General features: G+C 39.4%; 71 protein-coding genes, 6 tRNA genes and 1 riboswitch (1 of these 78 cut by a window edge). Of the genes, 11 read left to right on the top strand and 66 right to left on the bottom strand.

Annotated features, from left to right (window positions below; all coding sequences use genetic code 11):
• The 29 genes from EO124_RS06625 to EO124_RS06490 all read right to left on the bottom strand — a co-directional run.
• A protein-coding gene (locus EO124_RS06625) for a hypothetical protein (RefSeq protein WP_127058861.1) crosses the window boundary here: on the bottom strand, positions 1-59 show its 5' portion. 1549 nt of this gene lie to the left of the window's left edge; the window shows 59 of its 1608 coding nt (coding positions 1-59); its start codon is at positions 57-59; its stop codon lies off the left edge, out of view.
• Between the two features lie 2 nt (positions 60-61).
• Entirely contained in the window at positions 62-1612 is a 1551-nt protein-coding gene (locus EO124_RS06620) for a Hint domain-containing protein (protein ID WP_127058860.1), read from the bottom strand.
• Positions 1613-1623: 11 nt separating this feature from the next.
• Entirely contained in the window at positions 1624-2052 is a 429-nt protein-coding gene (locus EO124_RS06615; RefSeq protein WP_127058859.1) for a hypothetical protein, read from the bottom strand.
• Entirely contained in the window at positions 2034-3278 is a 1245-nt protein-coding gene (locus EO124_RS06610) for a phage baseplate protein (RefSeq protein ID WP_127058858.1), read from the bottom strand. The genes EO124_RS06615 and EO124_RS06610 overlap by 19 nt, the downstream gene beginning before the upstream one ends.
• Positions 3279-3280: 2 nt before the next feature.
• Entirely contained in the window at positions 3281-4702 is a 1422-nt protein-coding gene (locus EO124_RS06605; protein WP_127058857.1) for a hypothetical protein, read from the bottom strand.
• 1 nt (position 4703) lies between these two features.
• Positions 4704-5174 carry a hypothetical protein gene (locus tag EO124_RS06600; protein ID WP_127058856.1) on the bottom strand — a complete coding sequence of 157 codons (471 nt, stop codon included), beginning with the start codon at positions 5172-5174 and terminating at the stop codon, positions 4704-4706.
• On the bottom strand, positions 5143-5697 hold the full coding sequence (locus EO124_RS06595; RefSeq protein WP_127058855.1) for a hypothetical protein: 555 nt from the start codon (positions 5695-5697) through the stop codon (positions 5143-5145). Before EO124_RS06595 ends, EO124_RS06600 begins: the two co-directional genes overlap by 32 nt.
• Positions 5698-5756: 59 nt before the next feature.
• A complete protein-coding gene (locus EO124_RS06590) occupies positions 5757-6737 on the bottom strand; it encodes a N4-gp56 family major capsid protein (protein WP_127058854.1) in 981 nt (326 codons plus the stop codon).
• Between the two features lie 14 nt (positions 6738-6751).
• On the bottom strand, positions 6752-7654 hold the full coding sequence (locus EO124_RS06585; protein ID WP_127058853.1) for a hypothetical protein: 903 nt from the start codon (positions 7652-7654) through the stop codon (positions 6752-6754).
• Positions 7655-7856: 202 nt separating this feature from the next.
• Positions 7857-9866 (bottom strand): portal protein, encoded by a 2010-nt coding sequence (locus tag EO124_RS06580; protein WP_127058852.1) that lies wholly within the window; start codon positions 9864-9866, stop codon positions 7857-7859.
• Between the two features lie 13 nt (positions 9867-9879).
• Positions 9880-10083, bottom strand: coding sequence for a hypothetical protein (locus EO124_RS06575; protein ID WP_127058851.1), 204 nt, complete (start codon positions 10081-10083; stop codon positions 9880-9882).
• Complete coding sequence (locus EO124_RS06570) at positions 10071-11435, bottom strand: terminase large subunit domain-containing protein (RefSeq protein WP_127058850.1); 1365 nt, start codon at positions 11433-11435, stop codon at positions 10071-10073. The genes EO124_RS06575 and EO124_RS06570 overlap by 13 nt, the downstream gene beginning before the upstream one ends.
• Positions 11419-11880 carry a helix-turn-helix domain-containing protein gene (locus tag EO124_RS06565; protein ID WP_127058849.1) on the bottom strand — a complete coding sequence of 154 codons (462 nt, stop codon included), beginning with the start codon at positions 11878-11880 and terminating at the stop codon, positions 11419-11421. The genes EO124_RS06570 and EO124_RS06565 overlap by 17 nt, the downstream gene beginning before the upstream one ends.
• A 154-nt stretch (positions 11881-12034) precedes the next feature.
• Positions 12035-12123 (bottom strand) — tRNA-Ser (locus EO124_RS06560).
• Positions 12124-12341: 218 nt separating this feature from the next.
• Entirely contained in the window at positions 12342-12683 is a 342-nt protein-coding gene (locus EO124_RS10195) for a hypothetical protein (protein ID WP_164726574.1), read from the bottom strand.
• Between the two features lie 25 nt (positions 12684-12708).
• Positions 12709-12888, bottom strand: coding sequence for a hypothetical protein (locus EO124_RS06550; protein WP_127058847.1), 180 nt, complete (start codon positions 12886-12888; stop codon positions 12709-12711).
• Positions 12872-13015, bottom strand: coding sequence for a hypothetical protein (locus EO124_RS10190; RefSeq protein ID WP_164726573.1), 144 nt, complete (start codon positions 13013-13015; stop codon positions 12872-12874). Before EO124_RS10190 ends, EO124_RS06550 begins: the two co-directional genes overlap by 17 nt.
• Before the next feature lie 22 nt (positions 13016-13037).
• On the bottom strand, positions 13038-13331 hold the full coding sequence (locus tag EO124_RS06545) for a hypothetical protein (RefSeq protein ID WP_127058846.1): 294 nt from the start codon (positions 13329-13331) through the stop codon (positions 13038-13040).
• Positions 13324-13797 (bottom strand): hypothetical protein, encoded by a 474-nt coding sequence (locus EO124_RS06540; protein WP_127058845.1) that lies wholly within the window; start codon positions 13795-13797, stop codon positions 13324-13326. The genes EO124_RS06545 and EO124_RS06540 overlap by 8 nt, the downstream gene beginning before the upstream one ends.
• Entirely contained in the window at positions 13778-14140 is a 363-nt protein-coding gene (locus EO124_RS06535) for a putative PDDEXK endonuclease (RefSeq protein ID WP_206512547.1), read from the bottom strand. The genes EO124_RS06540 and EO124_RS06535 overlap by 20 nt, the downstream gene beginning before the upstream one ends.
• Positions 14140-14877 carry a phage antirepressor KilAC domain-containing protein gene (locus EO124_RS06530; RefSeq protein ID WP_127058843.1) on the bottom strand — a complete coding sequence of 246 codons (738 nt, stop codon included), beginning with the start codon at positions 14875-14877 and terminating at the stop codon, positions 14140-14142. The genes EO124_RS06535 and EO124_RS06530 overlap by 1 nt, the downstream gene beginning before the upstream one ends.
• Positions 14878-14892: 15 nt before the next feature.
• The gene (locus EO124_RS06525; protein ID WP_127058842.1) at positions 14893-15285 is read right to left on the bottom strand and encodes a single-stranded DNA-binding protein; all 393 of its coding nucleotides are present in this window, start codon (positions 15283-15285) and stop codon (positions 14893-14895) included.
• The gene (locus EO124_RS06520) at positions 15282-15917 is read right to left on the bottom strand and encodes an ATP-binding protein (RefSeq protein WP_164726572.1); all 636 of its coding nucleotides are present in this window, start codon (positions 15915-15917) and stop codon (positions 15282-15284) included. The genes EO124_RS06525 and EO124_RS06520 overlap by 4 nt, the downstream gene beginning before the upstream one ends.
• Positions 15871-16770 carry a Lin1244/Lin1753 domain-containing protein gene (locus tag EO124_RS06515; RefSeq protein WP_127058840.1) on the bottom strand — a complete coding sequence of 300 codons (900 nt, stop codon included), beginning with the start codon at positions 16768-16770 and terminating at the stop codon, positions 15871-15873. The genes EO124_RS06520 and EO124_RS06515 overlap by 47 nt, the downstream gene beginning before the upstream one ends.
• A gap of 67 nt (positions 16771-16837) precedes the next feature.
• Positions 16838-17713: a recombinase RecT gene (locus EO124_RS06510; protein WP_127058839.1), complete on the bottom strand. Its 876-nt coding sequence runs from the start codon at positions 17711-17713 to the stop codon at positions 16838-16840.
• A gap of 14 nt (positions 17714-17727) precedes the next feature.
• Positions 17728-18663 carry a YqaJ viral recombinase family nuclease gene (locus tag EO124_RS06505; protein ID WP_127058838.1) on the bottom strand — a complete coding sequence of 312 codons (936 nt, stop codon included), beginning with the start codon at positions 18661-18663 and terminating at the stop codon, positions 17728-17730.
• A gap of 90 nt (positions 18664-18753) precedes the next feature.
• Positions 18754-18936, bottom strand: coding sequence for a hypothetical protein (locus EO124_RS06500; protein WP_164726571.1), 183 nt, complete (start codon positions 18934-18936; stop codon positions 18754-18756).
• Positions 18937-18952: 16 nt separating this feature from the next.
• The gene (locus EO124_RS06495) at positions 18953-19252 is read right to left on the bottom strand and encodes a helix-turn-helix domain-containing protein (RefSeq protein WP_164726570.1); all 300 of its coding nucleotides are present in this window, start codon (positions 19250-19252) and stop codon (positions 18953-18955) included.
• A 34-nt stretch (positions 19253-19286) separates the two neighbouring features.
• A complete protein-coding gene (locus EO124_RS06490; protein WP_127058835.1) occupies positions 19287-19472 on the bottom strand; it encodes a helix-turn-helix domain-containing protein in 186 nt (61 codons plus the stop codon).
• 219 nt (positions 19473-19691) lie between these two features.
• Here EO124_RS06490 and EO124_RS06485 point away from each other — a divergent pair, with 219 nt between their 5' ends.
• From EO124_RS06485 to EO124_RS06470, 4 genes are all read left to right on the top strand, one after another.
• Positions 19692-20075: a helix-turn-helix domain-containing protein gene (locus EO124_RS06485; RefSeq protein ID WP_127058834.1), complete on the top strand. Its 384-nt coding sequence runs from the start codon at positions 19692-19694 to the stop codon at positions 20073-20075.
• Complete coding sequence (locus EO124_RS06480) at positions 20072-20293, top strand: ImmA/IrrE family metallo-endopeptidase (protein WP_164726569.1); 222 nt, start codon at positions 20072-20074, stop codon at positions 20291-20293. The genes EO124_RS06485 and EO124_RS06480 overlap by 4 nt, the downstream gene beginning before the upstream one ends.
• Positions 20294-20295: 2 nt before the next feature.
• The gene (locus EO124_RS06475; RefSeq protein WP_127058832.1) at positions 20296-20529 is read left to right on the top strand and encodes a hypothetical protein; all 234 of its coding nucleotides are present in this window, start codon (positions 20296-20298) and stop codon (positions 20527-20529) included.
• 142 nt (positions 20530-20671) lie between these two features.
• Positions 20672-21742 carry a site-specific integrase gene (locus EO124_RS06470; RefSeq protein WP_127058831.1) on the top strand — a complete coding sequence of 357 codons (1071 nt, stop codon included), beginning with the start codon at positions 20672-20674 and terminating at the stop codon, positions 21740-21742.
• A 166-nt stretch (positions 21743-21908) separates the two neighbouring features.
• Here the strand turns inward: EO124_RS06470 and EO124_RS06465 are convergent, their stop codons facing one another.
• The 10 genes from EO124_RS06465 to EO124_RS06420 form a co-directional block, all read right to left on the bottom strand.
• The gene (locus EO124_RS06465) at positions 21909-23270 is read right to left on the bottom strand and encodes an amino acid permease (protein ID WP_127058830.1); all 1362 of its coding nucleotides are present in this window, start codon (positions 23268-23270) and stop codon (positions 21909-21911) included.
• Between the two features lie 84 nt (positions 23271-23354).
• A tRNA-Met gene (locus EO124_RS06460) sits at positions 23355-23431 on the bottom strand.
• 9 nt (positions 23432-23440) lie between these two features.
• Positions 23441-23516: transfer RNA gene (locus tag EO124_RS06455), tRNA-Thr, on the bottom strand.
• 12 nt (positions 23517-23528) lie between these two features.
• Positions 23529-23604: transfer RNA gene (locus tag EO124_RS06450), tRNA-Met, on the bottom strand.
• A 5-nt stretch (positions 23605-23609) separates the two neighbouring features.
• Positions 23610-23694: transfer RNA gene (locus EO124_RS06445), tRNA-Tyr, on the bottom strand.
• An 8-nt stretch (positions 23695-23702) separates the two neighbouring features.
• Positions 23703-23778 (bottom strand) — tRNA-Thr (locus tag EO124_RS06440).
• 378 nt (positions 23779-24156) lie between these two features.
• Positions 24157-24954: an undecaprenyl-diphosphate phosphatase gene (locus EO124_RS06435; protein WP_127058829.1), complete on the bottom strand. Its 798-nt coding sequence runs from the start codon at positions 24952-24954 to the stop codon at positions 24157-24159.
• A 191-nt stretch (positions 24955-25145) separates the two neighbouring features.
• The gene (locus EO124_RS06430; protein WP_164726568.1) at positions 25146-26267 is read right to left on the bottom strand and encodes a metallophosphoesterase; all 1122 of its coding nucleotides are present in this window, start codon (positions 26265-26267) and stop codon (positions 25146-25148) included.
• Positions 26268-26363: 96 nt separating this feature from the next.
• Entirely contained in the window at positions 26364-27530 is a 1167-nt protein-coding gene (gene mutY, locus EO124_RS06425) for an A/G-specific adenine glycosylase (RefSeq protein ID WP_127058827.1), read from the bottom strand.
• Positions 27531-27538: 8 nt separating this feature from the next.
• Positions 27539-28060, bottom strand: coding sequence for an 8-oxo-dGTP diphosphatase (locus EO124_RS06420; protein WP_127058826.1), 522 nt, complete (start codon positions 28058-28060; stop codon positions 27539-27541).
• Between the two features lie 189 nt (positions 28061-28249).
• Between EO124_RS06420 and EO124_RS06415 the strand changes: the two genes are divergently transcribed.
• Genes EO124_RS06415 through EO124_RS06405 form a run of 3 tightly spaced genes read left to right on the top strand, consistent with a single transcriptional unit; the run spans position 28250 to position 30050 of the window.
• A complete protein-coding gene (locus tag EO124_RS06415; protein WP_127058825.1) occupies positions 28250-29017 on the top strand; it encodes a DUF4931 domain-containing protein in 768 nt (255 codons plus the stop codon).
• Between the two features lie 12 nt (positions 29018-29029).
• Positions 29030-29809 (top strand): metallophosphoesterase, encoded by a 780-nt coding sequence (locus EO124_RS06410; RefSeq protein ID WP_127058824.1) that lies wholly within the window; start codon positions 29030-29032, stop codon positions 29807-29809.
• Positions 29810-29819: 10 nt separating this feature from the next.
• The gene (locus tag EO124_RS06405) at positions 29820-30050 is read left to right on the top strand and encodes a hypothetical protein (RefSeq protein ID WP_021840628.1); all 231 of its coding nucleotides are present in this window, start codon (positions 29820-29822) and stop codon (positions 30048-30050) included.
• 136 nt (positions 30051-30186) lie between these two features.
• Here EO124_RS06405 and EO124_RS06400 read toward each other — a convergent pair whose 3' ends face one another.
• The 14 genes from EO124_RS06400 to EO124_RS06335 form a co-directional block, all read right to left on the bottom strand.
• Positions 30187-30531 carry a YkvA family protein gene (locus tag EO124_RS06400; RefSeq protein WP_021840629.1) on the bottom strand — a complete coding sequence of 115 codons (345 nt, stop codon included), beginning with the start codon at positions 30529-30531 and terminating at the stop codon, positions 30187-30189.
• Between the two features lie 53 nt (positions 30532-30584).
• Positions 30585-31574: an antitoxin gene (locus tag EO124_RS06395; protein ID WP_127058823.1), complete on the bottom strand. Its 990-nt coding sequence runs from the start codon at positions 31572-31574 to the stop codon at positions 30585-30587.
• A gap of 221 nt (positions 31575-31795) precedes the next feature.
• Complete coding sequence (locus tag EO124_RS06390; RefSeq protein ID WP_021840631.1) at positions 31796-32563, bottom strand: SDR family NAD(P)-dependent oxidoreductase; 768 nt, start codon at positions 32561-32563, stop codon at positions 31796-31798.
• 19 nt (positions 32564-32582) lie between these two features.
• The gene (locus EO124_RS06385) at positions 32583-33368 is read right to left on the bottom strand and encodes a TSUP family transporter (protein ID WP_127058822.1); all 786 of its coding nucleotides are present in this window, start codon (positions 33366-33368) and stop codon (positions 32583-32585) included.
• Positions 33369-33375: 7 nt separating this feature from the next.
• Positions 33376-33666: a YerC/YecD family TrpR-related protein gene (locus EO124_RS06380; protein WP_006556263.1), complete on the bottom strand. Its 291-nt coding sequence runs from the start codon at positions 33664-33666 to the stop codon at positions 33376-33378.
• A gap of 103 nt (positions 33667-33769) precedes the next feature.
• On the bottom strand, positions 33770-34585 hold the full coding sequence (locus EO124_RS06375; protein WP_127058821.1) for a MetQ/NlpA family ABC transporter substrate-binding protein: 816 nt from the start codon (positions 34583-34585) through the stop codon (positions 33770-33772).
• A 102-nt stretch (positions 34586-34687) separates the two neighbouring features.
• Positions 34688-35341 (bottom strand): methionine ABC transporter permease, encoded by a 654-nt coding sequence (locus EO124_RS06370; protein ID WP_021840634.1) that lies wholly within the window; start codon positions 35339-35341, stop codon positions 34688-34690.
• Entirely contained in the window at positions 35322-36368 is a 1047-nt protein-coding gene (locus tag EO124_RS06365) for a methionine ABC transporter ATP-binding protein (RefSeq protein ID WP_127058820.1), read from the bottom strand. The genes EO124_RS06370 and EO124_RS06365 overlap by 20 nt, the downstream gene beginning before the upstream one ends.
• A gap of 88 nt (positions 36369-36456) precedes the next feature.
• Positions 36457-36560, bottom strand: a riboswitch (SAM riboswitch).
• A 124-nt stretch (positions 36561-36684) separates the two neighbouring features.
• Positions 36685-37197, bottom strand: coding sequence for a hypothetical protein (locus EO124_RS06360; RefSeq protein WP_127058819.1), 513 nt, complete (start codon positions 37195-37197; stop codon positions 36685-36687).
• Between the two features lie 7 nt (positions 37198-37204).
• The gene (gene dat, locus EO124_RS06355; RefSeq protein ID WP_021840637.1) at positions 37205-38059 is read right to left on the bottom strand and encodes a D-amino-acid transaminase; all 855 of its coding nucleotides are present in this window, start codon (positions 38057-38059) and stop codon (positions 37205-37207) included.
• Between the two features lie 209 nt (positions 38060-38268).
• Positions 38269-39372: an acyltransferase gene (locus EO124_RS06350; protein WP_127058818.1), complete on the bottom strand. Its 1104-nt coding sequence runs from the start codon at positions 39370-39372 to the stop codon at positions 38269-38271.
• Between the two features lie 151 nt (positions 39373-39523).
• The gene (locus EO124_RS06345; protein ID WP_241230681.1) at positions 39524-41269 is read right to left on the bottom strand and encodes a DUF4127 family protein; all 1746 of its coding nucleotides are present in this window, start codon (positions 41267-41269) and stop codon (positions 39524-39526) included.
• A gap of 235 nt (positions 41270-41504) precedes the next feature.
• A complete protein-coding gene (locus tag EO124_RS06340; protein WP_127058817.1) occupies positions 41505-42131 on the bottom strand; it encodes a trimeric intracellular cation channel family protein in 627 nt (208 codons plus the stop codon).
• A 197-nt stretch (positions 42132-42328) separates the two neighbouring features.
• Complete coding sequence (locus EO124_RS06335; RefSeq protein WP_241230680.1) at positions 42329-42649, bottom strand: winged helix-turn-helix transcriptional regulator; 321 nt, start codon at positions 42647-42649, stop codon at positions 42329-42331.
• A 308-nt stretch (positions 42650-42957) separates the two neighbouring features.
• On the opposite strand from EO124_RS06335, the gene EO124_RS06330 reads away from it, so the two are divergent.
• Complete coding sequence (locus tag EO124_RS06330) at positions 42958-43248, top strand: hypothetical protein (RefSeq protein ID WP_127058815.1); 291 nt, start codon at positions 42958-42960, stop codon at positions 43246-43248.
• 163 nt (positions 43249-43411) lie between these two features.
• Here the strand turns inward: EO124_RS06330 and EO124_RS06325 are convergent, their stop codons facing one another.
• From EO124_RS06325 to EO124_RS06310, 4 genes are all read right to left on the bottom strand, one after another.
• Positions 43412-44608, bottom strand: a complete 1197-nt coding sequence (locus tag EO124_RS06325) for a MalY/PatB family protein (RefSeq protein ID WP_127058814.1) — start codon at positions 44606-44608, stop codon at positions 43412-43414.
• Positions 44609-44673: 65 nt separating this feature from the next.
• Positions 44674-46080 (bottom strand): AbgT family transporter, encoded by a 1407-nt coding sequence (locus EO124_RS06320; protein WP_127058813.1) that lies wholly within the window; start codon positions 46078-46080, stop codon positions 44674-44676.
• A 14-nt stretch (positions 46081-46094) separates the two neighbouring features.
• Positions 46095-47276, bottom strand: a complete 1182-nt coding sequence (locus EO124_RS06315) for an amidohydrolase (RefSeq protein ID WP_127058812.1) — start codon at positions 47274-47276, stop codon at positions 46095-46097.
• A gap of 48 nt (positions 47277-47324) precedes the next feature.
• Positions 47325-48545 carry a MalY/PatB family protein gene (locus tag EO124_RS06310; RefSeq protein WP_127058811.1) on the bottom strand — a complete coding sequence of 407 codons (1221 nt, stop codon included), beginning with the start codon at positions 48543-48545 and terminating at the stop codon, positions 47325-47327.
• A 214-nt stretch (positions 48546-48759) separates the two neighbouring features.
• Here EO124_RS06310 and EO124_RS06305 point away from each other — a divergent pair, with 214 nt between their 5' ends.
• Both EO124_RS06305 and EO124_RS06300 read left to right on the top strand, forming a co-directional pair.
• The gene (locus EO124_RS06305) at positions 48760-49461 is read left to right on the top strand and encodes a helix-turn-helix domain-containing protein (RefSeq protein WP_206512546.1); all 702 of its coding nucleotides are present in this window, start codon (positions 48760-48762) and stop codon (positions 49459-49461) included.
• Between the two features lie 412 nt (positions 49462-49873).
• Positions 49874-50206: a hypothetical protein gene (locus EO124_RS06300; protein WP_127058810.1), complete on the top strand. Its 333-nt coding sequence runs from the start codon at positions 49874-49876 to the stop codon at positions 50204-50206.
• A 237-nt stretch (positions 50207-50443) separates the two neighbouring features.
• Here the strand turns inward: EO124_RS06300 and EO124_RS06295 are convergent, their stop codons facing one another.
• From EO124_RS06295 to EO124_RS06260, 9 genes are all read right to left on the bottom strand, one after another.
• A complete protein-coding gene (locus tag EO124_RS06295; RefSeq protein WP_127058809.1) occupies positions 50444-50938 on the bottom strand; it encodes a hypothetical protein in 495 nt (164 codons plus the stop codon).
• Complete coding sequence (locus EO124_RS10350) at positions 50935-51150, bottom strand: helix-turn-helix domain-containing protein (RefSeq protein ID WP_127058808.1); 216 nt, start codon at positions 51148-51150, stop codon at positions 50935-50937. Before EO124_RS10350 ends, EO124_RS06295 begins: the two co-directional genes overlap by 4 nt.
• A gap of 368 nt (positions 51151-51518) precedes the next feature.
• Positions 51519-51863, bottom strand: a complete 345-nt coding sequence (locus tag EO124_RS06285; protein ID WP_127058807.1) for a hypothetical protein — start codon at positions 51861-51863, stop codon at positions 51519-51521.
• 11 nt (positions 51864-51874) lie between these two features.
• Entirely contained in the window at positions 51875-52768 is an 894-nt protein-coding gene (locus EO124_RS06280) for a hypothetical protein (protein WP_127058806.1), read from the bottom strand.
• Positions 52769-52979: 211 nt separating this feature from the next.
• Positions 52980-53378, bottom strand: a complete 399-nt coding sequence (locus EO124_RS06275) for a hypothetical protein (protein WP_127058805.1) — start codon at positions 53376-53378, stop codon at positions 52980-52982.
• Entirely contained in the window at positions 53348-53929 is a 582-nt protein-coding gene (locus tag EO124_RS06270; protein ID WP_206512545.1) for a peptidoglycan recognition protein family protein, read from the bottom strand. The genes EO124_RS06275 and EO124_RS06270 overlap by 31 nt, the downstream gene beginning before the upstream one ends.
• Positions 53929-54366 carry a phage holin family protein gene (locus EO124_RS06265; RefSeq protein ID WP_164726567.1) on the bottom strand — a complete coding sequence of 146 codons (438 nt, stop codon included), beginning with the start codon at positions 54364-54366 and terminating at the stop codon, positions 53929-53931. Before EO124_RS06265 ends, EO124_RS06270 begins: the two co-directional genes overlap by 1 nt.
• Positions 54359-54529 (bottom strand): hypothetical protein, encoded by a 171-nt coding sequence (locus EO124_RS10185; protein WP_164726566.1) that lies wholly within the window; start codon positions 54527-54529, stop codon positions 54359-54361. Before EO124_RS10185 ends, EO124_RS06265 begins: the two co-directional genes overlap by 8 nt.
• A gap of 13 nt (positions 54530-54542) precedes the next feature.
• On the bottom strand, positions 54543-54956 hold the full coding sequence (locus EO124_RS06260; RefSeq protein WP_127058802.1) for a hypothetical protein: 414 nt from the start codon (positions 54954-54956) through the stop codon (positions 54543-54545).
• Between the two features lie 40 nt (positions 54957-54996).
• On the opposite strand from EO124_RS06260, the gene EO124_RS06255 reads away from it, so the two are divergent.
• Entirely contained in the window at positions 54997-56004 is a 1008-nt protein-coding gene (locus EO124_RS06255; RefSeq protein ID WP_127058801.1) for a tyrosine-type recombinase/integrase, read from the top strand.
• Positions 56005-56473 lie beyond the last annotated feature (469 nt).

Below are 56473 nucleotides of genomic sequence, written 5' to 3'. Positions count from 1 at the left end.
CAGCGATGCCCTAACCACATTCCGGCTAAACGTCCTAATGCTTCATCAGTCATTCCCATAATTAAGCCTCCTGTTCTGCGGATTCTGCCGCCTTTTTACTTCTACGTCTTACTTTTGGCTTTTCTTCTACCATTTCAATGGTCTTTTCTTCTGCTGTTTTTTCAATTTTCTCATTTGCTTTTTTATCATCATCTGTCAAACCTTCAGCCAATACGCCATTAGCGTAGAATGTATTAGCACCGTCACATTCAAGCACATAAACAGTCTCATCATTGCCTGTATCAATTACTTCAGTTACACGATCATAGTCGTGTACTGTCATAATTTCATCACCAATAGCTAATTCACTCAGTAACTTCCAGCCATCACGAGTCTTAAATTTCTCTGTTTCAGTTGTATTCACAGTAGTGCGGCTTGTTTTTAACGTATAAATACGCTTTGTTCCCATATTATGCAGTTTAATAACGTTGATAACATCGCCCAAAGTAAGTACTTGTTCTCCATCAACAATCGCTTCAATATTAACTGCTCCTGTAGGCGTTGCCACCTCTGTGCCTGCAGGAAAACAAAAACCACCCACAAGCCCTGTAATAAAGTTGCCACTACCTTGCTGTGAAGTAGATGACGTATTGCCACTACTTGCTCCATATCTTGACCGCATCATTGCCTCCCATAAATTGCTATTTGGACTGTTTAAAGCCGCACTTAAGCTATACAAACTAGTTGGATATTGAACAGCATTTTGCTGTGCTGTACCACCATACTGTAATGGATTGTAAGCGATAGTTTCTGCTTGATTTGTTAATCCGCTACCTGTATTAATGCCATTCAGCGTATTAGAATAGGTCTGATTAGCTAAATTAGCTTGATTATTCAAACCATTCATAGTATTGCTATATTGATTAGCCCACAATCCTTGTTGTGCATTAATACCACTCAAATTATTAGCAAATCCATTACTTGCTAATTGTGCGGCTTGACCTAAATCACTAGCGTATTGATTAGCCAATGTATCGCTTGCATTTTTACTAATTCCATTAAATGCCGTATCCGCTTGACTGCTATTAATAATCCCGCGACTTGCCAATCCTGATAACGTATTACCTACTGTATTTTCAAGAGAGTTATTTAACGCTTTCTCACGCTTTTCGCTATACGCTGTAGGTAATTGTCCATTAGCAATACCACTATAACTGTTGTTAAAATCTGATAACGCATTTTTATACTGCTCATTAAGGGTATTGGCTGTATTATTCATACTGTCAATCGCACTCCCCATGCTTGAACCATATTGAGCGTTAGCATTGGCATTATCGGTCATTGCATTTTGTGTTTGTCCGCTCATATTATTAACGTCATTTAAGTTTTGATTGTTCTGATTCAAATAACGATTATATAAGCCTTGATAGTCAACATTTACATTAGCCCCACTCATTGCGTTATTGCCCATTTGTAAGGCGTTTTTTGCAGCCGGATTAGCTTGATTAATATAATCTAACTGACTCGCTAATGCTTGTTGTTCTTCTTGTGTTGACGGTAATAAATTAACCTTTGTCGATGATTTATTCTTATTCTTGCCACCGCCAAACAACTGTAAATCAAAGATAATCATATACGCTCCTTTCAATGCACATGTTCATAGTCAGTAACCAGTGCATAGTATTTCTTGCCTCGATATTCATAGTCTTCAGATTCAAGCCGTTGCATTTTCCACTTACGGCAATGAGCTCGAGGATTTCGTGTAGTAAATGTAATGACTTTTTTTATTTCATTTAACCGCATTACTTCTTTTACATATTCTGCCATATGCTTAAAAAAACCATATGTCTGCAATAAACAGATATATTTTTCACCATCCAACGTTTTTACACACCAAAACAAAAAACCTTGTTTGTCAAAGAATTTAAAATAGGTGTAATAGTCATCATGAAATGAGCCATCTTCCTTATCAAAGTAAAATCCATCAAGACTAACAACCTCCTGCGTGTACCGTTCGTAGTCCTCAATCATTTCTTTTAAGCTATTTAACTTCATCAGCTCACCCGTTTCCACATATAAACTGCTAAATATGGTTGCATGTTATTATGTGCTACATTACTGCCATCACTCGGTATGCTGTGATTATGATAACCATTTATATCAATAGTAATGTTATGAGTATGAGGTCCTCCTAGCTCTGTTATAAGAAATGCAGAGCCTACATCACCAGCTTTTGTTTGAAGCGGAAATCTACCATTATCAAAACCTTCATAATTTCCTGTCGCACTATAATTACGACCAACCCAAGCACCATGATTATGACTCCCTTGTATATCTGCTCTAGCACCATGATTATGATTTCCACTAGCTGCAACGCTACCACTATGATTGTGTACAGGCATTTCAGAATTAGTTAGCTTATGCGTTGCCTCACCACCAATACTACCTGCTTTATAATTGCTACCTTGTGAGAGCAACACACGACCTTGTTCGATATAGTCCCATGTGCCAAATCCAAACAATGTTTTTGGATTTGTACTTACAGTTGAGCAATAAATAGATCCAACAGGATACACTTTATCTAATACATTATTAATAACCTTTGTTACATCATCACCTAGCTTATCAGCCGTGATGCTTTTATCTTTCACTTTATCAGTCGTAATAACATTGTCCTGTAACATTTTGTTAGTAATCGTTTTGTCACTACGATTTATATACTTTATAGTTGTTATGCTTGTTGAAGTAGTATCTACTGCAGCCAAAAACACACGGATTTTAGGCGTCCATTGCTGACCATTGTATGCATAAGTCCTACCGAGCATTTCATTGTAATAGTGACTACCATTACTTGCTGTATCAGGTGTTGTGTTACTGATAATCGGCTCAATGGTAGTGCTATCATAATTAATTGCCCCAGTTGATGCGTTATAGTCCACATATAAATACGAAGTAGTATTTGCTGGTAACACCCAAGGCGTAGCACGTGTAGTAATCGATTTTATATAATCCACCGTGCCGTTTTTATCAAACCCATCAGCAAAAGTAACTACAATAGGAGTTACTGTTCCATCAATTGTTACCGATAGATTATCACCACTTAAGTAGTTGTATTGACCACCTGTGGAATTACCTGTTAACACACGGTTACGTAATCCTCCACCTCCACCATTGCCATTTGACTTTTTATCAATCTCATCGGCAATGTTCAGCATTTCTTGTCTATTCTTTAAAATAGCGTCTCTCTTCGTATCGCCACTAGGGCTATCGTTGAGAGGATAACGCTCTTGATATGCCATTACTAAACCTCCTCGTAGTTGTAATCAAATTGCCGTAATGAAATGGCACCTTTTTTTACAAATATCTTTATCTGCACGTTTCTATTAGCACCGCCACCGATTTTATATACCTTTGTATATTCATCCTGAAACAATAACTCATTGTAATCACTCAACATGCCACCATCATCGCTTAACCGCTCATCTACAGATGCAAATTTAATTTGCTTAGGCGTTCGGTTACTTATTTGCACATTCCCATAACCATCAATGATATTGTGTGCCACAAAATCATAGTTCATAAGCAATATAAACAGCTTAGTGGCTAGTCTATTACCTGAAATAATTGATGTTTGTATTTGTTCACCATCATCAGTGTCTAAACGCTCGTCAAGAATACCAATTTTGGTGCCATATGCCATATAAACATCTTTGTTATAATCAACAACTTCATGTAAACTATGACTTAATTTTCGTGATGTAAATACACCTCGTCCGTCTTCATATCTCGGTATGTAATGATATAAAAAGACAAGATTACCACTTTCAGGCTTAATCCAAATTTGTTTACGTGATGGAACATGCCACATTTCACAAGTATCTTTGATGTTTTTAATAAGATAAGCGTTAATATTTAATCCAGTCTCGAACGGTTGAATATTAGCGTATGTATTGGTAGGCATAAAACTCATAAGTCCGCTATCGCCTAAATAGTAGCTACGATCATCAATATTAAGAGCACTGCCACTGCAATAGCCTGTTGTAGATAGCGGAAACACGCTGAAATAGCTATCAGATGGTGAGCCAATGACTTGATATACCTTGCCATACTGCTTATATACAAGAATTGACTTGCCTAAAAAGTCTAATGAAATAATCGTACCTTGGTCTTTATAACCAACATCAACGTATTGACCACTGGATGCATCGTTGGTGTTATTTTTCCACGATTTATAATCGCCAATAGCACTCCAATACACGCTATGACCATAGATGCTTGATACAATCACACGCCCACTGTAACTGCTTACAAATTCACAGGCAGGACTGTCATCAATCGTAATTAATGTGCCACTACCCGTAATAGCTTGTAACTTACCACCGCTAGCAATTAATACATCACCATTATATATGTGATATTTAGGCTTTTTATTGCCTGTTAGCTGTCCTATCAACTCATGCGTCCGTAAGTCAGTGTAGTAAAGGTTATTGCCGCTATTAAAATAAAAGCGTTTACGGTTTAGGTCATAAAAAAGGCTTTCAATTTCAATGCCTGCATCATAGGCAATCCTTACGCCGGCTACTGTTCGCAATGCTCCATCAGTGCGGTCAAATTCGCACTGCAGTGCCTGTACAACGCTTTCAATACCAATATTCTCTGGACTCGTTGACCAATCAATACCTAGCCGAAAGCCTCGAGTACTAGCTAGTAATTTCTCACCCATGCTAATACCCCCTTGATTGTTGAATAAGTTGTGTCAAGCTATCAATAAACCCTTTGTCAAATCCTGCATATTCAATCATCAATGACTTTTTCTTTACCAAATAAGATACTAACTGTACTAAATAATGTGTATATAATTCAGTAAAAGGAATACTATCTGTCATATTGGCAATATGTGATTTTTTCACCGCATAATATACGTCTTTTACTTCCTTTTGTCCGTACGTCTCAAATGAGCCATTATTAATAGTAATAGGATAGCCTTGTTTAGGCACAAACTGCATAAATCCTATTGGAATAACATCATTATTATTAATAGATGTGCGCTTAATAACTTCACGGTCTTTAATGGCAGTTAATATCATAGATAAGTGGTCAATGGCTGCATTAATATAAGGGATATATTCTGTTTCATTATCTAAAATCTCATTGCTTTCAAGATTAATCTCCGTAATCAGTTCGCTGACTACCATAATCGTAATACCCCCTTGCCATTACTACGCCTGTATTACCACCGCTTTGATTATCTAATTCTGATAATCTTGCTTGCCACATGGCTACTAATCCATTAATATCCATTTGCATTACACGATATACAATGTAATCAACAAGCATTGTTTCAATTTCAGCGATATAACCGCTCTCATCATCTAATGTCATATAATCAACGGTTGGCACATACTCGACTTCTATGATTTCTTCTGTTTCCGCATCAAAAGCGATATTCTTGAGCTGACTTACCGTATAATCAGCAATCTCTTGCCCATCAGCGGTTACTTTTAACACGGCAATACAATTAGTAGGTAATTCTAACTTGCCAATACCTGTAGATGTATATGTGCGCTTTACGTATGATGGAAATACACTAGCAAGCAAGTGATTAAGCAAGTGATTGCCCTCGTTGTAATACTCTAACAGTTTATACGGTGTATAGTTTTCATGCCCCGTATCATCAATCTGCATAAAGGCACGATTAAGTAATTCTTTAATGATCATAATTAATCGCTCCTACAAATAAAGGGGAGTTGTTACACTCCCCCTTGTTAAAACACTAATTAGTCCTTTTTACCGCCGGTGATAACCTGAATAACACCATAATCTTTACTATTATATTTTGACTTTTCAATGCCTGCCATAATGCTGATGCCGTTGCCCTGTACGTTGCCGTAATCATCATCTTGCGCAATATGACGAGGTTCACTAGCTACGCCAAAGCATGCAGCTTGTGTACCCAATAACAAGTTACGATTGATTGTTGCACCACTTGCGCCAGTATCAGAAGTTACTACTCGTTCATATTCATAGAGTACAACACCGTCATATTCCCCTAAAGAACCGGAGAAAATAGGATTTTTAGCCCCACGCACATTAGCATTTTGCTGTGCGGCTTGCCATACAGGGTCATCTTTGAGATCACGAGCCGCCCAAGGACTTACAAGCATAATATACTTATCTTGACCATCGATTTTAATCGGATTAACTTTTGGTGCATGCATTTTAGCCTTACGGCGAGCAACACTAATTAAGCTACAAGTCAATTTATCAGTAGCCGCAGTACCTGCTACAGTACCAGAAGTAGCGGCATACATAACTTCGCCTGCTGTTGGATTAGCAGACAATTTAGCCATAAGCGTATTATCCAAATAGTCGGATAACCACTGTGTTAATGCGGCTTTAACCATTGGTAAATTGTCATATGGGCTTTTCTGGTCTTCAGATTCATAGCGTGTCACTGCGTTACGAATTAAATCAACGGTTACACCAAAATCATATACAGTAAGCTGTTCTTCCTTACCTTTTAAGGTTGCACGAGTGCCTGTAACACCTTGCCCAGTCAAATTCATGAGTAAGCCAAACGTTACTTTATCGCCTTTTACTTTCTTTAAATCCGCATTTTTATGTACAACATTCTTGCCATCCGTAGATGTGAATTTTTCAAAATAGCTATCCTGTACGCCTTCGTGCCATACTTTTCGCGCCCACAATTTTGGTACAAGGTTAGCCGGAATTGTTAATTGATTTGTCATATCTGGCATATTAATTACTCTCCTTATCCAATTAATTCTTTAAGTTGCCGCTGTAGTGATTCCGGTAATTCAGATTCACGCCCTTCAGCAACCATTTTCAATAACTCATCATTCGAAATTGTGCTCAATGCCTTACCATTACCGCCACCTAATGCTCCTGCCTTTGGCAAGTTATTTGCTTTCTCTAACGGATTTACTTTAGGCTCTTGTACTGATTGTGCATTAAGCTTGCCACGCAATCGTTCAACAAACTTTGTAATTACTTCAAAATCTTGTTGTGTACCAACCCCAGCACCTGTGCGAGCGAACGCAGCATCAATCGGATTAGATTCAGCTCGAGTCATTCCATCTAATTCATCTTGCGCAATAGCAAGCATATCTTGGAAGTCATCTGCGGACTGAATCGACTGGATAAAAGCGATGTTTTGGTTACGCAATGCCATCCGCTGTTGTTGCTGTTGAGTCACCACATACTTAATACGCCCTTGCTCTTCCAAAAGTTGAGCATATTTTTCTGGATCCGTATACATCAAGTCTTCCATATTATCAATACCGAATTGTTGCATAGCAGTTTTCTTTGCAAATTCATTAATATTAGAGACTTCTTCTGCCGTTAATGTTACTGGTGCGGATTGTTGCCGAAATTCGTTTAGTTTTTTCTCAGCTTCTTTACGGAGCTTTCTTTCTGCCGCAAGTGCTTTGTTTAAATCGCCATGATTTTCTTCAGTAGCATTGGTTGATTCCTCTACATCTGCATTTCCTTCACTTGATGGCTCACTCTCAGAGTTAAGAGGGGTGTCTGATTGCTCACCTGTTGGTTCATCGGTAACATCAGTAGACTTATCATCAATTTCTACATCTTTTAAATCTTCAGCTGTTAAACCATACTCTTCTGCATTCACTACATCTTTTACATCATCGTTCATAGTTATCTCCTTTTTAATTAGTTTATCGTCAATAATCGGGACGAAAATTAATCGCAGTTTATCGACATTGCAGGTCGAACTGATTAGTTATCGTCATAATCAGACGGAATAGCTATTCTTAAACCGTCCACTATCATTGATAGGCTACTTGCTTAAGCATTCGCATGGAAATCAGTTTAGCGTCATGATTAGGACAATTTATTTACATTTGCGGGGGCATATCTTGTGGCTGTAATTGTGGTTGTTGCTTTGCTTGCTCTTGCATCTGCTGTTGTGCAAATCCTTGCTGAGCTTGCATCGCACTATTAACTTGTAATTGGTCATTGCCACCTTGCGCCGCAAGCCGTTCTGCTAGAATCTGCTGAGGTGAAATATTCACACCAATTGTCTGCAGATATTCACTTAACGCTTCTGCAGGTAAATCTTTCACATTAGCACTTAAGCGCACATCAAGCTGTGCAGGTTGACTGCCACGTTCTTTAAGCATTCTAAGCATTTCATCTTTGTCTGGAAAATCCATATATTTAACAATGATTTCCATCGGGATATCGGCACCGCTTTGTTTAGCTTCGAGTAATTGATATAAACTAGCCTTGCGAGCCGTAGCAGATGCTTGACTGGTTACAATTGTGATATCAAAATCAAACGCAGATAAATCATAAAGTACCTTTTTAACAGGGTTGCCATCCTCGTCATATTGTTGCTGTCCGAATTGGTCAACTTGTGGTTGTTCGACCATTGCTTGATTAAGATTCGGCTCAATATGCGCAAACTCTGCCTTGCCATCATCACCTAAAATACGCATAGCTTTCTGCTCGTTATAATATTGAGGTATTAATCCGGCTTTTCCTTTTTCACCCCACAAAATCAACACGATTTGACGCTCTGACTCTTTGGCTTTGTCAAAAATATCTGCGGTCTGTACTGTTGTAACAGATTGTCTTAAATCAATTGCTTTACCGCTCATGGCACCGATAGAGCCACTTAAACTCTCAGGCGTAATGCCACTAATCGTATAAAAGTCACTATTAGCTTGATTTTCAAGTTCCATATTGCCAATTGACTGATTAGCCGGTAAACCTTCCTCATAGGTTACGCCCGGTGGCAAGTAAATATTTGCTCCCGGCTTCGTGATATTATCCCTAATCGTCTTTTTAGTACGCTCATCTTGTACACCATGCCACATGCGTACGCCTAATGCTTGTTGATTTACGATGTGCATACGCTGACTACGGTTTTTATTGAGTTCACGTTGTGCATCTTTAATATCACGCACAACACCAGCAGGTTCTAATCGGTCATCGTCTGCATTTTCACCGCTGTAATAGCAAAATTGAAAAACCAATGGAAATCTTCCGTGACTGTAAGGACTGTCACTATCTTCTAACAACACATCATCAGCAAATGTAGCATATCTAATCTTTACATCAGGTATCTCTTGCCCTTTAATGCCAAGAGCCTTAGCCAATCCATACAACGGATTATTTTCATCAACTACACCCTCTGAAGTTACATAAATAGTCTTTGTTGTGTACTCCTTGTACCAATACTGAACCACTCTAACCTTCTGTAAGTCTTTGTCATACCATTGCGGGTAAGAGTTAGTAACTTCTTGTTCGGTATCATCATACTTATGATATAAGCGTTCAATTTCTTCCGCTTTATCAGGATATACTTGCTTTAGCTTTTCCTTGCTTTCCCATGTATACCGACCACAAAACATAGCGTCTGATAAATCTTCTCTTACACTCTCTGGATCTTTAAAAACATCAAATGGACTCATGCGCTCAATCAGCACTTGTCCATCCATCTTAGCGTAATCAAAGTCATACGATACCCAATACGCACCTAATCCGCACGTCACTACATCACGGAATACCTTTTTCTTTTCTCGTTGATAATTAGTTCTATCAAGCACGTATTTTGTAATGCCCTTCGCAACACGGCTGATGCGGTCATCTTCTTCTGAACGAGGCATAAAGTCCGGTTCAGTTTCATTTTGAGCTGCATAACCGCACAATAGATTTACTACAGGTCTGATGCGGTTGATTGTAATACAAGGTCTATTTGCTTCTTTAAGAGTTTTCTTATCAACATCAGACCATTGTTTGCCTTGAACAAACGCATAGTCTTCATGTGCTTCTTTTCGCCAGTCCTCATTGATGACTAATGCACGTTTTACATTCTCTTTTGCTGTTAATACATCAAACATAATTAGTCATCTCCTATTCGACCAATTCAGAACCGTAAATTAGGCGATACATTTCTTCAAGTTGCCACTGTGGCATGTAGCTTGCAAATTCGGCTAGCTGTTTGTCTGTAAATTTTGCTGGAATTACAATACCGTTTTCTACACGCTCTCCATACTCACTTTTCAGCACCTTATAGGCGTAATCACGTAACGCCCTATCGCTCATCATACGCCCCATGCGCTTTGCTCCTCTCTTCCTTCATCAACATACTTATAGCCATCATTAAATTCTTTCTTCACGTCATACGCTGAAATAGGTCTGCTCATCAGCATATATCTGAAAGCATCGTATGCATGGTCTTCTTGGTCAGTGTCTACATCCTCTACATTACGCTTACTATACGTAAGTGCTGGCAATGTTCGTATAAGATTTTTACAAGTCTCAAATATAACTACCTTTCGTTGTCGCAGTCTTTCATGCACTTGCATCTTACCTGCAATGCGGTCATTATCCGCTTTATCCCACACAATACCTTCTGTTGCAAAGATTTCTTGAATAGTCGGACCATCATGTCCTGTACGTTGCCAAATAGCAGGGTCAGCCACTCCATACCACGACTTCATAAATTTACATTTACGAGCGACTTCACGGGCTGTTTCTTGAGACCCTACATTCGGTTGACCTTGTTTACATCCGTATATCTCATGCGTGATGTATATCGTGTTATCTTGGTCTACTGCCGCTCCATATATGGCATACGGCTTCGTAAATCCCCAGTCCATTGCCCGTAATCGAGTCCAATTATCTGGGATTTCAAACGGCTTACAAACATGAATTTCAGAATTAAACTCTTCAAACACTTGACCTTCAAATATATTCCAATCACCGTTTTTATAAGCTTTCCGCAACTTATCCGGCAATGTATCCAAATTATCAATATAAGTGCTTGCTAAGTATGGATTATCATCTACTTTTGCTTGCACAAAGGCAATTTTATCAGCAAATTGCTTTAAATTCTTAGGAATAATGTGGTCAATAAATAAGGATTTAACCCACATATGACCTTTACCGCCCGGATTTGTACCGCCAAAAAATTTAGTATCGTTAATACCCGTCCAACGTAGTCGCATACGCAAAAAATCAAATACGCTTTGTTCATTAAGCGTCATTTCATCAATGGCAATGGCTGCGAACTCACTAGATAAGTATTTTTCAGGACGATCTAAATTCCTAAAACAAATTACACCGCCACCCCATTCGGGACGTAGTATAAATTCATGGTCAGTAGTTTTATAATCACCAAGCCACAAAGGGAATTCCATTCGTATCTTACTGATCTGTCTATCTTTTAAACTCGGATAGTCTTCACAGAATATTCCTACTCGAATTCCTGTTATACCTGTTTTGATATACCAATTAATGAGCAAATACACCATAATCCAACGCAGTATATACGATTTACCGCCACCAGCGGCGCCGCCATACAAGGTATACTTATTTTTTAGCACTGCCTTAATAAAATCACGCTGTCGCTTTGTTGGATTAATTACATCATTAAGCAAATCAACACGCTTACTCTGTTTCGTCATCAATATCACCTACTGTAAGTAATATATTCTGACTCTGTAAGTCTTCCTTACTGATCTTGTCACGCCATGATTCACGGCGGCGATTTTTAAGCCAAAAAATAAGTGCAGTCACATTTGGAGTTTGATGTTTCGTAACTACTTTTGTTACAGCTAACTCATAACAACCTGTATCCGGATTTAATTGCATTTCTTTAGTCACTTCTTCGTAACTATATCCCATCGCTGATTTTATAAGAGTTTCCTCTATTTCATCATCAATGACCTCTTTACCCTTTTTTAGAGCGTCCGCAATGTCTGAATACTTAACCTTCCAATCGCTTAATGTACTGCGACTGATTCCTATTTTTTTGGCAATCTCCTCATCAGTATATCCATTCCGAGCAAAGCCCCTAAGCAACGTTAAATTATCGGGCGTTTGCCACGTTTTATATTTACCTGTTGCCATTAGGAGACTCCTTTCATTAAAAATAGATAGGTGCAAGGCTCTCACTTGCTGCAAATACAGCCATTTTCTCTCAGCCGTATTCTCTTAATGTTTTAACCGGATTACATTTAACCGTTTGTTAAGTACTTTTTTTTATTAGGAAAAGCAAAACCTATGGCGGAAGATGTAGGATTCGAACCCACCCACGCATAAGCGCCTAACTGTTTTCAAGACAGCTCTCTTAATCCACTTGAGTAATCTTCCATGTATAACAAAAAAGGTACCATTTCAGGTACCCTTTTTGCGTCTTAGGAGGAGGATGATAGTTTGCTAGCCACGTCCTACAACACAACATGCGTAGGGGTTTGAAAGGAATGTAGAACAATACAATGTCCCCTATAATTATATTGTATCGTTATTTATTCAAGCCCATTTACGAAATGAAAAAGACATGGTATCAAAATCAACCATGCTTTTTAAACTTAGATATTAATTACACCTTTAGCTACTAATTGCAATGTTACCAGTTTTAACGCTTTATCTACACATCGATAATACGGATGCTGACTGATACATTCGTCGGTAATTGTCACTTTCCAATACTCATTATGTAAATATCGCCTTATAATGATGCGGCGACATAAGTCATCCACACTATTCATCACTTTATCCACAGCGTTAACCACACACAATGGATTCTCCACCGTCTTACCACATATAATAATAGGTGCTTCACATTGCATTGATAGCTGCTTAATCTGCTTGTAATGATATAAGTACCACTCTGCTTCAGATTTTATTGCATTTAAGTCTATAATACTCACCACCTAATACATTGTATTGCTATCATTATTCATCACTTTCTACTATTTGCCGTTCGACCTCAATAAACGCTTTCGCAAAGTCATATAAAGCCATCTTTTCTAAGTGATCTAAATGCACTCGTGCATCATTTTCTACATCTGCTTCAATAGCTTGCCCTTGAAACTCTTGCGGCAAGTAAAATTTAAATCTAATCTTTTTGCTCAATTGTCTCAACCTCTGCTAATCCAATACCTACTATAGATGCAATATAGTCTTCAATATCTGCTCTAAATTCCTCTAAATCAATACTGTCATCATAAATTATTACTCCAACTTTAAAATAAGCATCCATATTTAATCCTCTAAACTTCTTTTCAATCAGCCAAAAACCAATTTTTTAACTTTAAACTAATACGTTTTATTCTTCTTAATATGCCTCTCTTTTTACTGATACCTAACATATATTCAAAACGTGATACAGGCTCAAACTCCATGCCTAATCGGTTGCGAATTCTATTAATTATTTCTTGTTGCTTTTCTAAAAAATCTTGATTGGTCAATAACTTATCACTCCACTGAATCTCATGTCTAAGATATTCATCATTAACACGATCTACATAATAAAATGTATATGTTATAGTTACTGTCTCCTTTTCTAATTCAGTCATTACTTTTCTCCTCTAACGTTAATCGGCACTCTTCCCAAGCCGTTACTATTGGCACACCGGGTTCAATGTTAGCAGCTGTATTTTTTGACAATCCACCCCAATAACAAATAAATGGTCGTGCCTTTTCCGGATTATATTGAGTAAAATGTCTAACTTTCCAAATATCATGTTCCCCACGTCTGACGTATACAGGCGTATTATCCGGAACTTTTGACCAATCCACGATACCGAGTTCTTCCCCAATATCTAATGGACTGTTTTGCCATTTAACCTCATCGAATAACTCTTCGACGCACTCCATCGATTCCCGATAATAATTTTGTGCCATAAATGAAAGCATAGATCTCTCTGGCTTTTCGTCATATAAATACAATTCTCCACCATAATCACGAGCAATAAATCGACCGCCAATGCTGTATAAATAATTTAACAGCCCTTTTTTTAAGTCATTTCGTAGCATCATCATTCTCCCTATCATTGCTATTCAGCAATTCGCTTTCTCGATACATTTCAAACCATGCATCCGCAGTCATTGTTGCTAACCATTCATGATTATTACGTCTATGAAATACCACTGGTACACGCCCAGACTTTTGAGAATCTCTTTTTGCTTGCTCAATCGCATTGTATATATTTAGATTTTCAACACGCTTAACTTCAGCATGTACACCCGGTAAGCCAACAACATCAGCTGCTTCACCTGTATTACCGCAATATTGCTGTGTACGGCGGACTCTTGAAAACCCTTTATCACGGCACAATGAAGCAAATTCACGTTCACCTTTTTTGCCTTTTTCTCTACTATTCATCATGCCACCTGCTCAATCAAAGGTAATATATTCATACTTTTCAGTAGGTCATAAATAAAAAGCCGCCCTTTTTGCGTCCAATATGTATGCATTACACTGCGTTCAGCATCTAATGCTGTAGTTTTACTAAAAGTGTACCCTTTATCAGCATATTTCTGATATAAAAACCATTGGTCTGATTGCTTGTATTGCACACCTTTATCCTTTAGGATTTGATTCAATCGTCTAGCACTCAATCCAAAATCTTTAGCAATTTGAGTGATGCTTAATAAACTAGTATTCTGTAGCACTAAATCATAATAAGTAGCCTTTGGCTGTAATTCTTGTAGTTGCTGATTTTGTTGTGCAATCGTTATTTTCTGATTGTTAATTACATTATTCGCAATCTTTAACGCTCGCCCCATGACTTTTTCCGGACTATTCCAATCACGTTCAATTTGAATAAAATACTCTCGTGCTTGCTTGCCTTTGTCATTTCTAGCCAACATACATAATTGCTTAGCCATTTCAATACTTAACTGATGATTATACTGCTTCTGTGGCATTATCGTGCCATCTGAACGAAGGACAATTTTGTCTTTCGTAGTATAATCAATACCTTCTTCAAATCCGTATTCACACATTCTGGAAAACCACTTCATATATGGAGTTTCAACATTTAAAAACATATGCAAATCTCTACCGCTTACTATTTGCTTGTCTTCCTCTGTAACATTAACGGCTATTAAATCCATCATAGTATCACCTATTTCCTAAAACGGTATATTTTCATCCGTACTGTCTACACTTTCAAAGCTATCAAAATTAGATGTTTCGTTTACCGGAGCATTCAAAGATACTCCAACAAAGTTGGCAACTACTTCAGTTACATAGCGTTTTTGCCCATCCTGAGTTTCATAAGAACGAGTATTCAAACGCCCTTCAACGAAACAACGACTTCCTTTACGCAGACTACCAACGGATTCACCTTGTTTCCCCCAAGCTACACAATTTATAAAAGCAGTCTGTTCTTTCTGCTCATTAGTATTTGAATCAAAATATGTATTTGTCGCAGCCACTGTAAATGATGCTACGGCTCTACCTGTTTTAGTAAAGCGCACTTCAGGGTCACGAGCCAAATTACCTAATATCTGCACTGAGTTCATGATTTTCTCCATTCTTCTTTTCGTAAGCTATCACCAAGTAATGTAATGATTTGATTTGTGCTACGAATTCTATCAATAGCACGTTGATCATATCGTTCCGCTAACTCTTTAATTGGTAAATTAGTTGTAATGATTATCGATTTTGACCGTTGATGCCGTTCGGCGATAATTGACATGATACGTTTAAGCATCCAACTATCTTCCTTATTTTTGCCAATGTATTCACCGCCTAAATCGTCTAATACTAATAATGGACAGTTTTGGATTCGTTGTTCAAATTCATAACGCTCCTCTTGGTCTCTAAAACTCATCAACTTATCTAAGAGTGAAATTATGGATATAAAATAAGGACTTTTCTTATGCTTAATTGCTTCTTTCATAATGGCAATCGCAGCCGTAGTCTTTCCGGTTCCAACAGGACCTTTAATAATAAGCCCTAATCCTTGATTGAGATTTTCGACTACATTACTTGCGTATTCTTTGATAACTTCAAATGCATTTGCATTTTCAGCTGCTATATTCATAGTTTCTAGTTCAACATTTTGAAATCGTTTATATATTCCGTAATATTCCCAATTTATAGGCTTAGAAATGGTCTGGGTCACTTGACCAGTCAATTTTGCTCGCTCCATTGCCCTTATTTGAAACTGTTCTACCATCTGTTTTAGACTGTTTGCTATGTGTTCTCCTGTCAACAGCTTCCACCTCCCAAGGTTTTTCTGACAAATTATATTGGCTAATCCAACGATTTAATATTTCCCTTACATATGCCCATATTCTTTTATTGCGTGAAACAGCTATTTCCATGGCTGCATTACACCAAGCTATGCTATAAGTATTGGCATCATCAATCAATATCTCTTTGGACAATCCAAATATAGAACCAAACCCGTTTTCAATATAATTTTTAAAAAGTGATTTCAATTCTTCACTAGTAGAAGTAGTATATTCTTTACTTTCCTTTACTTTCCTTTGTGTACTTACTCCAGAGTTAACTTCATTTTCTCCAGAGTTAATTGAGTTTTCTCCGGAGTTAACTATTTTTTCGTACGGTTTCATAGAAATGAGCAGAAATCTTGCGTCATAACATACCTCACTTCTTTTTGATTGTTTGCATATATCAAAGTACTGCTCTTGAATCGCAATTGAAGTAAGTATGCCGTTGTAATCTCCTTTGGACTTCATCTCATCTGTACCAAATAGATTCGCCATATTCGCATCGAAGAATCCCACTTGAATCGCCTTCACGACAATCTCTCGCACAGTGCCAACTTTAAGACCAAGTTCATCAGCCAGAAAAGCCAGCGTCTCATCATCCCACCGCATGTAATACCCTTTATCTTTGTAGATAGTACATAGCAGGTTGACTAGTACGGAGGCAGCAATTGCTCCGAATGCTCTAGTAAGTCTCCTTACCTTTTTATTTTCAAAGAAATCCGTATCCAAAGGAAAATACCGAATGCCCGGCTTTCGGGGTCTACTCATATAATCTCCTTTTGGATATCGGTAAGTTACTATAAAAGCAACTTACCGTATACCATACCAGATATAATTATTGTTCTTTTTGTTCAGCTGCAATAATAGCGGCTTTTTCTTCCTCAGTTAACTCATTTGAAGCATATGCATCTTCAATAACCTCACCTGTTTCTGAATGAACATAGGTACCCTCTACTTCGATAGTGTCAAAGTCAGCTTCTAATCTACCGTCATTGTCCTTAATAATTCCACCGTCTGTTTCCATGGCGGTTGTCAATCCGGCTTGCATTTCGATTGATAGGATGCCGTATTTACTGATTAAGCGTTTAAGTACCGTTTTGATCGCCATACTATGAAAGTCTGCAATACCCCATTTATCGGTGCCGCCTTTGTAGTTTTTACTATACTTACGAGCATGTGCTTGCATGTCTTTCATATTCATAAAAATATACTTTTCAAAGCCATTAATAAGCTTAAAGTATGCCATATAACCGATAATCTCATCACCAGTACGTTCACCAAATTCAAACTCACCAGTGAAGCGGTTTTCATTAACAATTTCGCCTTCATATACTTCACAAGCATTAATTGTCTTATACTGACCTGTTCGCATTGCTAATTGAATATACCCCTTATAGCCCATTTGGAACTGCGCTTCAGAGCCATACGGAACAATATAGGCATATCCTAAATTTTGGTTAATAGGTAAATCCAACGCAGCCGCCATTGCTCCGGCTGTAATAATAGTTTTTGGGTCTGCTTTGGCTAAAAGTTTATTGTTATTAGCCACCGACAACAAACTACTGATAAATCCGGGTGACTTCTTACCAAGTAGTTCATTAAAACGTTTTTTTACATCCTCAGATGCTAACATACTACTTAATGTGACTGGTTCTTTAGTAGCTGGTTTAAGACTGTTATTTTTTAACGTGATTCCACTTGTTGATGCCATAATATTCTGCTCCTTTATCCTTTAATGCTGAATCTTCTTGTAGGTTCACCTTGTACTGTGTACTCTTTTGCTAATTGCGGATAGTCTGTCTCAAAACGCTTTTTATCAAACGTTTTTCTTCCTGCCACTTGCGTCCAATTTACGGTATAAGTATCTACAAATCCTTGCTCATTATCACCGAGCAAACTAAATAATTGACTTTGCGCTTCCGTTTTTAGTGCCTTCGCTTCTTTTTCCGCTTTATCGGCTGACTTATATTGCTCAATGAAAATTGTTGCTGTATCCGGTAAATCAATCGTTTTACCATTGCTAGTTTTATGCATTTCTTTGAGAAGTTTATTACAACGTTCAGAATCATCTACCGCTGGCATAATTCGTTCTTCAACCATATTCCAAAATTCTCGAGCCGTATCAATAATTGCGGAGATGACTTCTTCATTTCTTGGGATTTCTTTGTAAAAGAACTCATTACCACCACATAAGCAAGCAATCCACCAAGAGGAGTAACCTGTAACCGCCATATAGTGCTGACATTGGATGTAATATGCATCCGGCACTTGATCGCCTTCCCATTCATCACGTTTAAATGCATTTGCTGTTTTACATTCCAATCCCGCATCAATGCCTACAATATCACGGTCAATATTTGCTAATAAAAACGGATGCTCAATGGATTGCAATGTATAATTGTTATTACGAACGCTATAACCTGTGCGAACAGCAAACTCATCAGCAACCAATGCTTCTAATTTATTGCCCCAATACATAAAGCGTGATTCTTCTTCATTAACTTCATCAGTAGTCTTTTCAAGCCAAATATCTAATGGTGATTTCCATTTACTAAGCCCCATAATAGCAGCCATATCACTGCCACCAATTCCAGTTTTTCTAAATCGTAACCAATCTTCTTTTGTAGTTTTTTTTGCATCGAATACCTTTTTGTATATCATTTATGATTCTCCTGTGCTATACTACTAATAGATATATTTTCTATTGCCTTTTAACTGTGCCAGCAGTTAAAGGGCTTTTTCTTTTATAACTCATAATAAGTTACCTTTGAACGCTCCGTGTCTGTTATCTTTTGCCCAATTATAGGCTTTCTTTGGCACACTTTTTTGTGCTTCATTATCTGGCTGTGGTTTCAGCACCACATAATAATAAGCCGATAATAGTAGGGCGCTAAACGCCATTCCAAGTGCAAATGATTGAATCAATAAGCTCATTTTCTTCATATCCTTTCTATTCAATAATTGCTGAACTCATAAGCAATAACTCTGCTGTCGCCTTCTTAATCAAATCTTTTAATCTTTGATTTTCATCTTTTAGCTGCTCATTTTCATTTTTAATGAGTCTAAAATTATGGGCATTAAACTCATCTTTAATGCCACATAAGGCATCAATTTCTTTTTGCGAGAATTTAACTTTTGGTACATTAGGCAATCGATGGATAACTCTCCGTTGTGCCATGTCGTATACAGACTTTGTGGATATACCTAAAATTTTTGCAACATCATCAACGCTGTACGTTCTACATTCCATAGTCATCACCTCTATTCTTCTGTATCATTAACTGTTAACCAAGGAAATACTCTATTGGAACATTAAAGTACTCTGCAATTTTAAGTAGCTTATCCGCTTTAGGTGTGTATTTACCTTGTTTCCAAGCAGTAAATGTCGCGGTAGGAATACCTGTCTCTTTTCCCACTCTGTAAGCCGTAACTTTGTAAGTTTTTAATAACTTTTCAAATTTTTTGTACATTTGTGGCTCCTTTCTATAGCTAATTTTTCTTAAATGAGCTATTGTAATCAGCTAAGAAATGTGATATATTTTAATTGCGATATTTATATAACATAACTTAGCTATCAATAGCTTCAGCAGAAAGTTATCTTTGCTACAAGACTATAATAACAAAGTTTTCTTTCTTAGTCAATAGTTTTGTCAAAGTTTTCTTTCTTGTTTATGAAAGGATTACTAGTCATGTATGAAAGATTTGAGCAATTATTGAAAGAAAACAACGTTACTCCGTATAGAGTATCCAAAGAAACGGGTATCCCAACAGCTACTTTAAGCTCATGGAAGAAAGGTACTTACACACCAAAAAATGATAAACTACAACTCATTGCTGATTACTTTAACGTATCGCTTGAATGGCTTATCGGAAATACAGATTTAAGAGAAAAAATACCTACCGAGGGGTATTATGATGATCCTGAAGTAGCTAAACTAGCTAATGAAATAAAAAATGACCCCGAATTGCGTCTATTGTTAGATGCAAAACGGAGTCTATCAAAAGAAGATATGGAAAGCGTAATTAATATTACAAAATCATTGTTACGCAAGGAAAGAGGTTTCGAGGATTGATTTTTTTTATTTACTTAATTGATTTACCCTATAGTGTTGGTGGCTACACAAGACAGAATGAAGACGGCACATACACTATATTATTAAATTCACGCTTGTCGATTGCAGAACAAAGAAAATCATATATACACGAACTCAGCCACATAGAAGGCAATGATTTTGATGTGGAAATGCAAGCAGATCTTTTAGAGCGAATGAGACATGAATCGGGGTATTAACTATGGAAAGACAGAAAAGAGAAATAATTGAATATGTCTCTGGAATAGCTTTTGGTACTTATATTTTTGGATTTATTATTGCCGGATTAACTTTTGCATTAATATCTAATAAGCATAGCACTTCAGTTATACTATTTACCGCTTTTATGTGTGTTGGAGTAGCTTTTATCATTCAATATTTTACAAATCGTGAATGCAAGAAACGACTTGATTCCATTCTTGATGATAAAGATTAAATATAAAAAACCCCCGCTCTGCGCCAACAGAACGAGGGAATGAGCTTATTATATCGCCTAGAGAGCAACATAATAAACACCGCAACTTTATTATACACGCTCTAGGTCTACTTTGCTATACCTTAAAGGAGCGTGATTTTTTATGTCAACCAAATTTAATACTACCATTCGCAAGAAAGATAATAGATGGCAAGTCATTGTCAGCTATAAAACAACATCCGGTAAATGGAAACAAAAGTCAAAACAAGGATTTGAACAAAAATGGCAAGCAAAAAACTATGCCAATGACATAATTGAAAAATTAAAAAATGAACCGATACTTAATACAGACTATAAAGGAATTACTCTATCAGAATTTGCTGATTTATATAAAAGCGATAATAAATCTAGGCTAACTTATAATACATTACAAGCTCTTGATAGTGCAATTAAATTTATTGGGGGCATAGCAAAACAGCCATTAAAAGAGATAACAGCATTACAATTATCCCAAAAACTGTCAAATGCAGAAGGTTCTACTGCCACCAAAACATTATATTGCTCCATGTTAAATAGCATTTTCAATTATGCTATTGATCCATATAAAATTATTGCGAATAATCCGATAATAAATATAAAAATTAACAAACGCAAAACGAGCAAAGAACTTAGAGTATATACGGATGACGAAATCAATCTTTTATTATCCAATCTTAAAGCCAAATATCCAACATACTATATACAATGCGCAATTGGAGTATATGCCGGATTGCGTTATGGAGAAGTATTGGGATTATCATGGACAGACATTGATTTAACCAACAATACATTATCGGTAAGAAGGCAATTGTCTCAATACGAAAAGAATAAATATAAATTACAAGATACTAAAACGGCTAACAGCAGGAGAACGATTCCAATACCCCCAATTTTAAGTGCCATATTGAGCCTGTACGGGGCGTTTACTCCTGCCAACGATATGCAACTCCTATTTATGCAAAAATCGTCAAATACAGCACCTATTAACCGTGTAATTAAAAGTTATATAAAAGGTAAGTCATTCCATGACTTACGACATACATATGCGACAACATTAATTGCTAATGGAATTAATATAAAAACCGTCGCCGCCTTATTAGGTGATACAGTCCAAACAGTAATTAACAATTACATACACTATACCGATGAAATGAGACAACAAGCAGCTAATGAAGTGGCTAATATTTTTGGCTAATATTTTTGACGATTTTTTGCCGATATATGATTTTAATGCAGTAAACTAGCTATTCATGCAACTAAATCACATAAACGCTCATTATAATACAAAAAATCACTAATGAAAAGAATCTAACATTAAAATCCCTAAAAACTACAGGAGATTTTAGGGATTTATTAAAAATTTAGTTGCCGTAATTCTGTTTTAAAGTTTGTAATTTGTAGAAACACCACAACATACCGAACCAAACCGGTGTAAAGAGTAAGGCGATGAGCGTTTCATTATTAAAGGCTAAAGATACTAATACTAAGAAGTAGAAGCCTAAAATCACGTAGTTCATAAGCGGATATAACGGCATTTTGAACGGATTTTGTTCAGCCAATTCAGGATGTTGTTTGCGATATTTCATATGACAAACCAAGATGATGGCCCAGATGAAAATAAAGCAGAACGTAGACACACTGGTAATTAAAATAAACACGTTTTCAGGCATAATGTACTGCATAATAACGGCGATAAAAATAACCAACGCGGAGAATACAACGGCGTTCATAGGCACCTGATTGGAACGCAGACGGAACATACGACGCGGCGCATTCCCTTCACGAGCCAAAGTGTACACCATGCGGCTTGTACTGAACAAACCACTGTTACAAGCCGATGCAGCCGATGTTAACACGATAAAGTTAACAATAGCCGCAGCCGCTACGATACCGGCCGCTTTAAATACCTGTACGAAAGGACTGGAGTCAGCATTTACGGCTGTCCACGGATAAATGCTCATAATAATTGCCAAGGCACCAACGTAGAAAATAATAATACGAATCGGAATATTGTTGATAGCCTGCGGAATTACCTTCTTAGGATTTTCCGTTTCACCGGCCGTTAAGCCTACCAGTTCAATCCCCGTAAAAGCAAATACAACCATCTGGAAGGACAATACAAAACCTTCCCAGCCATTCGGGAACCAACCGCCATGACTCCATAAATTAGAGAAACTTACCGGTCCCACATCGGTCTGATAGCCGATAAAAATTAAATATAAACCGCCGCCGATTAAACCTAAAATGGCGATAACTTTAATTAATGCGAACCAGAATTCCAATTCACCGAAAATTTTGACTGCCATCAAATTCGAGGCGAACAGAATCAGTAAAATACAAAGACTCGGTATCCACGGCTCTACATTCGGTATCCAATACTGGATATATACCCCTGCGGCCGTAACGTCGGCCATGGCCAGTGACACCCAACAGAACCAATAGGTCCAGCCGGTAACAAAAGCGGCGCCCGGTCCAATATATTCTTCAACAAAATCTACAAAAGAATGATGATCTGTATTAGAGAGCAACAATTCCCCCAAGGCCCTCATCATAAAGAACGAAATCAAACCCGTAATGATATACGCTAACAAAATGGACGGTCCCGCCAAATGAATGGAACGACCCGATCCCAAGAATAACCCTGTCCCAATGGCACCCCCAATTGCCAATAATTGAACATGTCGATTTTTTAGCCCCCTAGCTAACTCCTTCTTCTCATGCATACAAATGCCCACCTCCAAAATACTAAAAGAGTTAAAAAAATAAACTCACATGTCATATGTGAGTTATACCAGCTAAAAAATTAGTGGTGGCGGCACACGGATTTGAACCGCGGACACACCGGGTATGAACCGATTGCTCTAGCCAACTGAGCTATGCCGCCAAGTGTATATGGAGCTAGTGACCGGGATTGAACCGGTGACCTTATCCTTACCAAGGATACGCTCTGCCGACTGAGCTACACCAGCATACGTAATGAATGGTTGCGGGGACAGGACTTGAACCTGCGACCTTCGGGTTATGAGCCCGACGAGCTACCAACTGCTCCACCCCGCGATGAATGGTGGAGGGAGAAGGATTCGAACCTTCGAAGTCGAAGACGGCAGATTTACAGTCTGCTCCCTTTGGCCGCTCGGGAATCCCTCCAAAAATAATGGAGCTGGCGATAGGAATTGAACCCACAACCTGCTGATTACAAGTCAGCTGCTCTACCGATTGAGCTACGCCAGCATACCACAACATGGAATATTATACATATTCCTGAACATCTTGTCAATAGATTTTTTAGCTCAGATTGACATTTTGTTCTGCGCTTCCGTTTCCTGTATAGCACTTTATTATAATAGCATAGGTAGTATTTTTGCGCAAGTACTTTTTTACAAAATTCTTGCAAAAGGTACTAAATTTTTTACAATGTGTAAAAACACCGCAAACTTCCCATCGCCGAGCGCGGTATAAACATAATGATAACACGCTATTAAGCATTATTATTCAACGTGTCAGGACAAGTCATTATGTAATTATTTATCAATTTAAAATAGCCGTACTGTATTTTAAAATAACACAGCACGGCTATCAATCTTATATATTATTTTTTCAACCCTTATATTAGAAAATGAAGAAGTATGCAAACGCAATCACAGCGATTACAAAGCGATAATAAGCAAAACCGGCCAAGGATGATTTATTTAAAAATTTCAAGAACCATACGATGGACAAGTATGCAAATACGAAAGCCGTTACGAAACCGATGGCAAACATAACAAAGTCGGACCATTGCAACTGATCGATGATTTTGAGCAAATCATAGATACAGGCAATCAACATGATTGGCACGGCCATGATAAAGGAAAAGTCAGCCGCTGCTTTACGACTTACACCGAGCATCAAACCGCCGGCGATAGTCGAACCGGAGCGAGAGAAACCCGGCCACAAAGCCAACACTTGGAACAAACCGATTTGAAGACATTGATACATGCTCAATTGGTCGACTGTTTCAACAGTAATCGGTTTATGACGTTTTTCAGCCCAAAGCATAAATAAACCGCCGATGATCAAGCCGATAATAACCGTACCGGCCGAGAATAAATAGTTTTTAATAAACGAATGGCCTAAGAAGCCGATGGCCATAGCCGGCAACATGCCGAAGAAAATATGAGCCAAAGACAATCTGTCATTGCGAACCCAGTTTTCACGACGAAGCATGCTCATGAATTTTTCGCGATAATAGAAGAATACGGAAAGAATCGCGCCTAACTGGATAAATACTTCAAATACACTGGCTCGTTGGCCGGTAAAGCCTAAAAAGTCACCTACTAAAATCATGTGCCCGGTACTGGATACCGGCAAGAATTCTGTTGCCCCTTCTACGATACCAAGTATAAAGGCAATAAGATTTTGATCCATTATTTCACCTCGACTACCAACTGGCCGCTCAAGCGCCGGCCTCTCATCATAATCATCTTCTTCGCCTACATGATAACCGCATAATATACGCCGGTTTCATGTGATAACTCAACCATTATAGACTTTTTGACAAAATTAGACAATGGAAATTTCCCTTTCAGACAAATAGTTTAAAAAATTTTAATATTTTACTATACTTTTGCAACTTTTCCTTCTCTAAATGTGAATATCGTAATTTCTCGCGGACAATTATAGCGAACCGGGAACCAATGGCCCGTACCGTTATTTACATAACCGTACTTCGTACCGTCCCGATACATGCCCTTAAAGTACTTCGTTCCCACCGGCACAAGGGCTGTGCCGCCAACTACAATCTGCCCACCATGAGTATGACCGGAAAGCGTCACCGGAATATTATGAGCAAACGCGTTTTCAATAAAATCAGGATGATGGGCCAATAAAATGGTAAACGCTTCCGACGGAACATTGGCTAAGGCTTCCTTCAGATAGGTTTCACGCTGTTCACCGCTGCGGTCAAAGGAATATTCAACGCCGGCCAAATATACAGGCCATGAGCCGCCACTTAAGCGAAGTGAAGAGTTACGATGCATACGCATGGAAATACCGCTGAAGGCTTCCAACACGCGGGGCAGGTTCTTAAAATACTCGTGATTCCCCAAAATATAGTCGATGCCGTCCGGAATTTTAGGAAATAACTCTTCCAAGCGACCACAGAGAGGGTTTAAAAAATCCAAGTCATCAATTAAGTCGCCCGTAATAACCAAGCGATCAGGCTTTTCATTTAAAACGGTCTGCGTAATTTTGTCGAAGTCCTTCAAATCAATGAACGGCCCGATATGAACATCACTAATCTGCGCCAATTTATAGTCTTTTAAATATTCAGGCAAACTGCGAAATACCAAGTCAATATGGTTGACTTGAACTTCTTTGGCCCCTTCATACGCTCTGACTACGCCGCCACCGGCTGTTACTGCCGGCACCGCCCAAATAGCTTTGCGTAAAAACTGCCGCCGACTATCCTGTTCTGCCGCAGTCGTTTTTTCAGCGCGCCAATTGACGGCTGCCATAACGATACCCAAAGGAATTAATATGGCAAAACAAACGCCGAGCCCCATCATGAGCCCATAGGTACCGGTCGCCCAGCCTCGCCAAAACTCATACATAGCGGTTCCCAAAAGTTGAACCTGTGCCATCTGGTAATAAGTTGTCCCCGCGATAGCCAGTACTTGAAGCAAAACTAATCGCCAAAACCAACGGGAACGCCGTTTCACCTTAGTTAAACGGACAATCAAATAGGAGTTGGCGAATATTATAAGAAAGATTATTAGCGTCGTTATGATGAGAAATATTAGTCGTGCGGACATTCTTTCACCTGCCATTCTCAAAGTTTAATCTCTACAATACACGGTCAGTTTACCATGAGGTCCTGCCCAAGGCAGCTCCGTAAAATCTTCCGGCGAAACCCAGCGCCATTCGCTATTGTCTTGCTCTATTGCGAGAGTGTCATCACCGATAAACTCGGCCTCATAGGCTTCCATATCCCAACAGCGATGGGAAAACACATGTCGTAAGGTGGTAACCGCCTTGCTATGCCATTTAATTTCAGTATCTTTAATCCGGTCCTTTAGAAGCTTCGAGTCTGTAAATTTACGCTGCCATTCACGAGCCAGTTCGTCAACGCCGATTAACGGCAACTCTTTTTTATCCTGCATAGTCACATTACGCGGCACTTCCACATTCGGAAATTCCCACATGGAATGCAAGAGTCCTTTAGACGGACGCCGATGTAATAAGTATTCGCCTTTTTCATTGCGAATAAGCCCCGTCACCACGGAGATAACCGGGACCGATTTCTTAACAATACGCACCGGTAATTCAGCGGCAATGCCCAGTGCATCAGCTTGGCACCAACGTCGTAAAGGACAACCTTCACAACGGGGCGCTTTAGGAATACAAATGCTCGACCCAAAATCCATAAGGGACTGATTGAAATCCCCCGGTCTGTCGTAAGGCAAAGTTTCCTCAACTAACGCAGCAATCGCTTTTTTACCGGCGGTGCGCATAATATCTTCACGCACTGCGTAAAGCCGCGCATATACGCGCAATACATTACCGTCAATGGCGGCTTCGCGCTGATTAAAAGCTACCGACAAAATAGCCCCCGCCGTATAAGCTCCTACCCCTTTTAAACTTTCCACCTCTTTGCGGGTTCGTGGCATTTCGCCGCCGTACTTAGTCATTACTTCACGAACACCAAGTCGTAAATTACGAGCCCTGGAGTAATAGCCCAAACCTTGCCAAGCTTTGACTACTGTATCTTCATCAGCTTCAGCCAAGGCTTCCTTAGTAGGGAATTGCTCCATCCAATTTTCGTAGTACGGCTTCATTGCTTCGATACGCGTTTGTTGCGACATAATTTCCGACACCCAAATGCGATAGGGATCTTTCGTCTTACGCCACGGCAAATCCCGTTTATTGGCATCGTACCAACTAAGGAGCGTCTTGACCCATTCAGTCTCTGCCGGTACTGATATGCTAACTATATTATTTTCCATATCCTCATTTACGCTTCGAGCCACTCTTTCATTGCCTCCACCGATTCCAACTCAGGAATCTCCGTTACTTTCGTTATCTTCATGTCCATGATACCGTCGTTATCCTTGCCAAACACGAGGGTGCCTTTCAAAAGTTCACCGTTCAAAACCTGCGGAATCCAATCCTCATCACCGGCCCACATAGTATCGTAGGGGATTTTGTCAAAAGAAGTCCAAAACGGCTCCATTTCTTCCGTTTCCATAGGAAGCCCTTCATATTTACGCAATAGATACACATAATTTACATGGGTCCATTCCTCGTTATAAGGGAATTGAAAGTCCAAAATAGCTACCGGCTCCAAGTCTTCCGGCTTAGCCAGTAAGGACGTTTCCTCAAACAATTCGCGCACCGCACATTGACGGAATGTTTCGCCATCTTCGCGCTTACCACCGAAACCATTAGGCTTACCGGCGCCTAAGCCGCGCTTTTTGCGGCCCAAGAGAATCTCATTTTTATCATTTACAATAAAACATAATGTAGTCGGTCTCATGTCATTGCCTCATTTGTTTTTTCAAAAAACTCTGTATATAATCTTCAAACTTTATTTTAAACCTTAATTATGATTCATCAAGCTAAGCTGTGATTCTAAATCGATTTTAGTAAATTAATATATTTTAATTATATCACACTGCCCAAAAGGTCAATCCTGTGTTAGTATTAGAGTAAGAGAGGTGTACTTATGAATGAACCACTAATATTTAACATAGCCATGGGCCGCACCAAACCGGAAAATATTCGCCATCGCGAAGTGGCTTGCCCGTTCTGTGCCGTAGATAAGCTTACGGACATATTGGAAACAAAGGGCGATATTATCTGGCTTATGAACAAATATCCCGTCTTAGATCGTACATGGCCTACCGTTATCATCGAAACGCACGACTGTTTTAGTGAATATTCCAGGTATTCACCGGAAACCGCTACCGAAGTGCTTGATTTTTCTTTGCGCAAACGGCAAGAAACCATGGCCCGCGAAGAGTTCAAATCCGTCTTATATTTTAAAAACTACGGGCCAATGTCCGGCGGCTCCATTCGACATCCCCACAGCCAAATCATCGGCTTATACGATTACGATTATCGAGAAGATATTAAAGTTCACCATTTTGACGGTCCTATTCTTAAGGAAGAAACTAATTTAAAAATCACCTTATCCGATAAGCCCATTATCGGTTTTTTCGAATTCAACATGGAGTTCAATGAAAAAACGTCCAGGGCCTTAATGGCGAAACGAATTCAACAAATCTTACACTATATTTTAACAGACTTTTCACGACACAGCGGTTCATATAATCTGTTCTTCTACGATTTACAGACCGGTTCACAGTATGTTAAAATAGTACCTCGTTACGTTACGTCACCGTTGTATATCGGCTATTCTATCAGCCAGATCAGCAACAAGGAACGGGTTGAACAGATTAAAAATGAATTGAATCGCGACTTTTTTATTTAGTTAGGAGATACCATGAAAATTTTTGCCATTGGCGATCTTCACTTTTCGGGCGAACCGCCTACCAAGCCAATGGATGTATTCGGTCCACATTGGCAAAACCATCGCGAGCGCATCATAGCCGCTTGGCTTGACCAAGTCAGCGATGACGATATTGTCTTTGTTGTCGGCGATACTTCATGGGCTTTACGCCTGGCGGAGGCAGTGTCTGATTTAAAAGCAATTGCCCAACTGCCGGGCCAAATTTATTTAATCCGCGGCAACCACGATTACTGGTGGAGCAGTGCCAAGAAAATGGACACGGCGATGCAACATGAGCTGACTTTTTTGCAAGGTCACGGCACCGCTCTAGACCACATTGCTTTTGGCGGCACGCGCGGTTATCTTTGCCCCAATGATACATCCTTTGATGAGGCAGATGATACTTCCATCTATGCCCGCGAATTGCTTCGCACGGAAGCAGCCCTCCAGGAAATGGAACAGGCCCTTCGTAAAAACGGCACTGTCAATCCGACAGCGGAAACCGGAGCAACAGAAGCGGACAACAATGTAGCCGCAAGCTCATCAGCACACGCTCCGATTCGTATTTTGCTCTTGCACTATCCGCCGTTTAATGATAAAAACGAACCGAGCGGTTTTACGGAACTTTTAGAAAAATATAAAGTTGACCATTGTATTTTCGGTCATCTTCATGACAAAAATTCCTTTGATCGCATTCCTGAAACTTTTGGCAATACTAAATTGCATCTCGTTTCAGCAGATTATATGGATTTCAAACTTAAACAAATTTTATAAGGAGCTTTTTATGAGTCGTATTCATCGTGAACATCTACAAGCAGGCTATATTTTCGGAGATATAGCCAATGAAGAATATATTTATTTGCCCGCCGGCGAAGTAGGCGTTGATTCCCCTATGTGTGTCTTGGAACGACATGGCAATTATGAGGACGTGAGTCTGGACGAAGCGACCCATCTCATCGACACCTTGTCCCTCAAGCCATGCAGCCATCCTAAATTAGGCAAACGCTCGTTTTAAAGCGATAGGAACAGCGTTCTTCAAGCTTGTTGCCGCTTCAGTGAAGCCAATATTTGAAACGCAAAGGCCGACCAGCGAGAAATATCGCAGGTCGGCCTTCTTATTATTCAGCATTTCCCAAAAAGCTGATAATTTCTTATTCTTCTGAGCCGAAAGGAACAAGTTTTTGAGCCTGTTCACGATGCATCGGTTTAATAAAGCGGTTAGCCACTTTAAAAGCCAACGCAATTACAGCAGCATCATCAACCCAACCGATAAACGGAATGCGATCCGATACTAAGTCGATTGGCAAAATCAAATACCCTAAAGCGCCTGCCACGATAGCTTTTACGTACTTAGGGGTGTCAGGGTCACGAAAACAATAGAACAAAATAGCCGCACGACGCAAGAAGGCGACATTTTTACCGACACCGGTGGCAAAATTTAAAAACTTAGATGACGAAAAGAATTTCGCATACTTTATTAATTTCAAAGGATTCATTTTGATGCTCACTCCTATAATTCTCGTATACCTATACTGGATTGCCGCGGTGATTATTTCTGTAAATTGTCTTTCATGCCTTTTACAACATCGCTTACTTTTTCCACAACTTCGTCTTTTTTGTCCCCTGCAGAGGCAACAAAGTCGCTTACTTTATCCACTACATCATCTTTAGTATCGCCGGCGGATGTCAAAATATCGCTCACTTTGCCGAGTACGGTAGATTTTGCTTCACCGGTCGATTTAATAGCAGATGTAGCTGTACCGGTTGCCAAGTCAATGGCTGTGGAACCTACGGTTGCCAATAAAGCACCGATACCGGACAAAGCATGTTTAGCATTGGCTACATACTCATTGTCGGAGTTGGCAAGCGCTTTACCGGCAATACCGGCTACGGCCGCACTGGCTACACCGATTACTATGTTTTTAATAGAGCCAAAGCTTTCCAATAAGTCGCCGGTCAACAGGCTATCTAAATTGAATTTATTAAGGCCTAAGAATTCATCGCTGCCCACACCGGCTTCTTTTAAGAAATCTTTGTTTTCATCGCCTAACGGTTTATCTTTAAGCGGCGAATTTACCAACATGCCCACCGTTGTTTTATTATGCTCAATAATGTCTGTCAAACGTTCTCTGTATTCGGAGAAATCACCCGGCATAGGCATGCCGTTTTCTACCCAAAGTTTAGCACATTTGCCCACGGCATAGGTCAAGCAAATAGCCAATGGGATTTTAACTTTCGGATTAGGGAATACGGACGTCAATAAAGCGCTTACTACACTACCGCCCAAACCGCCGAGGAAGCCGATAATTGCACCGGCTGTAGCCGTATGACCATAAACAGCGGCAATGCGGCTTACCATATACGCATCGTTGGCAATCAATGCAGTGGTGCTAAGTTTTGGTGCCATCACGAGTACGCCGGCACGAGCGGCCGCCCAACGGCAGATATTTTCAATTTCAGCATCGCGATTCGCGAGTTCCGCTTCTACGGCTGCTAACGTTCCTTCCGGATGAGTCATCAAATCTTTTACATCTTCCATCTATATCGCTCCTTTATCACCTGTAAAGTCAAATAACAGACAAATTAATACTATTCATTTTAATTATAAACCTTCATTCTAACTATTTCTATATGAAGGGTGAAAAATCCTCTTTATTTATCTATATTAATTATGCAATCTTACGCCGAACTGATTTCGCCCGGAACAGCGATTTAGTCCAGCGCACCAACTCATGAATCGGAAGCCTCTAAGGACCGCCATCACCAACTTGTTAAGCCGCCATCAATAGTCCATGCGGCACCGGTTACGAAGGATGCTTTTTCACTGAGTAAAAAAGCAATGACTTCCCCGATTTCTTCCGGTTTGGCAATACGGCCCAACGGATAGTGCATGGCCATTTCTTCCATAGCTTCTTCAAAGGTCTGATCGCTTTCCGCAAGCTGGCGAGCTACGAGCGAAGTATCTACATCGCCGGGACACACGCAGTTTACGCGCACCTTATGGACGGCCATTTCAAGGGCCAACGATTTTGTAAAGCTTACAATGGCACCTTTAGATGCGCCGTATACGGAACACGCCACATTGCCCTGAATCCCCGCATCACTGGATACGGTTACGATACTGCCCTTCGTACGACGCAAACAAGGCGCGGCAGCCTGACATAAAAAGACCGTGCCCTTCACATTGGTTCCAATCATTTCATCGAAGTCCTGTTCCGTCACATCATCAATGAGTTCTTCTTTATAAAAACCGGCCGCTGTCACCAGCGCGCTGATATCGCCGAACAAACGACAAGTTTCATCAACGATACGCCGACAATTCATGACTTTACTTACATCACCTTGTACAAAGCGTACTTTAGACGAAATGCGACGCAATTTAACGACCGCCTCTTGGCCGGCTCGCTCATTGCGACCGTTAATCACAACACTCCAACCTTTTTTCAAAAGCAATTGCGCCGTAGCAAAACCAATCCCGGAAGTACCGCCACTAATAAGAGCCACCTGATTTTCACTGTTAATTGGCATAGTATCTCACCTTCCTTTGTCACCATTGCGCAACGATATAATCATAAGTTAATTTACAAAGCATACTTACGGTGGTGGCAATAAATACAAAACGCACCAAGCCCACACCCTTTTTGATTGCCAAGCGTGCCCCGAGCGTAGCTCCTATAATCTGTCCGGCCGCAGCCGAAAGGCCGAGCACATAGTCTACATGACCCAAACTTATAAACAGAATCAGTGACGCCAGATTACTGGTAAAGTTCAAAAACTTGGCATTGCCTGACGAATATAAAAAGTTGAAACCGGCATAAATAAACATAAAGATTAAAAACGTGCCTGTGCCGGGGCCTACAAAGCCGTCATAAAAGCCGATACCTAACGCACCGATGGCGAGTAAAATCAACTTTTGCTTCGATGCGCCCACATAGGTGGTCACTGTACCCCAGTCTTTTTTAAACAACACAAAAATCAAAACGCTGACGAGGAGCACGATAATAATCGGTTTTAAATATAAAGGAGGAATGCTGATAACCAGCCAAGTCCCAAGGAGGGAGCCTACAAACGTAATCGGCATTAGGCGTTTTACTAAAGGCCATTCCACTTTGCCGGAACGGGCGTACGCAATAGCCGCCGTTAACGCCCCGAATACACTGGATAATTTATTACTCCCCAAAGCTACACTGGGAGGTAAATTAGTAAGCAACATGGCCGGCACGGAAATTAAACCGCCACCGCCTACGATGGAGTCCACAAAGCCGGCTAAGGCCCCCGCGAAAAATAACATCAACGGCATCAAAAGTGCCGGATCAATAAAACTTACATCCATATATGCCTCATTTCAAACGTGCCAAAATAGTTTTGTAGCCATCAGCTCCATAGACCAAGCAACGTTTTACACGACTGATTGTGGCCGTACTGGCACCCGTCGTCTCCACAATATTATCATAGCTTTCGCCGGCTTCCAGCATACGTGCTACCTGCAAACGCTGTGCCAACGCTTTCAATTCATTGACCGTACAAATATCTTCAAAAAACTCATAACATTCGTCGATTGTTTTCAAAGCTAAGATAGCTTCAAACAATTGATTATTTAAAGGATTACGTAGTTTTTCATTGACGCTCATAAGAATCCTCCCTTTGCTTAATTAGATAATTTTATTATATACATATTTAAGCAAAAGAAAAAGACTTTCACACAAAAAAGTGAAAAAGTCTTTTTCAACCCGACTAAAATGCCGGAATAATGGAACCTTTGAAGGTGTCTTCTACAAATTTCTTAGTTGCCTCAGACTGGTAAACAGCCAATAATTTTTTAATAGTTTCGTTATTTTCATCGCCTTGACGGACAACAAATACATTAGCATACGGGGAATCTTTGCTTTCAACTACAACCGCATCTTTCAAAGGATTTAACCCTGCATTAAGAGCATAGTTTGTATTAACTAAAGCAATATCTACATCGTTAAGTGAACGGGCAATCTGAGCCGCTTCCAATTCTTTAATTTGTAAGTTCTTAGGATTGGAGGTAATGTCCGCTACCGTAGATTTTGGCGAACCGCCGTCTTTCAACTGAATGAGTCCTGCTTGCTGTAATAACAATAGAGCACGACCGCCATTAGTCGGATCGTTTGGAATCGCTACGCTAGCACCGTTTGGTACGGTGGCCAAATCTTTATACTGGTTGGAGTAAAGACCCATTGGCAAAAGAATTGTTTTGCCGATAGACACTAATTTCAGGCCCCGTTCCTGCACCATGTTGTCAAGGAATGGCTGATGCTGATAGGAGTTGGCACTCAATTCTTTTTGTTCAAGCGCCACATCCGGCTGAATATAATCATTAAACTCTACGACTTTAACTTTAAGGCCTTGTTTCTCCGCCTCTTTGGCTACAAAATCCATAACCTGAGCGTGCGGACCGGCCGTTACACCTACGGAAATTTCCTGATTACCCGCTGCGGCGCCGTCTTTGCTGTCATTGCCGCAACCAACCAATACCAAGGCGAACGTTGCGATGGCTGCCAATAAGAATGCTAATTTTTTCATATGTTTCCCCCAGTCTTTTCTCTCTGCTCTCTTTTTCAAATCAAATTGTCGGCAAAATTATCTGCCCAATATTTCATTCACGCCAACGCTTTATATAAAAGCTTAGCGTTTATTCACTTTGCGGGATAAGAAATCACCGCAAGACTGAATCAATTGAACCAATACAATCAAAATTACGATAGTAGCCAACATTACGTCGCCCTGGAAACGCTGATAACCGTAACGAATCGCGATATCCCCGAGACCGCCGCCCCCAATAGCACCGGCCATAGCGGAATAGCTGATTAAGTTAACTACCAAAACAGTGATGTTATCAATAATTGTAGGCAATGCTTCCGGCAATAACACCTTGCGGATAATCTGCATTGGTGAAGCACCCATAGCCTGCGCCGCTTCAATAACACCGCTGTTGATTTCGCGAATCGATGTTTCTACCAAACGCGCCAAGAACGGAATCGCCGCAATCGTAAGCGGTACACAAGCCGCCGTAGTCCCGATGGAGGAACCGGCAATAATACGGGTCAGCGGAATAATCGCTACCATCAAAATAATAAACGGAATGGAACGGAGTGCATTCACAACCGAACCTAATGTGGCATTCACTGCTTTATTTTCCATAATATGGCCCTTGCCGGTGATTACCAAAATAACACCGAGCGGAATCCCTACAATCATGGATACAATGGTAGAGATAACTGTCATTTGCAAGGTTTCGCCTAAACCTTGAATCAACAAATTAATGATTTGTTGCGACATAGCCGATCACCTCGCTTCCAATAGGCAATTCATTCAAGTATTGAATCGCCTGCTCTTCATTTGTTCTATCGCCATCCAACACTATAATCAGATGACCGAAACTCGTATCCTGAATGTAATCGACGCCGCCGAAGAGAATACTTACGTTGAGGCCGAAACGGCGAATCACGCCTGCCACAACCGGCTCATCCACCACATCACCGGTGAAGTTCAAACGAATAATCGGATGTAAGCCGTCTTTCCAATCGGGCTGTACATTGAGATGGCGCCATGCTTCTTCCGGTAATTTATGACTGATAATAGCCCCTACGAATTCCTTCGTTGTTTTTTCTTTAGGGCCTGTAAATACATCGACTACACGACCTTCTTCCAAAATAACGCCACCTTCAATAACGGCAACGCGGTCGCAAATTTCTTTGATAACCTGCATTTCATGTGTAATGAGGACGATGGTTAATTTTAATTTTTCATTAATATCTTTCAATAATTCCAAGATGGATTTGGTTGTCTGCGGATCCAACGCAGATGTGGCTTCGTCACAAAGTAATACTTTCGGATTACTTGCCAAGGCGCGGGCAATGCCGACACGCTGTTTCTGACCGCCCGATAACTGAGATGGGTAGTTGTTTAAACGGTCGCCCAATTTAACGATATCAAGAATCGGCAAAATGCGTTCCTTGATTTCCGCTTTGCTCATTCCCTGTAGTTCCAGCGGGAAGGCTACATTGTCATACACCGTACGGGACGATAATAAATTGAAGTGCTGGAAAATCATACCGATGTTTTTCCGCTGTTCCCTGAGGTCCTTTTCATTCAATTTCGTAAGATCTACACCGTCTACTACAACAGAACCGGATGTAGGTCGTTCCAGCATATTAATACAACGAATCAAAGTTGATTTACCGGCCCCACTTTGACCGATAACCCCGAAGATTTCGCCTTCTTTAATGGATAGGCTAATGTCTTTTAGCGCTTCTACGCGATTCGGACCGTCATAAACTTTGCTAATATGCGTAAGTTCAATCATGTGATCGCTCTCCTTTTCTCTAACTCTCTATTTGAAATATATTTAACACAATAAAAAAAACTCTTCACACACATGAAGAGTTACAGTTTCTTCATCTGTCGAAGCCTAGCTTCGTTGGAATTGGCACCGTTCCTTACCGGATGGTTGCCGCGACTTCATAGGGCCAGTCCCTCAGTCAACTCTTGATGAACCTATGTATTTTTAGCGTGATAAAATCATAACACTGTAGCGAATGACTGTCAATAGAAGACTCCTAGACTACTTATAGGGCTTTTGTATAGCTACCTATAGAGTTCTTATATAACCATTTATAAGATTATTTATTGCCTCCCAGTGAGCTGTGATTCAAAAGGAACCGTGCCCCTACAACAGCCAACGTTCCCGTCACAATCTGAGGCCAACTCATCATAAATAGAACGGCCCGTCCAATCGGATACGGCACGGCAAAGCCTACAAATAACAGGGCAAAACTGCAATATAAAACGACGCATTTGGCCACACTGCACACAAGAGCTTGCAGCCATACGGACTGATTTTTAAGGAGATAACCAAGTATTACAAATACCGTATTCCCTATCGCCACGAGCGGCACGAAAGGCGCAAATGGCAACATGGCCTGCATAAACGCAATGACCGGCGTTGCCCAAGCAATAACAAGACCGCTTGCCAAGCCGTAACGCATGGCCGCCACCAACATACAAAGCCCCACTAAGGAGCCGATCAAAAACATACTTACCATATTGGGCAACGGAATAATAAGGCGCAGACTTTGACTAAGCAAAGCCAGCGCCAATAATAATCCCGTCCCCGTAATGATTCGGGTATTCATAAGTTAATTAAGCCAACCCTTCTGCCAATAATTTTTCATAACCGGCACGCAATTTGGCGGCTACAGGACCTACTTCACCATTGCCGACCGGCTTGCGGTCATAGGTCGTAATCGGAATAATACCGCCAATTGTATCGGTGAAGAAGAGTTCATCCGCATTTTCAACAAATTCACGGTCAAATTCTTTTTCAATGACGGAAACGCCGGCTGTCGGAGCTACGCGAGTTACTACGAGCTGGCGCGTAATACCTTTTAAAATCAAGTTATTGGCCGGATGGGTATAGCAAATACCGTCTTTAACGGCAAATACGTTAGATGTAGCCCCTTCCGTACAGATATCGTCGCGGAATAAAACGGCAGAATAAGCGAATTTCTTTTCAGCCTTAGTCTGGGCCAAAATATTCGGAATGAGGTTCAATGTTTTAATATCCACATTAAGCCAACGTTCGTCAGGCAAACTGATTGCTTTGACACCTTCCCCCAATTTACTCAAATCTTCTTTGATTGGGCGAATATACATGTACATGGTCGGTTCCAATTTGGAGCGATCATATGCATGATGACGCGGTTCCACACCACGGGTAATCTGCAGATAAATATAGCCGTCCGTAATACCGCTCTGTTCAATCATGATTTCATGCAGTTCCTGCAAATCTTCCGGACGCATTTTTACCGGAATATCCATGAAGCGCATGGAGCGATAGAGTCTGTCCTGATGGTACGAAAAAGCAAAGCAACGGCCGTCAAAAACACGTGTTACTTCATACACGCCGTCGCCGAAGCAATAGCCGCGATCGTCTAAGCTGACGCATTTAGCACCAGGTTCTACAAATTCACCGTTAAAATAGGTTAACTCTTTCATAAGAACACCTCGCATATCATATGTGGCACCCCGAAATTAACACATCGGGAACATCCAACAAAAATCAAATATTGTTTATGTAACGATTATAGCACAGTCGACGGACACTTGCCCACAAGGTAAATAATTTTATTAACTATTCAATTTACGGTATAGTCAAAATCGTTTATCAGCCAAGCCAAAACTGCGTACTCCATCAAAAAGATTATTTAGCGGCCCAGAAGAATTCGGCGCACCGGTTTCGGCAATTTTTTCAAAAGCAAAGTCCCCATGTACGACATGCAAACAGTACAAATATAGATCCCGATAACAACCAAAGCCGTATATTGCAATTTTGCCACAAACATACCGGCCGAGAGGATGATGAGCATAAACGGATGAATCAAGTAAATCCCGTACGACGTCTCACCAATCTGCTCCCAAATAGCCCTCGCGGCACTGCTCATCGGTGTGGCAATGAAGAAGAACAGGAAGAACAGCGTAGCGGCACCGGTATAGAGCATCCCCATAGGGCTCAATTGATGAACCGTGTAAATTGCTTCCAACAAGGTATAATGACGCTCATTGAGAACGTAAAAATAACTGCCTATCATGAGAGCCACCGAAAAAGCAAAAGTGATTGTCAAAAGCCCTTTATAGCGCCACAATAACTCACAGGTTGCTTCATAGCGTTCCGCTACCACCGCGCCCAAGAGGAAGATCCAAATATAGTGAAGTACCCAATAATTGAGCTTCATGGAGTACGCATATTGAAGCCAGTGGTTAGCAAACTTAATTTGACCGCTGTAATAGGACGACCAAAAGTTGAACGCCACTTGCACCACGAAGATGAGCGACAACCAAAGAACGGGCTTTTGCAAAATACCGCGCACCATGGCCCGCCAAAGGGGCATCATAAGATAAAACCAGAGCAAAATAACCATGAAATACAAGTGGTAATAGCCGTTGCCAAAAAATAAGGCCGGCAATAAATAGCGCGGTGTTAAACCTGCAAAGTTGCCCACTGTCGCCCCGGCATACGCAATATATAAAATAGACCAAGCAATATAGGGGAACAAGACAACTCGGGAACGGCGCCACAGAAAGTCCTTGTAGGAAAACTCGTCAAAGCTTGACGTGTGATAAAACAAACCGAAGGCTGACAAAAAGAAAAATGCCGGCACGGTAAAGCGCGATAAAATCTCCAACAAACCGATTAACTGTACATTGGCTTGCGGATTGGCGAGGGCAAATGAGCCTACGTGTATGCCGATAACGCCAAGCATACAGAGACCGCGCATATAAGTTATTTCAGGTAAAAAGGCCTGTTTCAAAACAGTATCTCCTCTCTAACACAAACGGGACGAAGGACTAAGCCCTCCGTCCCGTATATATCTGTTACTTCTTTTGGTAAATTACGGCTACATCACTATTCCTAACGGCTGAATCGCAACCCTTGGCCGCTAAGATTTGATGCTACCTCACTTATTCCTGCGTTACCGGAATTTGAGTGGACATGCCACCCGTAGCAGGTGCTGCCGGGGCTCCATTGCCGGCGGCTGCCGCTTTAGCTTTGGCTTCCGCCTCGGCCTTGGCTCTTGCTTCGGCTTCCGCTTTAGCCTTCGCTTCCGCTTCACGTTGTAAACGTAATTCTTTTTGCAACGGTGCTATCGGCTGATCATACACGGTAATATCTGTTTCAAACAGACGGCCCCAAGGGAATCGTGCGGAAACAGTACGCGGATCAATCTTCAAATATTTTTCGGCAAAATCCTGAACTCGTTCACCCATGTAGCTTTCCAGTTTTTCATTCAAAGTACCGGTGTAGCGCACATTATCGGTGCGAATCGAATCCTGCATGCGATAAATATCTTTACGGATATTAGCCTGGTAAGCCCAGTTATCCAAATACTGCTGCGTCAACATATCGCGATGAGCCTGAGTCGGCATAGCTTTACCCAAAATGCCTTGAGCAATAGCGTAACCTACGGTATTACTTGCCGTATTCCAACCATTGTACGCATCTACTTTGTAGAGTAAATCCCGTTTGTAAAGTCCATATACGAATGTATTGTCAGCGCCGTTAGAGTAAGAAATATCGGCAATACTTACCGGTACGTTCTGTTCAATGGCGGTCTGAATTTTGTCTAAAAAGGCATTCGTGCTGGCAGAAATCATCGGGAAGTTTTCAAACGCTTCCGATTCGCCGGTCACTTTGCCAAGTGGCGTATTTACGGCCAATAAAATGTCCGGTTTGCCTTTGGTAGCCAGCGTACCACCTACGGCTTCCACGTGCTCCGCAATTGTTTTGGCAACGGTCTGATCCTCGTAATGAGGCACTGTTTCACCGGCACCGCCCAACGGATAAATCACTTCAAAGGACGGTTTCAAGTTATTACGGTCTACATGCGCGCGGGCAATAAGCAACAAACCAAGCTGATCGGCACCCGGGAAGCTGCCGTAACGATCAATATTAAGACCTTTGCTGTATAACTTCAAATAACGACTTTCCAAAGCCGACTGCGATAAAGTACTCGTATCGTCATGACCTAAGGCGAAATATTTGAAAACTCCTTTGCGGGTTTCATCAATAAGCGCACGGTTAACCGTCATATTCTTCTGACGACGATTAAACCAGTCTTGTAAGTATTCAACCGGCACCGTAGCGGTCAATTGTACCAATGAAGACTGTTCTTCTTGTGTCAAATTGCCGGCATCCATTTTATCCTGCAATGCGGCAATCTGGAAAATAGTCGGGCCGTATTCATCATAATAGGATGGCTCTACCCCGCCCCCACTGGCACGAGGCGAACGCATTACCGTGCCGAACGCATAAATCGGCACATTCGGGAATTTGTCATGCAAAGTTCCGATTTGTTTCGTGCGGTTCAACAACGTATTCAAGGATAAGCTGTGTTTACGAGAATCAACTAAACCACCATACACCAACGTATCCGTGCTGAGCACCATCACATCGGCACGGCCGGCGTTTTCATCAACCCACTGCCAAATTTTATCCGCTTCACCATGATAGTTTTTACCTGAAATCAGATAATCCGGCGGCGTAATCACTGTATAACCGGCACCTTCCGCCGTGTCAACGGTGTAAGATAAGCTAACCGGACGGTTATCCTGCGGTACAAATAAAATGGTAGCTGCCTCTACCTGCGATGTTCCCCATAAAACAGCAGCAGCCAAAGCCCCTGCCAGCCAGGAAAATCGTTTCTTCAATACACTCACTCCTTCTTCTGTCTATTATTCCATTTTATACAAACAACACTTTTAATTTCTTTACCGATTCACATTGAATAAGCTATTACTCGGCTTACATCTTTTTCTTTGAGATTTTTGTCAAAAATCTTGTAATCCCTAGTATTATATCATATTTTATTATATTAAAACATATCGAACTTGACTAATATATTGTGAAAACTTTGCGCTCAGCTGTATAAAGTAGAAATCAAGCCTATTTAATGCGCGGCAAGCTCCAATTATAACGAATGGCCAACGTACGAATAACAACTACAATGACAAACGCACTGTACGACGCCATTTGCCACATGCCTCCGTAATAAAACGCACAATACACGATACCGCCGATAATGGCCGGCAAGGCATACACTTCTTCACGCAAAACCGACGGCACGCGCTGCGCCAAGATATCACGGATTACCCCGCCACCTACGGCCGTCAACAAACCTAAGATAACACTCAAAACCGGCATGTCCGGATAATTGTACATACCGATGCCGGCGCCGGTAACCGTAAAGGACGCAAGCCCCAACGTATCGGCCGCTAAATACATCCGGCGAACCCAACGAGTCCCGATGTAATGATCGCTTCGCGAGCGATAAATAAGAAACATAATAAAGGTTACCGCGATGACCGTTCCCACATAAATTCCGGTGCGAAGCGAATTTGGCGGAATATTACCCACAATTAAATCACGCATAATACCGCCACCAATAGCCGTAGCCAAGGCTAAAACAAGCATGCCGAAAATATCCATACGCCGCCCGATGCCTACAAGCGTTCCCGAAACAGCAAAGGCAATGGTGCCCACCATGTCAAAAATAAGCCATAGTAATTCCAAGATGTTTACTCCTAGTCTTTGTAATTTACAAACAAAATGAAATAATGGTCTCTTTTGAATCTCAATGTATATCACTTTATTATAGCACAAACGCCGCTTGTTAGTCCTGTATATACGCACAATAAGCGATAAGAAAATAAGTAAAAGAGTGTAACAAGATGCAACCTATTCAGCTGCATTTTGTTACACTCTCTTAATCAGTTATTATAATCACAAGTCTGACACTGCGTCATGGCATGCTCATTATCAACTGTGTGATAAGCACCGGCCCATTGACATATATTTTGTAAAATCGGTACTACGGACTTTCCCTTCTCTGTTAAGGAATATTCAACTCGAGGCGGAATTTCATCGTATTGCTGACGTTGAATCATATCATCGGCAATTAACTCCTTCAAGGTCGTCGCCAAAACCGCATCCGTTATGTTAGTCATCTCTTTGCGAATAGAGCTGTATCGCAAAGTGCCCTTCTCATTAAGCACGCAAACAACGCGGGATTTCCACTTCCCGCCAAACACAGTAAGTCCATATTCTAAGGGACATCGGATATCCTTTTCTAACTTCGGTTGATACATATAAACCAATCCTTTCTATGTATTTCATTATAATAAAAGGCCTGCAACCCCTCAAGTTACTATGAAAATTATTAGTTACTCATGATTTTGCTGATATCTTCTCAAGCTAAAGTCAAACTTCTATAATGAAATCAAGCTCAAAAATTGAGAATTCTAAATAACTATTCTGAGGATTTGAGCCGTATAATTTGCTTTCTTGCCGCTTGGTCGGCAAGCATTTTAATTTTTATGTTATATAGGAGGCAAGCACCATGAATGTAAAAGCATACTTGGAAATTACCATGACTATTAATGAGTCTAACCGTCCTGCCGCAGCTAAGGTTTACACCGATTACCGCAAACCTTTCCTCGACACTATTGAAGGGGCTTTGACTAAAGACTTATTAATTCGCGACGAAGACGTTCAAGTTCTTCACGGCTTTGACAGCGTTGAACATGCCAAAGCATATTTAGAAAGCGATCTTTTTAAAAACGACGTTTTCACCGGCTTGAAACCACTTTGGAGTGCCGCTCCGGACGTTAAAATCTATACAGTGGCATAAGTTACGACTAAGGATATAAAATAAGGCTACAACAACAAACATCCATAAAGTCATCACTTACTTATATCAATACAACTAAAAGGCTGTGACGCTCAGGATTTCCTGAGGCCGCAGCCTTTTGGCGTTTGTTAGGAATACATTATTAGTTTGAAAACAATATGACTTACGCTTTATTGTGAATGGCCGCTACTAAATTATCTACAGCCTGTTTCACTAAGTTCGGATCCGTGGCTAAATTCAAACGAATAAAGCCTTTATAATTATCACCAAACTGTTCTCCATAATCAACCGCTAAGCGACATTTATTAACTATAAAATCGCTTACGTTTTCTGTGCCGATATATTTTCGTAAATCCAACATCACCAGATATGTACCTTCCAGATCAGTCACGACAATTTCAGGTGCTTCTTTTTGTAATCGTGCTTTCAAATAAGCCAGATTATCTCGAATTACATTAAGCAATGAATCCAGCCATTCATCGCCATATGTATAGGCTGCTTGAACTGCCTCCATTGCCAAAATATTCAACTCCGTACGATTCATGCCCCGAGCAAACAAATCATATTGAGCCCGCAATTTCTCATCAGTAATAATAATATGAGAGTGAATCAAAGCTGCCAGGTTGAACGTTTTTGACGCCGCATTTAATGTAACAACGATATCACGATATTTACCATTTTTTACAACGGCTGCCGGCACAAAATGACGGTCTTTGTCAATTACGAAGTCTTGGTGGATTTCATCACTTACTACAATAACACCATGCTTTTTACAAATCGACAATACTTTATCCAATTCGTCTTCCGTCCATACACGTCCGGCCGGATTATGTGGTGAGCATTGAATAAATAATTTAACTTTGTTGTCTACAATCGCTTTTTCAATGGCCTCATAATTCATGGTAAAATGACCGCTTTCATTATTATAGTCCAAATCAACTTTTACTAACTCACGGTCATTATAGGTTACTACATTATGGAACGGATAATAGACGGGCGTCAAAATAAGACAAGCATCCTTTGGTTTTGTAAAAGCCCAAATCGACCAGGCAATAGCTGTTACACAGCCTGTACAGAATCGAACCCAATCTTTTTTAATTGGGAAGTGATAACGTGTTTCCATCCAATTGGATAACGCATCATAGTATTCAGGCCAATCGTTTGAATATCCGAATACCCCTGCTTGCGCACGCTTGGTAATGGCTTCAATTACAGGTTCCGGCGTTTTAAATTCCATATCCGCAATCCACATAGAAACTAAATCTTTACGACCATATTTACTTTTTAACGAATCCCATTTCATACATCTTGAATTGTGACGATCTGTAAGATATCGTTTTAAGAACTCTTCCTTATTCATAAGTTGCTTCCTTTCATGCAAAGAGAAGCCGTTTCGCAATCCCTATGGAACGGCTTTCGGTATTATTAAATAACTCCCTGCCAACCGGTAATTGTTAAAATAAAGACAATAACGCAAGCCAGTAAAATAAAGAACATTACTTTTGGAAAAACCCAGCGTAACCAAGTTGTATAAGGCACTTCAGCCATAACACAGGAACCGATCATCCATCCCAGTAACGGCGAAAGAAGGTTCGTAAAACTGTCCCCCATCTGGTATGCAACTACTGCCAAGTTAGTCGGTAAACCCAAAGTATCGGCTACCGGTTTCATAATAGGAACTAAAATAGCTGCTTTTGAAGTAGCCGAAGGAATGATTGGATTAATAACCGAAACAATCAATGTCAACCCTACACTGGCTACTGAACGAGGTAATTCCATTAATGGTCCTGTTAAAAAGTACACAATTGTATAAATAATATGACCACCGGCCAATACCAAAGATATTACTTTAGCCAGTCCAATGACAAACGCTACAAATGCCATAGACCCTAACCCTTTAGCAAAGCTATTGCCCAATGCATCTGCCGACATGCCCCCTACTATGCCAACCAAAATCATGGTACACAACATAACTGCAATCATAAAATCAAAAGTCAACTTAGGGTCACCGCCCAAAAGAGGATATAGTGCAATGATTAAGTACTGTACAATAAAAATGATAATAACAGCAATTTTTCGCCAATTCATTTCAACCTGTTTCAACAGCTGAGCTTCTTCTCCTTCTCCAACTGTCTTATCCGGCCGCCAACCTTCCGCATACATATATGAACTTTCAGGATTTTTTCGAATTTTTTTAACATACATAAGCATCATAATAATCGCTACAGCTATAAAAAAATTCATAATGACTAAACGTGTAAAAAATGCCGAATACGGAATAGCATCCATTAACATTTGTGTTGTCGCCTGTTGTGCCGGCCCGGTACCAAATCCTACCAGTGCTGCAAAGGTAGTAACTCCCAAAGCACAAATAGGGTCTAGTCTAAGCTTTTTAGCAAATAAAACCCCTATCGGCACTACAGCAATTAATGCATCGGTACCGCCAAAGCCACCCAGATAAGCCATCAATGTCATCATTAAACCGATAAGTAGATTTGTACCTTTATCTTTTAAACGATATACTGCCCAGTTCATCAAATCATCTAATACTCCGGTATCTAAAACAACATTGATAGTAGCTCCGGATATCATAACCACAAACATAATTGTAGCAGCTCCGACAAGCCCATTTTTCATCATCATTAACGCATCCCAAGGGCTAATCGGCGTTTGATATCCCAAATAATGAAAATCTGTTCCAATAACACGACCTGCTTTATCAGTAATAAACTCTCCTGCAGGAATAATATATGTTGCCAAGCAAGAAAGCAAAATAATGCCAAACATAATCCACAATAAATGTGGCATCTTAAAATCCTTCAAACCTTTCATATGCGCCCCCTATTCTACTCAAATATAAATGCTAATTCAGCACATACACCCAAGTATAATCCGGATTCATCAATATCAAATTTACCATTATGATGAGCAGCTCCACTGCCATAGTTTTCATTACGAATCCCCAAGAAACCTAATGCACCGGGATATTTTAACAAATATGCACTGTAACATTCTGATGCATACCAACGTTCACAAGGACTTAATACTTCAGTACCACAAATTGCTGCCAGTTTATTTTCTATCCGTGTTGCCACTCCGCTATCATTGACAACCGGATAAGGACTGATACAATGACGAGTTTGAAAAGATACTGTACATCCATGACTTAATGCCGTGTTTTCAGCAATTCGATTAATGATAGCTAAGGCTTTTTCGCCCTCCACCTTATTAAAAAATCTAGCCGTACCCCCTATATATGCTTCATTAGGTATTATATTAGTTGCTTCTCCGGCTTTCACCATCCCTATGCCCAAAGTAACGGTTTCTTCTACGTTAAGTTGATTCATAAAGGCCGAGTTGAGTTGTGTAATAATATGCGCAGCCGGAATAATAGGATTAATTGCCTGATCAGGTCGAGAGCCATGCCCACTCTTGCCATGAATATAAATACCTATTCCCACTGTTCCTGCCATCCGCGAACCGGCCTCAATATTCACTGTACCAGCATCCAACCCGCTGTATACATGTAAAGCAAAACACTCATCAATAGAATACTTCTCTAATGCAGCAATCATGGTATCTATACCACAATTAATTTCTTCCCCTTCTTCAAAACAGCAATATACCGTGCCTGCCACTTCACTTTTAATTGCTGTTAAAACTTTCATAGTACCTAACAACACTGCCATATGAGCATCATGGCCACAAGCATGACAAATACCGTCAATCTTTGAAACCGACTTCTTCGGTTGTTTTAAATTATCACATTCTTCTTGCAACGGAAGTGCATCAATATCGGCCCGAAGTACTTTATTTTTACCGGTCTTGCCTCCCTTAATAACAGCTATTATGCCGGTCCCCGGTAACAATTCATAAGGCACTCCCATTTTTTCTAGTTCTTCAATCAACCACTTTCTTGTCTGCACTTCCTGACCGGATATCTCAGGATGTTCATAAAATTTACGACGCATAGCTACAACATATTCTTGTTGTGCTACAGCAAGTTGTTGTAAACGTTTCGTATCCATTATCTTATACTCCTCACTCACCAAGTTCCTTTTACACTTTTGAGATTTTTACATATTTTTCACATATTTTTCCGTATGTTTATTATTCACCGCATCACAGATTCGTCTAAGTCCTTCTTCTACTATTTTCTTAGGACAAGCTAGGTTCAAGCGAATAAATCCGTCAGAATTCTGAACAAACATATTGCCGCCTTCCAAAAGCACCCCCGCTTTATTAGCAAAGAATAATGGCAAATGTTCATCCGGTTCAAAATAAGCGCTCAGATCAACCCAAGCCAAGTATGTGGCTTCCGACACTTTGTATTTGGCTTTTGGCAAATGTTCCTTCAAGTATTCCCCCACAAGTTTGAAATTTTCATCCAAGTAGGCCTGTAATTCTATAAGCCATGGTTCCCCGTCTTCATACGCCGATTGTGCTGCGGCAATGCTCAAAGGATTATCAAAGTTGTAGTGACGGCTCAACCAGATATTTCGCAATTCTTCACTGCGGATGATTACATTTGAAATCATTAGGCCCGCCATATTGAATGTTTTACTTGGTGCCATAGCTGTAACAAGACGTTCGTAATTCGGCATCACTTTCCCCAGTGGAATATGTTTTAATCCGGTACGCAATAAGTCACAGTGGATTTCATCGGAAATGACCCATAAATTATATTTTTCAATAATAGCCGCCATCTTTTCTAATTCGTCCTGCTTCCAAACACGGCCGCTTGGATTATGTGGGTTGCAAAGAATAAACAAAGTCGTTTTCGGATCTTTGGCTTTCTCTTCCAAATCCTCAAAATCTACACTGTAATATCCATCATCATTTTTTAAATTAGAATATACAGATTCACGAGAGTTAAAATCGGCTGCATATTTAAAGTATGCATAAGAAGGAGTGAGGAATAATACCTTTTCATCCTCTTTGCAAATGTAGTCTACCAATTCATATAAGGCAGGAATAATGCCGTTCGACATAACAAGGTCTTTTTTCTCAAATTCCCAGTCGTAGCGCCGTTTACACCATGCAACCAAAGCCTCATAATAACTGTTTTCAAAAACGCGAGTATAACCGAAGATGCGTTTATCCAAACGGCATTTAATCCCTTCAATCACTACATCCGGTGTGGCAAATTCCATATCAGCTACCCACATACGAATGAATTCTTCATCTTTAAACGGAAACACCATTGTTCCGTCATCATGAAAAATATACTCTCTAAAACCATCCGTATTCATTGCATTCGTATGCGTACGATCTATAATTTCGTCAAAATTATACATAATCCTCATCCTTTCTACCTACGCATCATTTATTACTTAACTGTATTTTATGTATTACTTAAAGAGATGTCAAAAAGCCTATTTTTTACTCTCAATAAAAAAATAACTATATTTTTCTACTCACAATAGAAAAACATAGTCTCATTCATGCTATAATAGTAAAAAAACAAAAATTTATTTTTTACATTTGGTTTTTATATTTATAGGAAAAATTATGGACATAGGAACAAAAATCGGTGAACAAATCCGACTCGAACGCAAAAAACAAAGCCTTACACTAGATATTTTGGCACAACGAATCAATAAAAGCACATCTACCTTAGCTAAATATGAGAAGGGAGAAATTACTATAGATATCGCCACTTTATACGATATTGCCAATGCCTTGCAAATTAATATTGAACATCTCCTAATACCACAGCAGCGAGTACTCAACATGGCAAATGCTAAGATTCCAACTTTCTTCTACGGCTTATTTCAATTTTATGGGTATATCTATGACGGCCGTGTCAATGCACTCATTCGTTGCGTATTCGACATTATTGAACAGCTGGAGCCAAATAAATTTAAGATTATTATGTATATGAATTTTAAAAGTTTCGAACGCTATCAAGCTGCCGAAAACATTTATGATGGCGATATTGAGCATTTTGACGCACTCACTCATATAGCTTTGACTAACCGCCATATGCCGATGGAAAAAGCCAGTGCCCAAGTATTAGCGTCTCAATTGGAAGCCGATACAAAGCTCGGATTATTTAACGGCTTTTCTACGCGCCCTACGATGCCTATTGCAACTAAAATTTTATTGGCTCGAAAGCGATTGGATGAGAACGAAGATCTTATTATGCAATTAAAAATTTCAAAAGAAGATATCAAACTCTATCGTTTATACAATATGTTGATTGCCATTTAAGCTAATCTCTTATTAATTACTAGAACCGTGATAAGGTAAAAATGTGAAAATTGTTCTGATATTTTTATTCTACTCTGGAATTTATTAGTTACTCATTAATTGCCCCATATCTTTTGAGGACACTTTGAATTTAATATAATAAAATTGTACCAATACTGAAGTCATAATTAATGTTGGTACCTTACCTGATATCCAACAATCCATGACATAACTCCCTGTTGAAATCGGGTATGAAATAAGGCTGCCATGGCAGGATAGACCCCTTGCCATGACAGCCTTTTTGTTTTTCAAACTTAAGTCCTTTTTCTATATGAATATTGTATAATGGAATTAAGATTTATGGCTTTATAAAATTCAAAAATACTGTTTGAGAAATAGATTTCTATTTATTACTTATTTATGGAGGCAAGCTATGAAAAAGGTAATAATCACTGTATCAGGTCTATTATTAATAAGTTCTTCAACGGTATTCGCTGATTTACAAACACAAGTTATTCGACATCCTGACGGTAGCGCAACCATCAATCAATGGGATCCCGATGATGGCTATTCTTACAATGAAGACGTATCTGTAAATCGTGAAATCATTATCCCACGTAAAAAAATCATCATGACTCCGGAAGAAGCTGATGAATTACGTAATTCGTATGTCAATGATGCGGTACGCAGTTGGCAGGAGAAAAATGTGATTATTAATATTGAGGAACCAACCAAAGATCAAAAGAAAGATACAAACAAAAAATAATATACTAACGATTTATTCGAAAAAGTATTTTAAAAGTGTTGTCAAACCCCTCATGACAAAGTGTTGTCAAAACAAAAAGAGCGCCTTGCGAAAATCTCGCAAGGCGCTTATTAACTGATATGGTGCGGTTGATGGGAATGCCCCTAATTGATTCAGTATCTATCTATCTCCTTAAAATAAACTTACATTTAGGGGGCAAGTTAGGGGGCATTCTTTTAACTTTATCTAAATGTCCATCTATTTCATAATTTTTATTTTTTCTTTATCTTCATCAGATAGTTTATCATATAATTTTTTAGTAATTTTACTCTTTAAAATTGTATCTTTACCTACATCATTTGTGTTTTCAAAAATTGATGGATATTTTCCACTGCCACCAGTTTTAGGTAACTGGCCATACTCTACTACTGTATCATAGAGGATCACTCTATAATCCCTTTCAGTTCTAATTCCCACCAATTTATTTCCAATTCTAATTTCATTTTCTTTAGCAATAAAATCAATGGCTTTGTATTCAACCTCTATTTTTTCTTCTGTATCGCTCCAATCATACACTTCAAATAAGGCTTGTTTAATATCCTCTATTAAAGCTTCAGGAAATACCCATCCTTTGTAATTATAATCAAATTTGCCATTTAGTTTATGGCATTTTTCAATAAAATCTTCATTATATGGTGATTTTACTATAATATTATTTTTATTAAATCTATCTTTTATTATCTCAATGTTCATTTAGTATGCTCCTTTCCCAAAGGTTCACCATACAATCTCTTCATACCTTCATATGTGACTAACCAAGTCCCTCCACTTTTTCTACATTCATCGTCAGAAAACCGTGGTGGCAACCCCTTCTGACCCAAGCAATTTTGCTGAATAACGGCTTGCAACTTTCCCCAACGTTCTGCCGCCTCTTTAGTTGTCATTACTGCTTCTATTATTTTCATTATATCACCTTACTTATTACAATCAACAACGCAATAACACTAAGCACTAAGGCTATCAAATTAATCATCATTTTCATATTTTTACCAATGTGTTATACTTATATTAGGTAAAGGTCAGTGGCCATCTTGCGATGACCACCTTTTGCTAACCTTTTAGAGCTTGTATCAGTAATAATATCGCTGTCGTTAGTTGTATTATTGCTGTTATAAGCTCTATTTTCTTTTTCATTGGTTTACCTCCTTTCTATGGTTTTATTATACTATGAATTCATAGTATTGTCAAATGATATAAGCAAAAAAATTGCCCACAAAGCTATTTATTTTCTAGCTCTGTGGGCCTTTTACATATATATTATTTAACGTCTTTATTAATCGCCGATTAGCTTTATTAGTTCAATAATTGGAGTCCGTCTAACTTTATCTGCTAAATCCACTAAATCCTCTTTATCCAGCGCTCCACTATCAATAATTGTTTGTGGCAAGTTCTCGATAAACTCACTCGTTATGTCCGCTTCACGAGTGATGTCAATTAACAACTTTAATTGCTCTGTTTTAATATTATTATCAAATTGTGGAAAATGGGTATATTCCATAATTATTTTATAGTTTCTTACTATCGCATTTAATTTTTTGCTAAAATTGTTACCTTGTGAGTCCCTTGCTAGTTCTTCTAGCTCGGGTCCCATATAAACATTTTTTCGTTTCTTTTCCATGTTATTCCCCCTTATATAGAAACAATAGACTCTACAGCTTTGACTTTAAATATGCCAAAACTTTTATCTTGTAATTTTTCTACTCCGTTTAAACCAATTGAATCATAATCTACGGTTAGCGTTGCTTTATTTGCCACTGTACTAAAATGTTCTAAATTATCTGTATGCCAATTACTATACATATCTGTATATTCTACTGTATCGCTATCTAATACAGCTAATGGAAAGTAATTCATATCGTCTTTGATAATACCAAATTTGTTGTCTTGCATACGAATATTATCTTGAACAAATTTGATAAATTCTTTTATATCTTTGCTTATAAAGTCGTATATTTTACCGTTGTTAGTGATAAATGGTTTGTGGAAAGTAATTCCAGCATTTATACTCAATTTTGTATTAGCTTCCGCGCCCATACGTCCAATATATAAATTATCTGTATTATATTCAAACGTATCAGATAATTTAGCCTGTAATTCTGAAGCACTTGCGAATTGTAGATCGCCTACTAATTCACCTACTGTATTGATACCAGCTTTACTTAATATAGTAGCTGCCGCACCATCTAATTTCATATTTTCGGTGGCAGATTGCCAATCAACCATACCATATTTTACTAATTTTAATATGATAGCATTAGCTAGCATATTAAGATATGTATTAGTATCTAACTCATCGTCAAATAAAATACTATGCTTACGTACGCTGCATAATACAGTTTTATTGTTGACTTCAACAACTTCTAATATTTTATTGGTATCTTTTCTGATGTCGCCAAAGGATAAATAACCAAAGATAGTATCTTTAACACCTTCAACGTCCAACTCAATTTTTAACGATTCAAGAGATACTAAGTAGTCCCATACTTTCGTTTTAAGTGTTTCAATTAATGCTTTGTTTTCCATGATTATCGCTCCTTTATGTTACCTTGTGTTATCTTATGATTACATTATACACACATTTTTACTTTTTGTAAACACTATAACACACATATACACATATATGCACACGTTTTTTCACAAACAAAAAAAGAGAGGGGAAATTTCCCCTCTCTATCATTTACTAACAGCATAAACTATTGCTGAGCCTAACGCAATTTGTAACCATTTTATACGCCTATTCTGTGCTTTTTCCTTTTTTTCGTATTTGTTCAAGGATTTCTCGGCTATCTCTAATGAGTTTTTGGTTGTGCTCAATGATTTCTTCAGCTGCTGCGCCTCGTTCCTTAACACGGCCAATTGATTCTGTACTTCGTTCAATTTCATTTCGGACTGTTTCAAGGCCTTCTGTGCTTCTATTAAGTCCTGATTCGATTTCAATTGCATGCTCTGTAGCTTCTGATTGTTCTGTTCTAATTCGTTCAAATTGTGTTCTAGCATCGTTAATTGAGCTTCCGTTATCTGATAATTTGCGGAAACAGTACCATAACCCAACAATGGCAATAATAATGCTAACAGCAATAATAATCGTTTTACCATGATTTTTTACCCCCGCAATAATCTTTGCCCACGCCACCAGTTAGCCGCTCCTCTCAAATAATCACCACCTGACCACGGTGCTTCCCCCTCTTTAACAACCCAAAGGTCCCATCTAGTGTCAGGGTCCCCACTATATGGTCCATAGTCATCATGTGTTGCTAATCCATCTTTGTTTTTAGCTGCTTCAGCATGTGTCATGACCCGATTTAAATCGATTGTTAAATCTAGTGCATCAGCAAGCACACAAATTACTTGGGCCATTGCTACCAGTTGTATTTGTGTTGGTGGATAATTACCTAAATGGCTTTCATTTTCTGCATCATATCCGCAACAAAGAGCAATTGCGATGCTCCCTGTATTTCTCATGTATGTTGCTTTTTTTAATTCATTTAAATTATCAGTACTTACATATACACTACCATTACCAGTAATCAAAATATGATAATCGCTAAAAAGCTGGTCATATCGACCAGCTGTCCAATGCAGATAAATTTTTACATCACGATTTAGACTTTTAGCAGCTCCCCACAAATCATAATACGACTTCTTAGCCATATCTTTTAAATTTTGCAATGTAACCTGCTTCATTATCTATTTTTCCTTTCTTCTAAAACTTTAATTAAAATTTTATCCAGTCCTAACGGCACATCAACACCAGCTCTACGAGCATTTTCTAATATAGAAATAGCTTCATTTGAAATCCAAAAGTAAATGACTGTTAAATAAACAGCAGCGCTCCCCGTGTAAATCATAAACCAATTTCCCATCATTACAGTACACAACGCTAGTGCTTTACGCATGCCACCTTTATACCCACGCTCGCTGCTTAGCCCTGTTTCATCAATAATAGATGCCATTATTCCTGTGACAAAATCTAAAGCCATCATTGATAATAAGAAAAAAATGTCATTATTCCACCCTAATAAATAAGCAAAAATAGGACCAAAAAATCCCCCAATCACCCCTATTTCAATTTGTGTTGGTGTCGGCACAATATCTTTAACAAATGTTAATAACTCACCCATTAATTTTTTCACCGCCCTTTTTATCTTGTGCAGGTTCATCTTGATCACCCCCGCTTAGTTTTTCTTCTTTAGCCTTTTCTGCTTCGGCTTGCATTGCTGGTGGCAACGCATGTCGTTCACATTTAGGATTTGAACATTGATATTCATTTAACATTTTACGCATACACAAAAAACATCTAGCCATTAATAGCACCTCTCTTTTCAATATATTCCTTTTTAATATCTTGATAATCACTTCTTAATTCATCTGCTAATTCGTTATCTTGCTCTATTGTTACCGCTTCAGTAACGGCTTGTTTTGCTTCGGCTAGTTTATTTGCATATTCCGCATCAAGCTGTTTCAATTTTGCTTCTTCAACTTCCGCTGCAGTAGGTATATATGGTGGTTTGTCAACTAACTTTTCCCCATCCCAAATCTTATCATCATTAAATTCAAGCCAAAGATTCCCATCTTTATCCTCGATCATAATTTGTCCTGGATAATCTTTTTTGGCTTGCTTTTTTAATTGGCTCATAGTATTGCCATGTACACCAATTGCATATGATGTTGTTCTTGCCCCGGTTTCTGGATTGATTACAATTAAATACATAACATTTCCTTTCTTTTTTTAATTATGGAGGTATAAAAAAATGAGACTACCTAATGGTTATGGACAAATCGCAAAGCAATCTGGCCCCCGTCGGCGCCCCTATATGGTGCGTAAAGCCATTGGCATTGATACCAAAGGTCGACAAATTTTGCATATTATCGGATATTATGCCACATATGCTGAAGCATTAGATGCATTAGCAAAATTCAATAATTCTTCGGTTCCAATTCCTGGGCTTACATTATTTAACGTATATAAAGCCTGGTACCCAAGTCATAGTAAACAAGTCAGCCAGTCTACAGCCGATGGCTATAGTAACGGTCTACGGCACCTAGGCCCTTTAGCAGGTATCCCTATAAATAAAATCAAATATAATCAACTACAAAACCTGCTCGATACTATGGCTGCACAAGGCTTATCATATGCAAGCTTAAAAAAGGTACGCTCACTCATACATCAACTCTACCGTTTTGCCATCATAAATGAATGGGTTGATAAAAACCTTGCATCCTATTTACATATTGGTAAAAATGTACCAGTTAGACCCCACAAGCCATTTACTCGTGCGCAAATCAATAAAATTTGGTCCTGCAATAACCCGTATAAGGATTTACCATTAATCATGCTATACACTGGAATGCGCTCGGCTGAATTACGATATTTAAAAAAGACCGATGTAAAAATCAAGCAAAAATATTTTGATATAACTCAATCTAAAACTAAAGCAGGCATCCGCATCATCCCTATACATGATCGCATTTGGCCATTAATAGAATATCGGTTAACCCAACCTGGTAAATATCTATTAGGCGACTTAATGAGCTATGCCCAATTTGCACGTGCATTTAACAGAGTTATGGACACAATTAAATGCAAGCATACTACGCATGATTGTCGCCATACATTTGCAACACTATTAGATGATGCTGATGCTAACTACAACGCTAAACGACGTCTTTTAGGACATGCAGCTAATAATGTTACTGACGGAGTTTATACCCATAAAACCCTTGTGCAGCTTCGCAAAACAATAAAATTACTAAAATGATGTTGTATATATGCATATTATCAGTCAATAAAAACACTGCAAATTACCAGTAATTCCGGTAAATTTACTGCTTGGGATTTGCTTGGTATTTCTTGATTTTTCGCTTATAAAATTTATATTATAAGGCATTTTTGCTCTCCAAGGTATAAAAATTACTGGAACTACTGGCAGCGCGTTAAATAATAATTACTCAGAAGGTACAAAAAATATTACATATCCGATTAATGTAAATACATTATTAGGCTTTACTACAGGCCTTTTTGACAGTGCCAGAACTTTTGCAGAGCATGCATCTGTTAACGCTAATAATGACGGTGCTAGAGTCTTTTTACACGCACTCGGTGAAACAAACATTGAAATATCAACCTGGTTGTTCGTTTTTGGCTATTAGTAGCCAAGGTGGAGCTACAGGCCCCGTATCATCGTTCACTGGGCCCGTTAAGGTTAAATTTGCTATTAACTTTGCTGT

This window comes from Veillonella ratti, from assembly GCF_003992115.1.
Taxonomy (GTDB): Bacteria; Bacillota; Negativicutes; order Veillonellales; family Veillonellaceae; genus Veillonella_A; species Veillonella_A ratti.
This window is presented reverse-complemented; position numbering and strand designations above follow the sequence as displayed.

Bases quoted from the DNA above. Each gene is read 5' to 3' on its own strand.
- EO124_RS06475 (WP_127058832.1), top strand. From the start codon at position 20,296: ATGGAAAGACAGAAAAGAGAAATAATTGAATATGTCTCTGGAATAGCT.
- EO124_RS06260 (WP_127058802.1), bottom strand. From the start codon at position 54,956: ATGTATTTAATTGTAATCAATCCAGAAACCGGGGCAAGAACAACATCA.
- EO124_RS06600 (WP_127058856.1), bottom strand. From the start codon at position 5,174: ATGGTAGTCAGCGAACTGATTACGGAGATTAATCTTGAAAGCAATGAG.
- EO124_RS06365 (WP_127058820.1), bottom strand. From the start codon at position 36,368: ATGATTGAACTTACGCATATTAGCAAAGTTTATGACGGTCCGAATCGC.
- EO124_RS06580 (WP_127058852.1), bottom strand. From the start codon at position 9,866: ATGTTTGATGTATTAACAGCAAAAGAGAATGTAAAACGTGCATTAGTC.
- EO124_RS06565 (WP_127058849.1), bottom strand. From the start codon at position 11,880: ATGGCAACAGGTAAATATAAAACGTGGCAAACGCCCGATAATTTAACG.
- EO124_RS06485 (WP_127058834.1), top strand. From the start codon at position 19,692: ATGTATGAAAGATTTGAGCAATTATTGAAAGAAAACAACGTTACTCCG.
- EO124_RS06470 (WP_127058831.1), top strand. From the start codon at position 20,672: ATGTCAACCAAATTTAATACTACCATTCGCAAGAAAGATAATAGATGG.
- EO124_RS06545 (WP_127058846.1), bottom strand. From the start codon at position 13,331: ATGACTGAATTAGAAAAGGAGACAGTAACTATAACATATACATTTTAT.
- EO124_RS06590 (WP_127058854.1), bottom strand. From the start codon at position 6,737: ATGCCAGATATGACAAATCAATTAACAATTCCGGCTAACCTTGTACCA.
- mutY (WP_127058827.1), bottom strand. From the start codon at position 27,530: ATGGAAAATAATATAGTTAGCATATCAGTACCGGCAGAGACTGAATGG.
- EO124_RS06535 (WP_206512547.1), bottom strand. From the start codon at position 14,140: ATGAATAGTAGAGAAAAAGGCAAAAAAGGTGAACGTGAATTTGCTTCA.
- EO124_RS06490 (WP_127058835.1), bottom strand. From the start codon at position 19,472: ATGTACAAAAAATTTGAAAAGTTATTAAAAACTTACAAAGTTACGGCT.
- EO124_RS06400 (WP_021840629.1), bottom strand. From the start codon at position 30,531: ATGAATCCTTTGAAATTAATAAAGTATGCGAAATTCTTTTCGTCATCT.
- EO124_RS06360 (WP_127058819.1), bottom strand. From the start codon at position 37,197: ATGAATACCCGAATCATTACGGGGACGGGATTATTATTGGCGCTGGCT.
- EO124_RS06525 (WP_127058842.1), bottom strand. From the start codon at position 15,285: ATGAACTCAGTGCAGATATTAGGTAATTTGGCTCGTGACCCTGAAGTG.
- EO124_RS06280 (WP_127058806.1), bottom strand. From the start codon at position 52,768: ATGGAAAACAAAGCATTAATTGAAACACTTAAAACGAAAGTATGGGAC.
- EO124_RS06605 (WP_127058857.1), bottom strand. From the start codon at position 4,702: ATGGGTGAGAAATTACTAGCTAGTACTCGAGGCTTTCGGCTAGGTATT.
- EO124_RS06385 (WP_127058822.1), bottom strand. From the start codon at position 33,368: ATGGATGTAAGTTTTATTGATCCGGCACTTTTGATGCCGTTGATGTTA.
- EO124_RS10185 (WP_164726566.1), bottom strand. From the start codon at position 54,529: ATGCGTAAAATGTTAAATGAATATCAATGTTCAAATCCTAAATGTGAA.
- EO124_RS06510 (WP_127058839.1), bottom strand. From the start codon at position 17,713: ATGGCATCAACAAGTGGAATCACGTTAAAAAATAACAGTCTTAAACCA.
- EO124_RS06610 (WP_127058858.1), bottom strand. From the start codon at position 3,278: ATGGCATATCAAGAGCGTTATCCTCTCAACGATAGCCCTAGTGGCGAT.
- EO124_RS06435 (WP_127058829.1), bottom strand. From the start codon at position 24,954: ATGGATCAAAATCTTATTGCCTTTATACTTGGTATCGTAGAAGGGGCA.
- EO124_RS06390 (WP_021840631.1), bottom strand. From the start codon at position 32,563: ATGCCAATTAACAGTGAAAATCAGGTGGCTCTTATTAGTGGCGGTACT.
- EO124_RS06585 (WP_127058853.1), bottom strand. From the start codon at position 7,654: ATGAACGATGATGTAAAAGATGTAGTGAATGCAGAAGAGTATGGTTTA.
- EO124_RS06420 (WP_127058826.1), bottom strand. From the start codon at position 28,060: ATGAGACCGACTACATTATGTTTTATTGTAAATGATAAAAATGAGATT.
- EO124_RS06265 (WP_164726567.1), bottom strand. From the start codon at position 54,366: ATGGGTGAGTTATTAACATTTGTTAAAGATATTGTGCCGACACCAACA.
- EO124_RS06310 (WP_127058811.1), bottom strand. From the start codon at position 48,545: ATGTATAATTTTGACGAAATTATAGATCGTACGCATACGAATGCAATG.
- EO124_RS06465 (WP_127058830.1), bottom strand. From the start codon at position 23,270: ATGCATGAGAAGAAGGAGTTAGCTAGGGGGCTAAAAAATCGACATGTT.
- EO124_RS06325 (WP_127058814.1), bottom strand. From the start codon at position 44,608: ATGAATAAGGAAGAGTTCTTAAAACGATATCTTACAGATCGTCACAAT.
- EO124_RS06375 (WP_127058821.1), bottom strand. From the start codon at position 34,585: ATGAAAAAATTAGCATTCTTATTGGCAGCCATCGCAACGTTCGCCTTG.
- dat (WP_021840637.1), bottom strand. From the start codon at position 38,059: ATGAAAGAGTTAACCTATTTTAACGGTGAATTTGTAGAACCTGGTGCT.
- EO124_RS06255 (WP_127058801.1), top strand. From the start codon at position 54,997: ATGAGACTACCTAATGGTTATGGACAAATCGCAAAGCAATCTGGCCCC.
- EO124_RS06620 (WP_127058860.1), bottom strand. From the start codon at position 1,612: ATGATTATCTTTGATTTACAGTTGTTTGGCGGTGGCAAGAATAAGAAT.
- EO124_RS06315 (WP_127058812.1), bottom strand. From the start codon at position 47,276: ATGGATACGAAACGTTTACAACAACTTGCTGTAGCACAACAAGAATAT.
- EO124_RS06575 (WP_127058851.1), bottom strand. From the start codon at position 10,083: ATGGGGCGTATGATGAGCGATAGGGCGTTACGTGATTACGCCTATAAG.
- EO124_RS10350 (WP_127058808.1), bottom strand. From the start codon at position 51,150: ATGAAAATAATAGAAGCAGTAATGACAACTAAAGAGGCGGCAGAACGT.
- EO124_RS06595 (WP_127058855.1), bottom strand. From the start codon at position 5,697: ATGATCATTAAAGAATTACTTAATCGTGCCTTTATGCAGATTGATGAT.
- EO124_RS06540 (WP_127058845.1), bottom strand. From the start codon at position 13,797: ATGATGATGCTACGAAATGACTTAAAAAAAGGGCTGTTAAATTATTTA.
- EO124_RS06330 (WP_127058815.1), top strand. From the start codon at position 42,958: ATGAATGTAAAAGCATACTTGGAAATTACCATGACTATTAATGAGTCT.
- EO124_RS06520 (WP_164726572.1), bottom strand. From the start codon at position 15,917: ATGGAGCGAGCAAAATTGACTGGTCAAGTGACCCAGACCATTTCTAAG.
- EO124_RS06305 (WP_206512546.1), top strand. From the start codon at position 48,760: ATGGACATAGGAACAAAAATCGGTGAACAAATCCGACTCGAACGCAAA.
- EO124_RS06295 (WP_127058809.1), bottom strand. From the start codon at position 50,938: ATGAACATTGAGATAATAAAAGATAGATTTAATAAAAATAATATTATA.
- EO124_RS06370 (WP_021840634.1), bottom strand. From the start codon at position 35,341: ATGTCGCAACAAATCATTAATTTGTTGATTCAAGGTTTAGGCGAAACC.
- EO124_RS06380 (WP_006556263.1), bottom strand. From the start codon at position 33,666: ATGAGCGTCAATGAAAAACTACGTAATCCTTTAAATAATCAATTGTTT.
- EO124_RS06405 (WP_021840628.1), top strand. From the start codon at position 29,820: ATGAGTCGTATTCATCGTGAACATCTACAAGCAGGCTATATTTTCGGA.
- EO124_RS06500 (WP_164726571.1), bottom strand. From the start codon at position 18,936: ATGAGCTTATTGATTCAATCATTTGCACTTGGAATGGCGTTTAGCGCC.
- EO124_RS06415 (WP_127058825.1), top strand. From the start codon at position 28,250: ATGAATGAACCACTAATATTTAACATAGCCATGGGCCGCACCAAACCG.
- EO124_RS06285 (WP_127058807.1), bottom strand. From the start codon at position 51,863: ATGGAAAAGAAACGAAAAAATGTTTATATGGGACCCGAGCTAGAAGAA.
- EO124_RS06395 (WP_127058823.1), bottom strand. From the start codon at position 31,574: ATGGAAGATGTAAAAGATTTGATGACTCATCCGGAAGGAACGTTAGCA.
- EO124_RS06495 (WP_164726570.1), bottom strand. From the start codon at position 19,252: ATGGAATGTAGAACGTACAGCGTTGATGATGTTGCAAAAATTTTAGGT.
- EO124_RS06320 (WP_127058813.1), bottom strand. From the start codon at position 46,080: ATGAAAGGTTTGAAGGATTTTAAGATGCCACATTTATTGTGGATTATG.
- EO124_RS06505 (WP_127058838.1), bottom strand. From the start codon at position 18,663: ATGATATACAAAAAGGTATTCGATGCAAAAAAAACTACAAAAGAAGAT.
- EO124_RS06410 (WP_127058824.1), top strand. From the start codon at position 29,030: ATGAAAATTTTTGCCATTGGCGATCTTCACTTTTCGGGCGAACCGCCT.
- EO124_RS06570 (WP_127058850.1), bottom strand. From the start codon at position 11,435: ATGACGAAACAGAGTAAGCGTGTTGATTTGCTTAATGATGTAATTAAT.
- EO124_RS06515 (WP_127058840.1), bottom strand. From the start codon at position 16,770: ATGAGTAGACCCCGAAAGCCGGGCATTCGGTATTTTCCTTTGGATACG.
- EO124_RS06270 (WP_206512545.1), bottom strand. From the start codon at position 53,929: ATGAAGCAGGTTACATTGCAAAATTTAAAAGATATGGCTAAGAAGTCG.
- EO124_RS06300 (WP_127058810.1), top strand. From the start codon at position 49,874: ATGAAAAAGGTAATAATCACTGTATCAGGTCTATTATTAATAAGTTCT.
- EO124_RS10190 (WP_164726573.1), bottom strand. From the start codon at position 13,015: ATGGATGCTTATTTTAAAGTTGGAGTAATAATTTATGATGACAGTATT.
- EO124_RS06530 (WP_127058843.1), bottom strand. From the start codon at position 14,877: ATGATGGATTTAATAGCCGTTAATGTTACAGAGGAAGACAAGCAAATA.